50 protein-coding genes (1 of these 50 running past the window's edge) are annotated in these 56,615 nt (G+C 64.5%); 31 read left to right on the top strand and 19 right to left on the bottom strand.

Annotation, left to right across the window (positions count from 1 at the left end; all coding sequences use genetic code 11):
* From ACIOVF_RS11480 to tadA, 3 genes are all read left to right on the top strand, one after another.
* Positions 1-1,276, top strand: partial view of a membrane-targeted effector domain-containing toxin gene (locus ACIOVF_RS11480; RefSeq protein ID WP_401289516.1) — the final stretch only. 1,313 nt of this gene lie to the left of the window's left edge; only the last 1,276 of its 2,589 coding nucleotides appear in the window; its start codon lies off the left edge, out of view; the stop codon is at positions 1,274-1,276.
* 131 nt (positions 1,277-1,407) lie between these two features.
* Entirely contained in the window at positions 1,408-2,784 is a 1,377-nt protein-coding gene (locus tag ACIOVF_RS11475; RefSeq protein WP_045196479.1) for a multicopper oxidase family protein, read from the top strand.
* Positions 2,784-3,266, top strand: coding sequence for a tRNA adenosine(34) deaminase TadA (tadA, locus tag ACIOVF_RS11470; protein ID WP_045196481.1), 483 nt, complete (start codon positions 2,784-2,786; stop codon positions 3,264-3,266). The genes ACIOVF_RS11475 and tadA overlap by 1 nt, the downstream gene beginning before the upstream one ends.
* 44 nt (positions 3,267-3,310) lie before the next feature.
* On the opposite strand, the gene mltF is transcribed toward tadA, so the two are convergent.
* On the bottom strand, positions 3,311-4,771 hold the full coding sequence (gene mltF, locus ACIOVF_RS11465; RefSeq protein WP_045196482.1) for a membrane-bound lytic murein transglycosylase MltF: 1,461 nt from the start codon (positions 4,769-4,771) through the stop codon (positions 3,311-3,313).
* Positions 4,772-5,017: 246 nt separating this feature from the next.
* On the opposite strand from mltF, the gene purL reads away from it, so the two are divergent.
* A complete protein-coding gene (gene purL, locus ACIOVF_RS11460) occupies positions 5,018-8,917 on the top strand; it encodes a phosphoribosylformylglycinamidine synthase (RefSeq protein WP_045196483.1) in 3,900 nt (1,299 codons plus the stop codon).
* A 3-nt stretch (positions 8,918-8,920) separates the two neighbouring features.
* Positions 8,921-9,232, top strand: a complete 312-nt coding sequence (locus ACIOVF_RS11455; RefSeq protein ID WP_045196485.1) for a YqfO family protein — start codon at positions 8,921-8,923, stop codon at positions 9,230-9,232.
* Positions 9,233-9,316: 84 nt separating this feature from the next.
* Here ACIOVF_RS11455 and nagE read toward each other — a convergent pair whose 3' ends face one another.
* From nagE to tatA, 9 genes are all read right to left on the bottom strand, one after another.
* Complete coding sequence (nagE, locus tag ACIOVF_RS11450; RefSeq protein ID WP_401289510.1) at positions 9,317-10,984, bottom strand: N-acetylglucosamine-specific PTS transporter subunit IIBC; 1,668 nt, start codon at positions 10,982-10,984, stop codon at positions 9,317-9,319.
* Between the two features lie 12 nt (positions 10,985-10,996).
* Positions 10,997-13,537, bottom strand: coding sequence for a phosphoenolpyruvate--protein phosphotransferase (gene ptsP / locus ACIOVF_RS11445; protein WP_401289508.1), 2,541 nt, complete (start codon positions 13,535-13,537; stop codon positions 10,997-10,999).
* A gap of 19 nt (positions 13,538-13,556) precedes the next feature.
* Positions 13,557-14,579: an SIS domain-containing protein gene (locus ACIOVF_RS11440; protein ID WP_195885772.1), complete on the bottom strand. Its 1,023-nt coding sequence runs from the start codon at positions 14,577-14,579 to the stop codon at positions 13,557-13,559.
* Positions 14,569-15,666 carry an N-acetylglucosamine-6-phosphate deacetylase gene (gene nagA, locus ACIOVF_RS11435; protein WP_401289505.1) on the bottom strand — a complete coding sequence of 366 codons (1,098 nt, stop codon included), beginning with the start codon at positions 15,664-15,666 and terminating at the stop codon, positions 14,569-14,571. The genes ACIOVF_RS11440 and nagA overlap by 11 nt, the downstream gene beginning before the upstream one ends.
* Before the next feature lie 10 nt (positions 15,667-15,676).
* A complete protein-coding gene (locus ACIOVF_RS11430) occupies positions 15,677-16,408 on the bottom strand; it encodes a GntR family transcriptional regulator (RefSeq protein WP_123565693.1) in 732 nt (243 codons plus the stop codon).
* An 80-nt stretch (positions 16,409-16,488) separates the two neighbouring features.
* Positions 16,489-18,000 (bottom strand): Fic family protein, encoded by a 1,512-nt coding sequence (locus ACIOVF_RS11425; protein ID WP_401289502.1) that lies wholly within the window; start codon positions 17,998-18,000, stop codon positions 16,489-16,491.
* Positions 18,001-18,092: 92 nt separating this feature from the next.
* Complete coding sequence (gene tatC, locus ACIOVF_RS11420; RefSeq protein ID WP_401289499.1) at positions 18,093-18,872, bottom strand: twin-arginine translocase subunit TatC; 780 nt, start codon at positions 18,870-18,872, stop codon at positions 18,093-18,095.
* Complete coding sequence (tatB, locus tag ACIOVF_RS11415; protein WP_401289496.1) at positions 18,872-19,150, bottom strand: Sec-independent protein translocase protein TatB; 279 nt, start codon at positions 19,148-19,150, stop codon at positions 18,872-18,874. Before tatB ends, tatC begins: the two co-directional genes overlap by 1 nt.
* Positions 19,150-19,374 carry a twin-arginine translocase TatA/TatE family subunit gene (gene tatA / locus ACIOVF_RS11410; protein ID WP_213602274.1) on the bottom strand — a complete coding sequence of 75 codons (225 nt, stop codon included), beginning with the start codon at positions 19,372-19,374 and terminating at the stop codon, positions 19,150-19,152. Before tatA ends, tatB begins: the two co-directional genes overlap by 1 nt.
* Positions 19,375-19,517: 143 nt before the next feature.
* Between tatA and gspK the strand changes: the two genes are divergently transcribed.
* Entirely contained in the window at positions 19,518-20,483 is a 966-nt protein-coding gene (gene gspK / locus ACIOVF_RS11405; protein WP_045196503.1) for a type II secretion system minor pseudopilin GspK, read from the top strand.
* Positions 20,484-20,507: 24 nt separating this feature from the next.
* On the opposite strand, the gene ACIOVF_RS11400 is transcribed toward gspK, so the two are convergent.
* Complete coding sequence (locus tag ACIOVF_RS11400) at positions 20,508-22,556, bottom strand: PhoX family phosphatase (RefSeq protein ID WP_258596706.1); 2,049 nt, start codon at positions 22,554-22,556, stop codon at positions 20,508-20,510.
* A gap of 237 nt (positions 22,557-22,793) precedes the next feature.
* Here ACIOVF_RS11400 and ACIOVF_RS11395 point away from each other — a divergent pair, with 237 nt between their 5' ends.
* Genes ACIOVF_RS11395 through gspN form a run of 12 tightly spaced genes read left to right on the top strand, consistent with a single transcriptional unit; the run spans position 22,794 to position 33,434 of the window.
* Entirely contained in the window at positions 22,794-24,425 is a 1,632-nt protein-coding gene (locus ACIOVF_RS11395) for a lipoprotein UxpA (RefSeq protein ID WP_401289491.1), read from the top strand.
* On the top strand, positions 24,422-24,847 hold the full coding sequence (locus ACIOVF_RS11390; protein ID WP_401289488.1) for a pilus assembly protein PilZ: 426 nt from the start codon (positions 24,422-24,424) through the stop codon (positions 24,845-24,847). Before ACIOVF_RS11395 ends, ACIOVF_RS11390 begins: the two co-directional genes overlap by 4 nt.
* A gap of 3 nt (positions 24,848-24,850) precedes the next feature.
* Positions 24,851-26,803, top strand: coding sequence for a type II secretion system secretin GspD (gene gspD, locus ACIOVF_RS11385; RefSeq protein ID WP_045196609.1), 1,953 nt, complete (start codon positions 24,851-24,853; stop codon positions 26,801-26,803).
* Between the two features lie 5 nt (positions 26,804-26,808).
* The gene (locus ACIOVF_RS11380; RefSeq protein WP_401289963.1) at positions 26,809-28,257 is read left to right on the top strand and encodes a GspE/PulE family protein; all 1,449 of its coding nucleotides are present in this window, start codon (positions 26,809-26,811) and stop codon (positions 28,255-28,257) included.
* A 3-nt stretch (positions 28,258-28,260) separates the two neighbouring features.
* The gene (gene gspF, locus ACIOVF_RS11375; protein WP_401289485.1) at positions 28,261-29,463 is read left to right on the top strand and encodes a type II secretion system inner membrane protein GspF; all 1,203 of its coding nucleotides are present in this window, start codon (positions 28,261-28,263) and stop codon (positions 29,461-29,463) included.
* Positions 29,464-29,477: 14 nt separating this feature from the next.
* Complete coding sequence (gene gspG, locus ACIOVF_RS11370) at positions 29,478-29,912, top strand: type II secretion system major pseudopilin GspG (RefSeq protein WP_093386906.1); 435 nt, start codon at positions 29,478-29,480, stop codon at positions 29,910-29,912.
* A gap of 2 nt (positions 29,913-29,914) precedes the next feature.
* Positions 29,915-30,349, top strand: a complete 435-nt coding sequence (locus tag ACIOVF_RS11365) for a prepilin-type N-terminal cleavage/methylation domain-containing protein (protein ID WP_401289483.1) — start codon at positions 29,915-29,917, stop codon at positions 30,347-30,349.
* Positions 30,346-30,714 carry a type II secretion system protein GspI gene (locus ACIOVF_RS11360; protein WP_401289480.1) on the top strand — a complete coding sequence of 123 codons (369 nt, stop codon included), beginning with the start codon at positions 30,346-30,348 and terminating at the stop codon, positions 30,712-30,714. The genes ACIOVF_RS11365 and ACIOVF_RS11360 overlap by 4 nt, the downstream gene beginning before the upstream one ends.
* Positions 30,711-31,298, top strand: coding sequence for a prepilin-type N-terminal cleavage/methylation domain-containing protein (locus tag ACIOVF_RS11355; RefSeq protein ID WP_093386896.1), 588 nt, complete (start codon positions 30,711-30,713; stop codon positions 31,296-31,298). Before ACIOVF_RS11360 ends, ACIOVF_RS11355 begins: the two co-directional genes overlap by 4 nt.
* Complete coding sequence (locus ACIOVF_RS11350) at positions 31,298-32,407, top strand: type II secretion system protein GspL (protein WP_401289477.1); 1,110 nt, start codon at positions 31,298-31,300, stop codon at positions 32,405-32,407. The genes ACIOVF_RS11355 and ACIOVF_RS11350 overlap by 1 nt, the downstream gene beginning before the upstream one ends.
* A complete protein-coding gene (gene gspM / locus ACIOVF_RS11345; RefSeq protein WP_213602260.1) occupies positions 32,404-32,790 on the top strand; it encodes a type II secretion system protein GspM in 387 nt (128 codons plus the stop codon). Before ACIOVF_RS11350 ends, gspM begins: the two co-directional genes overlap by 4 nt.
* Positions 32,787-33,434 carry a type II secretion system protein N gene (gene gspN, locus ACIOVF_RS11340; protein ID WP_401289473.1) on the top strand — a complete coding sequence of 216 codons (648 nt, stop codon included), beginning with the start codon at positions 32,787-32,789 and terminating at the stop codon, positions 33,432-33,434. Before gspM ends, gspN begins: the two co-directional genes overlap by 4 nt.
* 13 nt (positions 33,435-33,447) lie before the next feature.
* Here gspN and ACIOVF_RS11335 read toward each other — a convergent pair whose 3' ends face one another.
* The 4 genes from ACIOVF_RS11335 to ACIOVF_RS11320 all read right to left on the bottom strand — a co-directional run bounded on the left by ACIOVF_RS11335 (position 33,448) and on the right by ACIOVF_RS11320 (position 40,931).
* On the bottom strand, positions 33,448-37,920 hold the full coding sequence (locus tag ACIOVF_RS11335; protein ID WP_401289470.1) for a hemagglutinin repeat-containing protein: 4,473 nt from the start codon (positions 37,918-37,920) through the stop codon (positions 33,448-33,450).
* 28 nt (positions 37,921-37,948) lie between these two features.
* Positions 37,949-39,574, bottom strand: coding sequence for a ShlB/FhaC/HecB family hemolysin secretion/activation protein (locus ACIOVF_RS11330; RefSeq protein ID WP_401289468.1), 1,626 nt, complete (start codon positions 39,572-39,574; stop codon positions 37,949-37,951).
* A gap of 223 nt (positions 39,575-39,797) precedes the next feature.
* Positions 39,798-40,355, bottom strand: a complete 558-nt coding sequence (locus ACIOVF_RS11325) for a murein L,D-transpeptidase family protein (protein WP_045196533.1) — start codon at positions 40,353-40,355, stop codon at positions 39,798-39,800.
* A gap of 21 nt (positions 40,356-40,376) precedes the next feature.
* A complete protein-coding gene (locus ACIOVF_RS11320) occupies positions 40,377-40,931 on the bottom strand; it encodes an NUDIX hydrolase (RefSeq protein ID WP_045196535.1) in 555 nt (184 codons plus the stop codon).
* A 134-nt stretch (positions 40,932-41,065) separates the two neighbouring features.
* On the opposite strand from ACIOVF_RS11320, the gene ACIOVF_RS11315 reads away from it, so the two are divergent.
* From ACIOVF_RS11315 to purT, 5 genes are all read left to right on the top strand, one after another.
* Complete coding sequence (locus ACIOVF_RS11315; RefSeq protein WP_010220257.1) at positions 41,066-41,665, top strand: CoA pyrophosphatase; 600 nt, start codon at positions 41,066-41,068, stop codon at positions 41,663-41,665.
* 43 nt (positions 41,666-41,708) lie between these two features.
* Complete coding sequence (locus tag ACIOVF_RS11310) at positions 41,709-42,233, top strand: gamma carbonic anhydrase family protein (RefSeq protein ID WP_045196537.1); 525 nt, start codon at positions 41,709-41,711, stop codon at positions 42,231-42,233.
* The gene (locus tag ACIOVF_RS11305) at positions 42,233-42,436 is read left to right on the top strand and encodes a DUF1289 domain-containing protein (protein ID WP_045196539.1); all 204 of its coding nucleotides are present in this window, start codon (positions 42,233-42,235) and stop codon (positions 42,434-42,436) included. The genes ACIOVF_RS11310 and ACIOVF_RS11305 overlap by 1 nt, the downstream gene beginning before the upstream one ends.
* Positions 42,437-42,499: 63 nt before the next feature.
* Positions 42,500-42,967, top strand: a complete 468-nt coding sequence (locus tag ACIOVF_RS11300; protein ID WP_045196541.1) for a VUT family protein — start codon at positions 42,500-42,502, stop codon at positions 42,965-42,967.
* A gap of 88 nt (positions 42,968-43,055) precedes the next feature.
* Complete coding sequence (gene purT / locus ACIOVF_RS11295) at positions 43,056-44,237, top strand: formate-dependent phosphoribosylglycinamide formyltransferase (protein ID WP_045196543.1); 1,182 nt, start codon at positions 43,056-43,058, stop codon at positions 44,235-44,237.
* 59 nt (positions 44,238-44,296) lie between these two features.
* On the opposite strand, the gene ACIOVF_RS11290 is transcribed toward purT, so the two are convergent.
* The 3 genes from ACIOVF_RS11290 to ACIOVF_RS11280 all read right to left on the bottom strand — a co-directional run bounded on the left by ACIOVF_RS11290 (position 44,297) and on the right by ACIOVF_RS11280 (position 47,909).
* Positions 44,297-45,601, bottom strand: coding sequence for an MFS transporter (locus ACIOVF_RS11290; RefSeq protein ID WP_045196545.1), 1,305 nt, complete (start codon positions 45,599-45,601; stop codon positions 44,297-44,299).
* Between the two features lie 267 nt (positions 45,602-45,868).
* Positions 45,869-47,083 (bottom strand): transporter associated domain-containing protein, encoded by a 1,215-nt coding sequence (locus tag ACIOVF_RS11285; RefSeq protein WP_401289461.1) that lies wholly within the window; start codon positions 47,081-47,083, stop codon positions 45,869-45,871.
* A gap of 13 nt (positions 47,084-47,096) precedes the next feature.
* Entirely contained in the window at positions 47,097-47,909 is an 813-nt protein-coding gene (locus tag ACIOVF_RS11280; RefSeq protein WP_045196549.1) for an inner membrane protein YpjD, read from the bottom strand.
* A 196-nt stretch (positions 47,910-48,105) separates the two neighbouring features.
* On the opposite strand from ACIOVF_RS11280, the gene ffh reads away from it, so the two are divergent.
* The 6 genes from ffh (at position 48,106) to ACIOVF_RS11250 (ending at position 52,167) form a co-directional block, all read left to right on the top strand.
* Positions 48,106-49,482, top strand: a complete 1,377-nt coding sequence (gene ffh, locus ACIOVF_RS11275) for a signal recognition particle protein (RefSeq protein WP_038996825.1) — start codon at positions 48,106-48,108, stop codon at positions 49,480-49,482.
* Positions 49,483-49,720: 238 nt separating this feature from the next.
* A complete protein-coding gene (rpsP, locus tag ACIOVF_RS11270) occupies positions 49,721-49,972 on the top strand; it encodes a 30S ribosomal protein S16 (RefSeq protein WP_028942918.1) in 252 nt (83 codons plus the stop codon).
* A 5-nt stretch (positions 49,973-49,977) separates the two neighbouring features.
* Positions 49,978-50,514, top strand: a complete 537-nt coding sequence (rimM, locus tag ACIOVF_RS11265) for a ribosome maturation factor RimM (protein ID WP_093386845.1) — start codon at positions 49,978-49,980, stop codon at positions 50,512-50,514.
* 3 nt (positions 50,515-50,517) lie between these two features.
* On the top strand, positions 50,518-51,270 hold the full coding sequence (gene trmD, locus ACIOVF_RS11260; RefSeq protein WP_045196554.1) for a tRNA (guanosine(37)-N1)-methyltransferase TrmD: 753 nt from the start codon (positions 50,518-50,520) through the stop codon (positions 51,268-51,270).
* Between the two features lie 43 nt (positions 51,271-51,313).
* Positions 51,314-51,664, top strand: a complete 351-nt coding sequence (gene rplS, locus ACIOVF_RS11255; RefSeq protein WP_038996821.1) for a 50S ribosomal protein L19 — start codon at positions 51,314-51,316, stop codon at positions 51,662-51,664.
* Between the two features lie 95 nt (positions 51,665-51,759).
* Positions 51,760-52,167 carry an acyl-CoA thioesterase gene (locus ACIOVF_RS11250; protein WP_045196557.1) on the top strand — a complete coding sequence of 136 codons (408 nt, stop codon included), beginning with the start codon at positions 51,760-51,762 and terminating at the stop codon, positions 52,165-52,167.
* 74 nt (positions 52,168-52,241) lie between these two features.
* On the opposite strand, the gene ACIOVF_RS11245 is transcribed toward ACIOVF_RS11250, so the two are convergent.
* Positions 52,242-54,038, bottom strand: a complete 1,797-nt coding sequence (locus ACIOVF_RS11245) for a sodium:proton antiporter (RefSeq protein WP_093386840.1) — start codon at positions 54,036-54,038, stop codon at positions 52,242-52,244.
* 76 nt (positions 54,039-54,114) lie between these two features.
* Here ACIOVF_RS11245 and xerD point away from each other — a divergent pair, with 76 nt between their 5' ends.
* Complete coding sequence (xerD, locus tag ACIOVF_RS11240) at positions 54,115-55,011, top strand: site-specific tyrosine recombinase XerD (protein ID WP_045196561.1); 897 nt, start codon at positions 54,115-54,117, stop codon at positions 55,009-55,011.
* Positions 55,012-55,116: 105 nt separating this feature from the next.
* Positions 55,117-56,615 (top strand): DUF6531 domain-containing protein (locus tag ACIOVF_RS11235; RefSeq protein WP_401289453.1); only part of this gene is annotated, 1,499 nt, incomplete at its 3' end.

Here is a 56,615-nt window from a genome sequence, read left to right as displayed (position 1 = left end):
CGATGAACCAGCAGCTACCAGCGGCCTTGTGCAAGGTGTCAGTACTTTGGCTGACGGTGCCCAGTATATCGAGCTCAAGGGCGTACCCTACCGGGTTCGCTATGACCAGGCCTTGCGTACCTGGTTGATTGTTCCTGAAGACAATCCGTTTGCCTTCTATGGCGTAATACCCGTGCGCCTGGACGAGCAGGGGCAGTGGGTCGTGCTCGAATCCGTCTGTTTGCGCGGGGGCGGCCAGTGCCTGGGAGGGCTGACGCCCGAGGCGCCGGCGGTGCCGGTGGATTACTCGCCCTTCGACGCTGCGCCTGGCAGCTATGAAGTCCCTGAACAGGCCCGGCCCGCTGTGCGGGAGCTCATCAGTGCAAACAATCGGCGGGCGATCGGCGGTGATTACTACGACCCGGAGTCGCCGCTGATGGAAGTGCGCGATAGCCTGGAGCAGATTCGGCAGCAATTGCGCACGGATGCCGAGACTTTCTTCACCCGGATAACGCTGCCCAGGTTCAGGATTCACCCGCCAGCGGCCTCAATCAGCCCGCAGCGGGCATTCATAGAATTGTTCGACGAGCATGCCGGCGTGGTCATTGGCGAATCGCACGACTCGATCGCCAGCAAGCGTTGGCTGCTGGAGAATCTGACACCTATGTATGCCAAGGGCGTGCGCACGCTTTATCTCGAACACCTGATGACGGACCTGCACCAGGCGGACCTGGACCTGTTCCATCGCAGCGGGCGCATGAGTGCGCAATTGCGGCGCTATCTGGACCGGCTGGATGTCGGGCAGCGCACCGATACCTCCGGGCGGTACAGCTTCCTGGAACTGGTTAGAAAAGCCCGGGCCAACGATATCAGGGTACAGGCTGTGGATTGTGTTGCGAGCTATCAACTGGAGGGCCTTGAGGTCGAGCACCCGGGCAATCCGCTGCGCCAGAAAGTCATGAACTACTATGCCAACCGGGTTATTGGCGCCACGCAAGGCGAGGCTGACGCCGGCAAATGGGTCGCGCTGGTCGGCAACACCCATAGCAACCTGTACAAACGTGTGCCAGGCCTGGCCGAGCTGCGAGGGGTGCCGGGCTTGCGCCTGGTCGATGCTGGGCCGGGGCAGGCGACCGGCATTACCCTGGATGCGGGTGAATACTACTTGCCGAGCATGGGCAACCCCGACGGTATCGTACAGGGTGACTTGCGCCTGGCATTGCAGACGCAGGGTCAGCCCGTTGCCTTTCGCGACGCCATCACTGCGCCGCCAGGGGTTATAAGGCCGGGAGCCTAGGCCCTGCGGCAACTCTTCACTTAATATTTCTCAATTGCAGGTGTATCGTATTCGCCCTTCATCGTCGGCACCTTGGCGCTTTTGTGCTGGGTGCCGGCATGTTGTTCCTGGCATTACGAGGTACCTGCTGCATGTCCTTTACCCGGCGACAAATTCTCGGTGGCCTGAGCGGCCTGGTGGCGATCGGCCTGGGCGCCGGTGGCGCGTCGCGGTACTGGCTAGGAAGAACCGATCCGGATGCCGGGCATGACTACGAGCTGATCGCCGCGCCGCTGGATGTCGAGCTGGTTTCCGGTTTCAAGACCGAGGCCTGGGCCTTCGGCCCGTCGGCGCCGGGCACCGAATTGCGGGTGCGCCAGGGCGAATGGTTGCGGGTGCGTTTCATCAACCACCTGCCAGTGGCCACCACCATCCACTGGCACGGCATTCGCCTGCCGCTGGAAATGGACGGCGTGCCTTATGTCTCGCAACTGCCGGTGTTGCCGGGTGAGTATTTCGATTACAAGTTCCGCGTGCCGGATGCCGGCAGCTACTGGTATCACCCGCACGTCAACAGTTCGGAAGAACTGGGCCGCGGCCTGGTCGGCCCGCTGATCGTCGAGGAGCGCGAGCCGACCGGTTTCAAGCACGAACGTACACTGAGCCTGAAGAACTGGCACGTCGACGAGCAGGGTGCCTACCTGCCCTTCAGCATCCCCCGTGAGGCTGCCCGTGGCGGCACCGCCGGGCGGTTGATCACCATCAACGGCCAGGCCAATGCCGTGGTAGAGATGCCAGCAGGGCAGATCGTGCGGGTGCGTCTGCTCAACCTCGACAACACCCTGACGTATCGCATTAACCTCAAAGGCAACTTTGAGGCGCGGGTCTACGCCCTCGACGGCAACCCCATTGCCCCGCGTCCGCTGGGCAAAGACTACTGGCTGGGCCCGGGCATGCGTATCTGCCTGGCAATCAAGATGCCGCCAGCCGGTGAAGAGCTGTCGTTGCGCGATGGCCCGGTGCGCCTGGGCACCCTGCGTTCGGTGGCCAGTAGCGAAGCCCCGGGCGACTGGCCGCCAGCGTTGCCGGCCAACCCGATCGCCGAGCCGGACCTGGCCAACGCCGAAAAGCTCAACTTCAATTTCGAGTGGGTCGGCTCGGTTTCGGTAAATACCGACAACGGCAAGCCGCCGAGCCTCTGGCAGATCAACGGCAAGGCCTGGGACATCACCGACAAGACCTGCGCCGACCGGCCGATTGCCACGCTACAAAAGGGCAAGAGCTACATCTTCGAGCTGAAGAACATGACCCAGTACCAGCATCCGATTCACCTGCACGGCATGAGTTTCAAGGTGATCGGCTCGAACAAGCGCAAGATCGAGCCGTATTTCACCGATACCTACCTGCTGGGCAAGAACGAGCGCGCGCGGGTGGCGCTGGTGGCGGATAACCCGGGTACCTGGATGTTCCACTGCCACGTGATCGACCATATGGAAACCGGCCTGATGGCCGCGATCGAGGTGGCCTGATGCGTCAGCCGCAGATCATCGATCGTAGCCGCGACCAGCAATTCATGCGCCTGGCGCTGGAGTTGGCGGCGCAAGGCGCGGCCATGGGCGAAGTGCCGGTGGGCGCGGTGCTGGTCCAGCACGGCCAGGTGATCGGCCGTGGCTTCAACTGCCCGATCAGCGGCAGCGACCCCAGTGCCCATGCCGAGATGGTCGCCATCCGCGCCGCCGCCCAGGCCGCGAGCAACTACCGGCTGCCCGGCAGTACCCTGTACGTGACCCTGGAGCCGTGCAGCATGTGCGCCGGGCTGATCGTGCATTCACGGATCAACCGGGTGGTGTACGGTGCGCTGGAGCCTAAGGCCGGCGTGGTGCAGAGCCAGGGGCAGTTCTTTACCCAGGGCTTTCTCAACCATCGGGTGCTATTCGAGGGAGGGGTGCTGGCAGAGGAGTGCGGAGCGATTCTGTCCGAGTTCTTCAAGGCGCGGCGGGCCAAGGTCTGAGGTAGCCTTGATCGCGGGGCAAGTCGGGTCGCCCGCGAAACAGTTCAGAGTGGCGGGGTCTGCTCGGTCGGCTTGGTCTTGTTGACGCCGGGCACGTGCAGGTTGCTCTCGGCCACCTGGCTGCCTTCAAGCTGCGGCTGGGTCACCCAGGTGAGGATGTCGTAGTAGCGGCGGATGTTGGCGACGAAGTGCACGGGCTCGCCACCGCGGGCATAGCCGTAGCGGGTCTTGCTGTACCACTGCTTCTGCGACAGGCGCGGCAGCATCTTCTTCACGTCGAGCCACTTGTTGGGGTTCAGGCCTTCGCGCTTGGCCAGCTTGCGCGCATCGTCCAGGTGGCCGCTGCCGACGTTGTAGGCGGCCAGGGCGAACCAGGTGCGGTCCGGCTCCTCGATACTGTCATCGAGCTCGGATTTGACGTACATGAAGTACTTGGCACCGCCGCGGATGCTCTGCACCGGGTCCAGGCGGTTGGACACGCCCATGGCCTGGGCGGTGCGCTGGGTCAGCATCATCAGGCCGCGCACACCGGTCTTGGAGGTCACTTCGGCCTGCCACATCGACTCCTGGTAGCCGATTGCGGCCAGCAGGCGCCAGTCGACCTGTTCCTTCTTGGCCGAGGCCTGGAAGGCCTTCTCGTAGCGCGGCAGGCGCTGCTGCAGGTGCTGGGCAAAGGTATAAGCGCCTACATAACCCAGTACATCGACGTGGCCGTAATAGCGATCTTTCAGACGCTGCAAGGTGCCATTCTTCTGCACCTTGTCGAGAAATTCGTTGATCTCGTTGAGCAGGCTGTTGTCTTCGCCGGCTGCCACCGCCCAGCGCTGGTCACGGGCATCGCCGAGGTCGAAAGCCACCCGTACCTTGGGAAAGTAGACCTGGTTCATTGCCAGTTCATTGGAGTCGACCAGGGTCAGGTCGATCTGCCCCTCATCGACCATGCGCAGCAGGTCGACCACCTCAACTGCATCAGATTCTTCGTATTCGAGCGCCGGATACTGCTTTTTCAGCTCGGCCATCTGCTCGGCGTGGGTGCTGCCCTTGAGCACCATGATCTTCTTGCCGACCAGGTCCTTGGCGTCGGTGGGCCGTGGACGGCCGTTGCGGTAGATGATCTGCGGGGTGACTTCCAGATACGGGTGTGAAAAGCGCACCTGCGACTTGCGCTGTTCGCTGCTGACCAGGCCGGCCGCTGCCAGCACCGGGCCGGACGGCTGGCCGAGCTGGTTGAACAGGTCGTCGAGATTGTCGGCGGTCTCGATCTTCAGCTCTACGCCCAGATCGTCGGCGAAACGCTTGACCAGCTCGTACTCGAAGCCGGTTTCGCCGTTGCGGTCCTGGAAGTAGGTGGCCGGGCTGTTGCGGGTAATTACGCGCAGCACGCCGTCTTCCTTGACACGCTCGAGGGTGCTGGGTTTTTCAACACAGGCACCGAGCATCAGGAAGAGTCCGGTTGCGATGAGCCATCTGGCGCACCGCTGGCGCAAAGCGGTTTGGGCGAACATAGGTTGCAGTATACGCAAAGGACCGGCCGCGCCATATCTCGACAACGGTTTGCTTGTCTGCTAGCGATCTTTGCGTTAAAGGCAAAATGCAGGGCAAAACCGGCGGTTTTTTTTGACCCCCGAGTCCGCTTTGCCGGGCCGACATGCGGAGGTGTTGCAATGCTGTGTTTCGGGTGCCGGAAGCGCCGGAATTAGGCTAGAATGCACGGCCTCTAAGCACACCCCCTTCCTGAGGCTGTCCCGACGATGTTGATCCTGCGCGGCGCTCCTGCCCTTTCTGCCTTTCGCCACGGTAAGTTAATCGAGCAACTGAGCCAGAAAGTCCCCGCTGTTAGTGGTTTGTATGCTGAATTCACGCATTTCGCCGAGGTTGACGGCGATCTGAGTGCCGACCAACAGCAAGTGCTCGCGCGCCTGCTCAAGTACGGCCCGAGCGTACCGGTCCAGGAGCCAAGCGGGCGCCTGTTCCTGGTGGTTCCGCGTTTCGGCACCATCTCGCCCTGGTCGAGCAAGGCCAGCGACATCGCTCACAACTGCGGCCTGGAAAACATCCAGCGCCTGGAACGGGGCATTGCCTACTACGTCAGCGGTGCGCTGAGCGACGCCGACGCCGCCATCGTTGCCGACATCCTCCACGACCGCATGACCCAGCTGGTGCTGGCCAAGCTTGAAGAGGCCGCCAGCCTGTTCAGCCACGCCCAGCCAAAGCCGCTGACCGCTGTCGACATTCTCGGCGGTGGCCGCGCCGCGCTGGAGAAAGCCAACGTCGAGCTGGGCCTGGCCCTGGCCGAAGACGAGATCGATTACCTGGTCACCAGCTTCCAGGGCCTCAAGCGCAACCCGCACGACATCGAACTGATGATGTTCGCCCAGGCCAACTCCGAGCACTGCCGCCACAAGATCTTCAACGCCAGTTGGGATATCGACGGCCAGAGCCAGGAAAAAAGCCTGTTCGGCATGATCAAGAACACCTACCAGATGCACAACGAAGGCGTGCTGTCGGCTTACAAGGACAACGCCTCGGTGATCGTCGGTTCCGTCGCCGGGCGTTTCTTCCCGAACCCTGAGACCCGCCAGTACGGCGCGGTGCAGGAGCCGGTGCACATCCTGATGAAGGTCGAGACCCACAACCACCCGACCGCCATCTCGCCGTTCTCCGGCGCCTCCACCGGTTCCGGCGGCGAAATCCGTGACGAAGGCGCTACCGGCCGCGGTGCCAAGCCCAAGGCCGGCCTGACCGGTTTCACCGTTTCCAACCTGCGCATCCCGGGCTTTGAACAGCCATGGGAGCAGGCCTACGGCAAGCCGGACCGCATCGTTACCGCCCTCGACATCATGGTCGAAGGCCCGCTGGGTGGCGCCGCGTTCAACAACGAATTCGGCCGTCCGGCGCTGACTGGCTACTTCCGCACCTTCGAGCAGTCGATCAACACCCCGCACGGTGAAGAAGTTCGCGGTTACCACAAGCCGATCATGCTGGCCGGTGGCCTGGGCAACATCCGCGAAGACCACGTGCAAAAGGGCGAGATCACCGTCGGCGCCAAGCTGATCGTGCTCGGCGGCCCGGCCATGCTCATCGGCCTGGGTGGCGGCGCGGCTTCGTCGGTCGATACCGGCGCCAGCTCCGCCGACCTCGATTTCGCCTCGGTGCAGCGCGAGAACCCGGAAATGGAACGCCGCTGCCAGGAGGTCATCGACCGTTGCTGGCAGCTGGGTGACAACAACCCGATCGCCTTCATCCACGACGTCGGCGCCGGCGGTATTTCCAACGCCTTCCCGGAGCTGGTCAACGACGGTGGCCGCGGTGGCCGCTTCGAATTGCGCAACGTGCCCAACGACGAGCCGGGCATGGCCCCGCACGAGATCTGGAGCAACGAGTCCCAGGAACGCTACGTGCTGGCGGTCAGCGCTGGCGACTTCGAGCGCTTCCAGGCCATCTGCGAGCGCGAGCGTTGCCCGTTCGCGGTGGTCGGCGAGGCCACTGCCGAGCCGCACCTGACCGTGACCGACAGCCACTTCGGCAACACCCCGGTCGACATGCCGCTCGACGTGCTGCTGGGCAAGCCACCGCGCATGCACCGTTCGGTGACCCGCGAAGCGGAGCTGGGCGATGATTTCGACCCAAGCACCCTGGAACTGAACGACTCGGTCGAGCGCGTCCTGCGCCACCCGGCCGTGGCCAGCAAGAGCTTCCTGATCACCATCGGCGACCGCACCATCACCGGCCTGGTTGCCCGCGACCAGATGGTCGGCCCGTGGCAGGTACCGGTGGCCGACTGCGCCGTCACCGCCACCAGCTTCGACGTCTACACCGGTGAAGCCATGGCCATGGGCGAGCGTACCCCGCTGGCCCTGCTCGACGCCCCGGCGTCCGGGCGCATGGCCATCGGCGAGACCCTGACCAACCTGGCTGCCGCGCACATCGGCAAGCTGTCCGACATCAAGCTGTCGGCCAACTGGATGTCGGCTGCCGGCCACCCGGGTGAAGATGCCCGCCTGTACGACACCGTCAAGGCTGTCGGCATGGAGCTGTGCCCGGAGCTGGGCCTGACCATTCCGGTGGGCAAGGACTCGATGTCGATGAAGACCAAGTGGAGCGAAGAGGGCGTTGACAAGAGCGTCACCTCGCCGATGTCGCTGATCGTCAGCGGCTTCGCCCCGGTGCTCGACGTACGCAAGACCCTGACTCCGCAACTGCGCATGGACAAGGGCGAGACCGACCTGATCCTGATCGACCTGGGCCGCGGCAAGAACCGCATGGGCGCCTCGATCCTGGCCCAGACCCACGGCAAGCTGGCCGCCGTAGCGCCGGACGTCGACGACGCCGAAGACCTCAAGGCCTTCTTCGCCGTGATCCAGGGCCTGAACGCCGACGGCCACCTGCTGGCCTACCACGACCGTTCCGACGGTGGCCTGCTGACTACCGTGCTGGAAATGGCCTTCGCCGGCCACTGCGGCCTGGACCTGGAACTGGACACCCTGACCAGCAAGCGCGAAAAAGTCGCCGCCATCCTCTTCAACGAAGAGCTGGGCGCGGTGATTCAGGTGCGTCAGGACGCTACTCCGGACGTGCTGGCGCAGTTCAGCGCAGCCGGCCTGGGTGAAGACTGCGTCGCGGTGATCGGCCAGCCGATCAACAACGGCGAAGTGCTGATCAAGCTGGCCGGCGAAGAACTGTTCAAGGGCGACCGCCGCCTGCTGCAGCGCCAGTGGGCCGAGACCAGCTACCAGATCCAGCGTCTGCGCGACAACGCCGACTGCGCCGACCAAGAGTTCGACGTGCTGCTGGAAGAAGACAATCCCGGCCTGAGCGTCAAGCTCGGCTTCGACGTCAACCAGGACATCGCCGCGCCGTACATCAAGAAGGGCGTGCGTCCGCAAGTGGCAGTGCTGCGCGAGCAGGGCGTCAACGGCCAGGTCGAAATGGCCGCAGCCTTCGACCGCGCCGGCTTCAACGCCATCGACGTGCACATGAGCGATATCCTCGCTGGCCGCGTTGACCTCAACGACTTCAAGGGCCTGGTGGCCTGCGGTGGTTTCTCCTACGGTGACGTGCTCGGCGCCGGTGAAGGCTGGGCCAAGTCGGCGCTGTTCAACGCCCGTGCCCGTGATGCCTTCCAGGGCTTCTTCGAGCGCAGCGACAGCTTCACCCTGGGCGTGTGCAACGGTTGCCAGATGATGTCCAACCTGCACGAGCTGATTCCGGGCAGCGAGTTCTGGCCGCACTTCGTGCGTAACCGCTCCGAACAGTTCGAAGCCCGTGTGGCCATGGTCGAAGTGCAGAAGTCGAACTCGATCTTCCTCCAGGGCATGGCCGGTTCGCGCATGCCGATCGCCATCGCCCACGGTGAAGGCCATGCGGAGTTCGCCAGCGAAGAAGCCCTGCTCGAAGCTGACCTGTCCGGTTGCGTGGCCCTGCGCTTCGTCGACAACCACGGCAAGGTCACCGAGAGCTACCCGGCCAACCCGAACGGCTCGCCGCGCGGGATCACCGGCCTGACCAGCCGCGACGGTCGCGTCACCATCATGATGCCGCACCCTGAGCGGGTCTTCCGTGCCGTGCAGAACTCCTGGCGTCCGGATGACTGGAACGAAGACGCGGCGTGGATGCGCATGTTCCGCAACGCCCGGGCGTGGGTGAACTAAGGGGTGTACAAGCTCGCCTTCTTCGTCCCGCCAAGCCACGTGGAGGTGGTCAAGGCCGCTGTGTTCGCCGCCGGTGGCGGACACATCGGCAACTACGACTGCTGCGCCTGGCAGGTGCTGGGCCAGGGCCAGTTCCGCCCGCTGGACGGCAGTCAGCCGTTCCACGGGCAGGCGGGCGTGGTCGAGCAGGTCGAAGAATGGCGGGTTGAGCTGGTGGTGGCCGACGAGCTGATCGGCTCGGTGGTCGCTGCCCTCAAGCTCAGTCATCCCTATGAAACCCCGGCTTATGAGGTCTGGCAGCTAGCGGACTTCTGAGGGTTCCGGACTTATCGCGGGTCAAGCCCGCTCCTACAGAGGAAGTAGTGATCCTGTGGGAGCGGGCTTGACCCGCGATGCTTTTCAGCCCTGCAACGCCTGGCTCAAGGCAGCAGCACGCTTGCCCAGCAACAAATGCCAGGTCCCGTCCGCCAGCGGACTGACCCCCTGGCACCCCAGCGCCAACAGGCGCTCGCGCGCGACCTTGCGCGCATCCTTGAGCTCGATCCGCACCCGGGTCAGGGCCACGCAATCCACTTTCAGCAAGTTGTCCTTGCCGCCCAATGCACTCAGCCAGTCTTCAGCGGCCATGCTTTCGCTCGCCTCGGCTTTCACTTGCGGCTCTTCGACGACATTCGCCAGGGCATGGGGCAGCTGGTTGCGAATCTCGTCGGCAATGGTGTCGGCCAGCGGCCCGACCACCACCTGCAGGCTGCCGCCGGAACCCGGACGCACCACGGCCATCGCGCCGAGGGTTTTCAGTACGCCGTCCTGAGCCAGGCCGCGATCCTTGAGTAGCAGGCGCAGGCGCGTGGTGCAGGCATCTACCGAGAGCAGATTGGCGGCGCCGCCGAGGGCATCGATGTAGCGCTTGCCGCGTGGTGCGCTAGCGTCCTGGACTGGAGCTTCTTCGCTGGGCTGGTCTTCGCGGCCCGGGGTTTTCAGGTTGAAGCGGCGGATACAGAAGTCGAAAACGAAGTAGTACACCAGCGCATACAAAAGCCCGACCGGGAACACCATCCAGCCATTGGTCGAGCGGCCCCAGCCCAGGGCCATGTCGATGGCGCCACCGGAGAAGGTAAAGCCCAGGCGGATGTTGAGCAGATCGCACAGGGCCATGGCCAGGCCGGTGAGTACGGCATGGATCAGGAACAGCAGGGGAGCGAGGAACATGAAGGCGAATTCGATCGGCTCGGTAACGCCGGTGAGTGCCGAGGTCAGGGCCATCGACAGGAGGATGCCGCCAATCAGTTTGCGCCGCCCCGGCAGGGCATGACGGTACATGGCCAGGCAAGCGGCAGGCAGGCCGAAGATCATCATCGGGAACATCCCGGCCATGAACTGCCCGGCTTGCGGATCGCCGGCGAAGTAGCGGGTCAGATCACCGGTTACAAGCAAGCCGTTGGTGCCCTGGAAGCTGCCGAACACGAACCACACCAGGTTGTTGAGGATATGGTGCAGGCCAGTGACGATCAGCAGGCGGTTGAGCACGCCGAAGAAGAACGCGCCGATGCTGCCGCTGTCGAGCATCAGCTTGCCCAGGCTATTGATGCCATCCTGCACATGCGGCCAGATCAAGCCGAACAGCAGCCCCAGGCCCACCGCCGACAAACCGGTGGCAATCGGCACGAAACGCCGGCCACCGAAGAAGGCCAGGTACTCGGGTAGCTTGATGTCCTTGAAACGGTTGTACAGCGCACCGCCGAGCAGGCCGCACAGAATCCCGGCGAGCATGCCCATGTCGATGTGCGGGTCGATGACCTTGAGGGTCGAGACCAGCACCAGGTAACCAATGGCCCCGGCCAGGCCCGCGGTGCCGTTGTTGTCGCGGGCAAAGCCGACGGCAATGCCGATGGCGAAGATCAGCGCCAGGTTGGCGAAAATCGCGTTGCCGGCATCGTGGATCAGGGCGATGTCCAACAGGTCGGTATCGCCCAGACGCAGCAGCAGGCCGGCAATCGGCAGGATGGCGATGGGCAGCATGAGGGCGCGGCCGAGCCGTTGCAGGCCCTGGATGAAGTGCTGGTACATGGTGCGCTCCGGTTATTGTTCTGTGCTGAGTGGGGAGTGGCGGTGGTGTAGCGGGCGTGCGGCGAAATCGCGGCAGGCCTGGCGCACGGCGCGGGCGCTGGACAAGCCCAGCAGCTGCTGGCTGAAGGTGCGGCATTCACTGCTGTCGAGCTGGCGAACGCGCTCCTTGATCTCGCCGACTTGCGGAGCGCTGACCGACAGCTCGCTGACCCCGAGGCCAACCAGCACTGCGGTGGCCAGCGGCTCCGAGGCCAGCGCGCCGCACACCCCGACCCAGCGGCCATGGCGGGCGGCGCCCTGGCAGGTCAGGTCGATCAGGCGCAGCAGCGCCGGGTGCAGGGCGTCGACGCGGGCGGCCAGACCCGCGTGGTCACGGTCCATGGCCAGGGTGTACTGGGACAGGTCGTTGGTACCGATCGAGAAAAAATCGGCGTGTTCGGCCAGGCGCTCGGCGAGCAGGGCGGCGGCCGGGACTTCGATCATCACCCCAAGTTCGGCGCGCTGGTGAATACCCAGCTCGGTGGCCAGGCGGTCCAGGCGCTGGCGGATATCCAGCAGTTCATCGACCTCGCTGACCATCGGCAGCATGATCCGGCAGCGGCGCTGCGGGCTGACCTGCAGCAGGGCACGCAATTGCAGGTCGAGCAGCTCGGGGCGCACTTGGCCCAGGCGAATGCCGCGCAGGCCGAGTACCGGGTTGGCCTCGTGGGGCAGGGGCAGGTAGTCCAGTTGCTTGTCGCCGCCGACATCGATGGTACGGATGATCACCGGGCGATCGCCCATGGCATCCAGTACTGCCTGGTAGGCGCTGAGTTGCTCTTGTTCATCCGGGGCGGTGTGGCGGTCGACGAAGAGGAATTCGGTGCGCAACAGGCCGACGCCGTCGGCGCCAAGAGTCAGGGCCTGGGCAGCTTCGGCCGCCGAGGCGACATTGGCGGCGACTTCGATCAGGCGCCCGTCACGGGTCTGGGCGCTGCCCTGGGCGGCGGCTTGTTGCTGTTGGCGGCGTTGCTGCTGTTGCTGGCGAAGCTGCGCAACTTCGGCCAGGCGTTCGGCGTCTGGCGCGGTTTCCAGCCGGGCCTGCTCGCCGTCCACCACCAGTACCTGGCCGGCCTGCAGGTTCAACAGCTCCGGGCCCAGGGCAACCAGGCACGGCAGGCCACGGGCGCGGGCGAGGATGGCTACGTGCGAAGTGGCGCCCCCGGCGACCATGCACAGCCCGGCCACCGCGTGCTTGTCGAGCAGCAGCAGGTCCGAGGGCGTCAGTTCATGGGCGGCGACAATTGCCGACGGCGGCAGTTCGAGTTCGCGGGTTTCGCCGAGCAGGGCGCGCAATACCCGTTGCTGCAAATCCTGCAGGTCATTGGCGCGCTCGGCCAGTAGCGGTTTGTCGAGGGCCTTGAGAATCGCGCACTGGGCATCGATGGCCTGACTCCAGGAGTGGCTGGCGGCAATGCCCTGGTCGATGCGCTGACGTGCTGCGTCAATCAGCGACGGATCGTCGAGCAGTGCCAGGTGTGCTTCGAAAATGGCCGCCGCATCACCTTGTTGCAGGTGCTGCAAGTCGCCTTCAATGGCGGCCTTGACGCTCACCAGTGCGGCGTCCAGGGCCTGGTGCTGCGCAGCGGGTGTATGGCCACCGGGGTCTGGTGGCAGGCGTATCCCGTCCAGACGCGCCAGCGGGCCGAAGGCCAGGCCCGGCGATGCGCAGACACCGTTGAGGATGCCGGGCTGCAGGTTGGCGACGGGTGTGGCCTGAGCACTGATGGCAGGGGCGGCATGCTGTTCGCCGACGCTCGCGGTGGTGACTGCTGCCAATAGTGCCTGCAGCGCCTGCGCACTGTCGGCACCGCTGCAAACAATTTCAACTTCATCCTGCTCGCCGACACCCAGGCCCATGATCGCCACCAGGCTGTTGAGCGCGGCGACCTGGCCGTTGAAGTGCAGCTCGGCGCGGCTGCCAAAGCCCTGGGCTGTATGGCGCAGCAAGGCCGCAGGGCGCGCGTGCAAGCCGCCGTGATGAGCGACCCTGGCGCTACCGCGCACGGTTTCGCCGTTGCTGGCTGCTTTGCCTTCAGTGGCGCTGGCAGTGGGGATGACATCCAGCAGCGGTGCACCCAATGCCACCGAGCGAGTGGTGCGCGGCAGCAAGCGGTAGTCGCTGCTGTTGCTGAGGATCATCACCGTGATCAGGCTGGTGCAGTGTTGCGCCACCAGGTCGAGGTCAAAGCGGATCAGCGGCTGGCCACGTTCGACCCGTTCGCCGTTGGCCACCAGTGCTTCGAAGCCGCGGCCCTGCAGCTGCACGGTATCCAGGCCGATGTGCATGAGGACCTCGGCGCCGTTGTCGGCGCGCAGGGTCAGGGCGTGCAGGGTTTTCGCCAGGTGGATGACGGTGCCGGCGCAAGGCGCCTGCAGGCAGTCGTTGAGCGGGTCGATGGCGATGCCGTTGCCCAGGGTGCCGCCAGCGAACACCGGGTCGGGCACCTGGTCGAGCGGCAATAGCGGGCCTTCGAGGGGGGCATGGAGGGTGATGTTCTTGTTGTTGGGCATGCGCAAGGTCCTCGGTGCCTCAGTGAGTTCGGGTCACTTTGCTCAAGTGACGGGGCTGATCCGGGTCCATGCCACGCGCCTCGGCCAGGCCTGCGGCCATGACATAGAAGCTCATGATCGCCAGCAGCGGATCGAGGCCCGGGTGGGCGGCGCAGCTTAAGGTCAGGTTGCGCTGGGGGATGTCCGCCGGCGCCGCCAGCAGCACCTTGGCGCCACGCTGGCGCATGTCTTCGGCCAACTGCAACAGGCCGGCCTGCTCGACGCCACGAGGCGCCAATACCAGCAACGGGTAATGGGCATCGATCAGCGCCATCGGGCCATGACGCACCTCGGCGCTGCTGAAGGCTTCGGCCTGGATCGCCGAGGTTTCCTTGAACTTGAGCGCCGCTTCCTGGGCGATGGCAAAGCCGGCGCCACGGCCGATGACCATCAGCCGCTGGCAGTCGCGCAGTTGCTCGATGGCCAGGCTCCAGTCTTGTTCGGCGGCTTCACGCAGTTGCCCGGGTAGAGCCAGGCCGGCGTCGAGCAGCGCCGGGTCCTGCTGCCACTGGGCGACCAGGCGGGCGCTGGCGCTGAGGGTGGCGATAAAGCTCTTGGTCGCGGCAACGCTCAACTCGGGGCCAGCGCACAGCGGCAGGTGGTACTGGCAGGCCTGTTCCAGTGGCGAGTCTTCGGCATTGACCAGCGCCAGGGTGGTGGCGCCGCGTTCGCGCAGGGTGCGCAGGCTGTCGACCAGGTCCGGGCTCTGGCCCGACTGGGAAAAGCCCAGGGCCACCTGGCCGCGCACCTGCAGGGGCGAGTTCTGCAGGGTCACCACCGACATCGGCAGCGAGGCCACCGGCAGGCCAAGCTGCTGCATGGCCAGGTAGGCAAAGTAGCTGGCGGCGTGGTCCGAGCTGCCGCGGGCGACCGTCAGGGCAACCTGCGGCGCGAGGCTGCGCAGCTGTTCGGCGACGCTGGCAATACGCGCGTCGCAGCGCTGCAACTGGGTCTGCACAACGTTGGCCGCGGCCAGGGCCTCGGCAAGCATCTTAGAGCTCAAGGTGTTCTCCTTCGACCATTACGCCGATCAGGTTGAGGTTGCGATCCAGGCTCACGGCGTCGGCCCAGCTACCGGGCTGCAGGCGCCCGCGCTCTTGCAGGCCGAGGTAGTCGGCGGGGAACTGCGACAGGCGCTGGGAGGCTTCGGCCAGGGGCAGGCCGATCTTCACCAGGTTGCGCAGGGCCTGGTCCATGGTCAGGGTGCTGCCGGCGAGAGTGCCGTCGGCCAGGCGCACGCCGCCCAGGCATTTGGTCACGGTGTGGCTGCCAAGTTTGTACTCGCCATCGGGCATGCCCGCGGCGGCAGTGGAATCGGTCACGCAGTACAGGCAAGGAATCGAGCGCAGGGCCACGCGGATGGCGCCGGGGTGCACGTGCAGCAGGTCGGGAATCAGCTCGGCAAAGCGCGCATGGGCCAGGGCCGCGCCGACGATGCCCGGCTCGCGGTGGTGCAGCGGGCTCATGGCGTTGTACAGGTGGGTAAAGCTGGTGGCGCCGGCTTCCAGGGCTGCCACGCCTTCTTCGTAGCTGCCCAGGGTATGGCCGATCTGCAGGCGCACGCCGCGCTCGCTCAAGGTGCGGATCAACGGCAGGTGGCCGGCGACTTCCGGGGCGATGGTGATCACCTTGATCGGTGCCAGGGCCAGGTAGGCGTCGACCTCTTCGAGCAGCCCCAGGTGGGCGAAGTTCGGCTGCGCGCCGAGCTTGCCGGGGTTGATGTACGGGCCTTCCAGATGCACACCGAGCACCCGCGCGCCGTCGCTGCGCGGTTGGCGAACGTACTCGCCGAGGGCGCCGAGCACCTGGGTCAGTTCTTCCTTCGGCGCGGTCATGGTGGTGGCCAGCAACGAGGTGGTGCCGAAGCGCACGTGGGTGCGGGCAATGGTGGCGAACGCCTGGGCGCCCTCCATGATGTCGCTGCCACCGCCGCCATGCACGTGCAGGTCGATGAAACCGGGCAGCAGGTAGGGCAGATCGTTGCCCTGCGGGTCGCAGGGCTGGCCGTCGATGGCGGCGACGCGGCCGTCACGCAGCGACAGGCGTCCGCGTACCCAGCCCGTCGGGGTGAGTATGTTGTGTTCGCTCATGGGGGCTCCGCTAGCGTCGCAGCTCGGCGACAAAGTCGTAGTAATCGTCGCGACAGTAGGTGTCGGTCAGTTCGATGGGGGTGTTGTCGTCGAGGTAGCCGACCCGGGTCATCAGCAGCATGGCGGTGCCGGGCTCGATGCCGACCCGCGCCGCCAGCTCGGCGCTGGCGTTGATTGCGCGAATATGTTGCAGGGCGCGCACCACCGGCTTGCCGATCTGGTCGAGGTACTGGTACAGCGAATCGCCGATAGCCTCGGGGTTGCCCAGCAAGCGCGCGGGCAGGGTGCTGTACTCGACGGCCATGACGATGTCATCGGCCTTGCGCAGGCGCTTGAGGTGCACCACCTGTTCGTTGGGCGACAGGCCCAGGCGCACCAGCTCATCGGCAGACGGCGCATCGACGCTACGCTCCAGCCACTGCGAACTGGGCGTGAAGCCCTTCATGCGGAGCATTTCGCTGAAGCTCGACAGCCGCGAGAGTGGTTGTTCCAGGCGCGGGGTAATGAAGGTACCGGAGCCCTGGATACGGCGGATCAGGCCTTGTTCGAGCAGTACTTCCAGAGCCTTGCGTGCAGTCACCCGGGAGATATCCAGGGCTTCGCTGAGGCTGCGTTCCGACGGCAATGCCTGTTCGGCTTTCCATTGCCCGGCGTGGATGGCCTGTTCCAGGTTGCGCGCCAACTGAAGGTACAAGGGCGTGGCCAGAGTGTCGTCGGGGCGCAGGGCGGTCAACGGAGGCATGGCGGTAGCTTCAGGTGGCGAGTGGTATTAAAAATTTAATACCACTTGCATACCACGTCAATACCACTTGTCAGCCTGTTTCATTTTGCGTCGTCATCATTCGACTCAACCTCAGACTGTTGGTCAGCCAGGGCTTGTCGTGCCGCCTGTTCGATAAAATCGAATACGTGGGCGGGAACCGTGTATTGAAACTGCTTACGCCGGTGCCTGGACACGACACCACCATTGGTCAGGCACATCATGACCAGATTCGAAAGCTCGCTGCCGCGCACGTCAAATTGCTCGTCGACGGCTTTGTAAACGCTATCGAAACAGGCCAGGAAGGTCGTTTCTTCGCGCAGTTCCACTTCAAGCGCATGCTTGGCCATTTCCAGGGTGAAGGCCACGCAAGGCGTTGCATCCCAGTAACGGTAGACGGCCGCATCACCACGGAACTGGAAGTTCAACTGCCCGAAGTCAATCCACTGGACATCCCAAAAATCCCTCACGGGTCGGGAGAAGCTTTGCAGAGCTTGCAGGTATCCTCGCTCGTTCCGTTTCATGGCAACCGACACGGGAAGCAACAGGCCGTTGTCCAGAGCGCCGGCCCGGCACAATGTCTGATGGATCAGGAAGCGAGAAAGCCGACCGTTACCATCCATGAAGGGATGGAGCAGGACAAAGCCGAAGGAGATGACCCCGGCTGCCACCAGTGGATCGGTGCGGGCTGCATCTTCATTGGCAAAGTGCATCAATGATTCCATCAGCTCCCGGCAGAGCTCCGCTGGGGGAGGAACGTAGGTCACACCCGCAGCGCCTTGCAGGGCACCGGCAAGATGGTTCTGTTCATGCCTGAAGGCGCCAGCCATGTCATACGGGTTGCTGATCGTGGCGTTCTGCAAGGCGACCAGATAGTCCTCGGTTAGCGGCTGGCGTTCGTGGGCCTGGCGCAGCAACTGTATGAACTTGCGCGATTTGTCTTCACTGGGCGCTTCCCGTTCGATGGCGAAAGAGTCCTTGGTTTCGTGCAAGTACGCCCAGTTGATTGCGCGGTCCATCATGATGGGCGGCAGAGACTGCATGAATGCCCTGGCTCGTCCGGGAATGTCGTAGTCGAGCAGGGCTTTGATGTGCGGCGTACGTTCGACTGTGGCGCAGTAAGCCAGTGAACCGAGGCCATTGAACTCGACCCGCCACCTGGAGCTTCGCTCCCCAGGCTTGGTGATGTAGTGTTCAGGATCGAAAAGGTCCACGAAAGGGCCACGGACCGGGGCTTGCTGCTTCAGCAACTCGCCAGAGAACGCCTCGCGTAAATAGCAGGCCTTACGGATGTATATCCCGTTGGGTGTTGAGCGCAGGGCATCTTCGAATGCTTCGGCGGGGATCTTCGGCAGCGCCTGGGCCAATAGCGCAAGGTTGATCCCTTCGTGCTTCAGGGCAAACAGCGCATGACCCAGCAAGTCGTTGGCCGCAGGCGCAATGGCGGCGGGTACGGCCAAGGTGGTACCGATTTGCTGGATACGCGTAACCGGCTGAACGACAGCCGGTAGCTGCAGCGGTACTACCGTCAGTTGAAGCTGCTGATGAAGATGGGCGTAGCCAACCGCTTGCATGCCGGAAATCCTGTTTTTCGGTTTCAAAGGCCAGGATTTTCTTCACTGGCCCATGAAAATCTTCAGATTTCTCGAGTATGCCGATTTTTTCTTTAGTTGCCAGGCTCATTTGAGGCCTGAAGGCTGACTGGCATTGTGCGCTGTTCTTTGCGCTCGACCGCCGCACAGGCCAGCAAACCGACCTCAAACAAGATCCACATCGGCACCGCCAGCAGGGTTTGCGAAAACACGTCCGGCGGAGTCAGGAGCATGCCGACGACGAAGCAGCCGACGATCACGTAAGGGCGACTTTTGCGCAGGGTACCGACGTCGGTGACCCCGGCCCAGACGATGATGAAGGTCGCCACCGGGATTTCGAACGCCAGGCCAAAGGCCAGGAACAGGGCAAGAATGAAGTCCAGGTACAGGCCGATGTCGGTCATCATCGCCACGCCATCCGGGGTGACGCTGGCAAAGAAGCCGAACATCATCGGAAAGACCACGAAGAAGGCGAAGGCCATGCCCGAGTAGAACAGCACGATGCTCGACACCAGCAGCGGCAGGGCGATGCGCCGTTCCTGGCGGTACATCGCCGGGGCAATGAAGCTCCAGGCCTGGTGCAGCAGCACCGGCATGGCGACGAACAGCGCCGCCATCAGGGTCAGTTTGAACGGCGCGAGGAACGGCGAGGTGACGCTGGTGGCAATCATGCTCGCGCCTTCGGGCAGATAGCGGCGCAGCGGTTCCGAGACCTGGGTGTACAGGGTCTGGGCAAACGGCAACAGGCCGAGGAATACCACGGCGATGGCCAGCAGGCAGCGCACCAGGCGCCTGTGCAGTTCGCGCAGGTGAGCGGTGAGCGGCATGCCGGGGTCTTGGCTTGCTGTGTTCATCAGGAGTTTCCGCTGGTTGGGCTGTGGTCCGGCTGCAGGCTGACGCCGCGGCGCAGGTCCTGTTCAAGGCGCTGCAAGGGCAGGGCATCGAGTTCCTGGCTCAGGGCCTGGGTGTCCAGTTCGCGCTCGACCTGGGCCTTGATCGAGGCCATGGCGCGCTTGGCCTGGCCCAGGCCGCGGCCCAGGGTGCGCGCCGCCGCCGGCAGGCGCTCGGGGCCAAGCACCAGCAGGGCGACGATGGCCACCAGCAGCAGTTCGGTAAAACCGACTTCGAACATCAGCGCTGGTGTTCCGCTTGCTGCACGCTGTCGGCCTGCAGCGGCGCCTGGGGTTTGACCGGGCTTACGGCTTCGTCCGTGGCCGGGCCGTTGCCCATGGATTTGCGAAAGCCCTGGATCGCCTCGCCGACATCCGCACCCAGGCCCTTGAGGCGCTTGGTGCCGAACAGCATGAACACGATCACCAAGACGATAAGCAACTGCCAGATCCCGATACCACCCATGAAAAATGCTCCAAGCTCATGAAAAAGAAGGCCTTATCCTGCCTGCGCTTTGTGACGCAAAAGTGACGTGCAGCTGTATTTGCCATGTGCCTGCAACATCCGTTGTGTTGACTGACGGCTCATTGGCTAGGGATGTGCAGTTCATGGGTGCGAAGCGGCAACAAGGAGCGGCGCTGTTGATGGTGCTGGTGGTGCTGGCGATGCTCGCAGGCGGCCTGACCTGGCTGGTGCAGGACGGTCGCCAGCAGATCGACAGCGTGCGCCTGGTGCAGCAACGGGTGCAGGCCAGGGCCATGGAAACCGCCGGCCTGGCCTTTGCCGAGCAGGCCCTGAAAGACCCGGCCTGGCGCGCCAGCCCGCTGTTCTGGCAGGCGCTGCGCGGGCAGCCGCTGTCTTATGCCTTTGCCGGCGGCTCGGCGGCCTTGCGCATCCGCGACCTGCACAGCTGTTTCAACGTCAACGCGCTGATTGGCGAGGAGAGCGAACGGGCCGCGCGGCAGTTGCGTTACCTGCTGGGCGATGACATGGCCGCGCAACGCTTGACCGATGCCCTGGCCGACTGGATTGACAGCGACGGCCAGGCCCGGCTCAGCGGCGCCGACAGCGACCAGTACCTGCGCCAGTCACCTGCGCGCCTGGCGGCCAACCAGATGATGGTCGACATGAGTGAGCTGAACCTGCTGCTTGAGCCCGATGCCAGCCGCCAGCAACGCTATCCACAGTTGTGCGCGCTGCCGCAGACCAGCGGCTGGCGGCTGAACGCCAATGCCTTGAGCCTGGAGCAGTTGCCATTGCTTGAAGCGCTGTACGAAGGGGAGGTGTCACGTTCGCTGCTGACCCGGATCATCACCGGCCGGCCTGCTGGCGGTTATCACGATGCGGGTGCGTTGCGCCAGGCACTGGGGGCGATGGACGACGCAACATTCGCACGGTTGAGCGAAGGCTTGCTGCTCAACAGCGGTGACTTTGCCTTGCAGCTGGAATTCGAACAGGACGGGCAGAAGATGCGCAGCGAGTTTCAACTGCGCGCACGCGGGATCGTGCAGTGGCACGCGCTGGTGCCGGTCCAGCAGGTGCAGGTGATCAGCCGCTCGCCGCAACCCTGGTAAGGGCTGCGCCGAGCGTTGCTTGGGTTACACGCCGATTTCACCGCCATCGGCACGCTGGATCACCACGGTCGAGGCCCGTGGCCGCACCTTGGTGCCGGCCGGGGTAACGGCAGTGGCGACGTCGGTAGACGGCCAGTTGTCCGGGTGCTGGATGTTGACGAAGATCGACTTGTTGTCGGGGGTGAAGGCAATGCCGGTGACTTCGCAGCCGTTGGGGCCGACGAAGAAGCGGCGCAGGTCGACCTGGTTCTTGGCGTTGACCGGCACCTGCTTGCCCGCAGCGTCGACCAGGTCGGTGGGGATCACCGCCAGCATCTGGTCGTTGGTGTAGTCGGTCAGGGTTTTTTCACCGTTGTCGGTCTGGAACCAGAGGATGCCGCGGCTATCGAAGCTCATGCCGTCGGGGCTGGCGAACTGGTTGAGTTCGGTCAGGCCCGAGCGGTTGATGTCGGCAGTGCCGGCGGCGTTGGCGCCAAACACGAAGATATCCCAGCTGAAGCTCAACTGATCGTCGCTGTCGTGCCAGCGGATGATATGGCCGTGGCGGTTCGGCCCGCGCGGGTTGGCGGCATCGACCTTGGCCGCGGTGCGTGCGCTGTTGTTGGTCAGGGTCAGGTACACGTCGCCATTGAGCGGGTTGACCGTGGTCCATTCCGGGCGGTCCATCGGCGTCGCGCCGAGGGCGTCGGCAGCGCCGCGGGTGTTGAGGATGATCCCCGGCAAGTCGCCGTAGATCGAGCCCAGGGTCTTGCCGCTGCTGGTCGGGGTGTTGACGTCGAGCAGCAGCCACACGCCCGAGCCGTCGGCGTTGAAGCGGGCGACGTACAGCTTGCCCTGGTCCATGTACTTGTTGCCGGTGGCCAGGCGGTCGGCCGGGTTGGCATCGGCCGCTTCCCACAGCGCGCTGGAGACGAATTTGTACAGGTACTCGTTGTTGGAGTCGTCGCCCATGTACCAGACCAGCGGCTTGCCCACCACCGGCAGCCCCGGGCAGCAGCCCTCGTGGCGGAAGCGCCCGAGCGCGGTGCGTTTTACCGCAAGGGTATTGGCCGTGTACGGGTCGATCTCGACGATGTAGCCGTAGGTGCTGGCTTCGTTACGGAAGTCCTCGGTGGCGCTGGCGCCGCTCGGGGTGACGTTGAAGCGGCTGAATTCACCGTCCACTTCGCTTGGGTCACCGGCGACGCTTTCCCACTTGTAGTTACCGGCCTTGGTGCCGACGCCAATGCGCTTCTGGTCGGCCGGCAGGGTGGCGCTGGTGTTGACGAAAATCCCCGGCCAGTTCTCTTCGCAGGTCAGGTAGGTGCCCCAAGGGGTGTAGCCGTTGCCGCAGTTGTTGTTGGTGCCGCGGGCCTGGGTGCCGTTTTTTGAGAAGCGCGTCTTGACGTGCTCGCTGCCGCGCAGGGGGCCTGCGATGTTCATCACCGTGGCGGTGGTGAAGCGGCGGTTGAGCGGGTCGTTGTCGACCACCTGCCAGCGGCCGCTGACTTTCTTCAGGCGGATCACACCGGCGCCATGGGCGTTGATTTCCTTGCGCACTTCCTCGACCGGACGCTTGCCGCTGCTGTCGCTGGTTGGGCCGTTGGGGTGCAAGGCGTCGGCGTCGATGTATTCGTGGTTGATCGCCAGCAGGCCGTCTTCGGAGCTGCCGTTGATGGGGAAGAAGTGCATGCCGTCATGGTGCATGCCCACCGAGTTGGCCTGGTCGGCGGCGGTGTTGCTACCGTCGGCTTTCCACGGGTTGGCGCTGCTGTTCAGCGGCGTGCCCCAGGGCGCCAGGACGTAAGCAGTGTAGCCGGCGGCGACCACGCAGGCGTCGGTGCGCGAGCCTGGGATTGAAGTGAAGCCGAGCTTCAGTTTCGGCGGGGTTGGCGGCTCGACTACGGGTTCATCGTCATCCGAGTCGCTGCTGTCGAAGCAGCCCGTCAGGCCAGTCCCGGCAATCATCGCGATCGCGGCGCCCAGGCCACCGCGTACCACGCTGCGGCGGCTCAGGTAAGACTCCAGAACGCTGTCCATGGGCAGGTTGCCACTCTGGTTGCGGTTCAGGTTGTCGCCGGTGTCTCGACTCATCAGTTCAGTTCCTTTTGTTCAATGATGCGGCGTGAAAGAAACCGGGACTTTAGTGAGCAAGTGTGATGATTGATTGGCAGTTTTGTTAAAAGGCGTTGAAGGAAATAAATCGTTACCACCTGATTTGCCTGAGGTTTTGCCCTGGCTGTCGATTAACTGCCATCAAACTGTAATCCAGGCGCCCCAATATCCCGGCCCGACAACCAACAAGCGCGAAGGCGACGGGACAGGCTGAACATGCACAGACGGGAAGTGTTGAACTGGATCGGCGTTGGCGCTGCGGCGCCGCTGCTCACGGCCTGCGCGGGCCTGGGCGGGACGTCGGCCGGCAACGACGCGGCGCTCGATGTGCTGTATTTCGCTGACACCCTCGATGCCCGCCAGGCCGGTAAACCGGTGGTCCCGGCCACGCGCCTGGGGCCGGTCACCCACCTCGGCCAGGCGCCCTGGATGACCGGCGCCAGCGCCCGCCAGGCCCGCGCCGAACTCAACCCGCTGCTCGACGCCAGCCTCGCCGATGGTGTGCGCACCGGCGGCTACGCGGTGCTGGCGGCCTTGCTCGAGCAACTGCGCCAAGGCGCCGGGGCTGACAACTGCCTGACCCTGGAGAACGGTCAGGGCTGGAATGGCAGCGGCCTGGCCTACCTGACCCAGGGCGGTAGCGGTGTTGAAGGCAGCCAGTTGCTGGCCAGCGACGTGCGGGTCAGCAGCGATGAGCGAGTGCTGTGGCCGCAGCGTTGCACCGGCCTTTATCGGCAATATGGCAAGCCCGTGCTGGGCGCTGGCCTGGCTGCGGAGCAGGCCACCGCGCTGGGTGCTGCAGCCTTTACAGTGTTTCGCCGTGGTGGTGTGCGGGTCGCCGTGGTCGGCATCACCGACCCCTATGCCCAGGACCAGAAAGCCTCGCTCAAGCAGTGGTACCAGTCGCTGCTGCCGGCCTTCGAACAAGCCCGCGGGCAGGCAGACCTGGTGATCGCCCTGGCCGATGTCGGCACCGGCCCCGGCCTGTGGCTGGCCGAACGCCTGAGCGATGCCGACCTGCTGCTATGCGCCCGTGGCCAGGACTTCTGGCCTGAGCCTGTGACCGTGCTGCAAGCCAGCGGCAAGCGCGTGCCGGTGCTGTTCGCTGGCAATCGCGCTTGCGGCGCCTTCCAGGTGCGCTGCCAGCGAAGCGCTGGGCAATGGCAATTCAGCGCGCATTTTCATCCGGCCTTCGAAAGCAGCCTTACCCCTGGCGCCCAGGCCCGCGCCGCGCAGATCCGTGGTGTGCTGGCGCAGCAACGCGCCGGTCACGCCGCCTGGCTCGATCAACCCCTGGCGCGCGCACCGCAGGCACTGTGGCGCCGTGATACCCGCGGTGGCAGTTGGGACCGCCTGCTGCACCTGGCCCTGGCCGCCGACAGCGGCTACCCGGTGTTGCTCCCGGGCCTGCGCTACGACAGCCCCCTGGCTGCCGGCCAGGCCATCACCCGCGAACACCTGATCAGCCTGACCGGCAGCTACCCGGCGCCGGTGGTCGAGGCGCCTGCGCGGCAAGTCGAGCAGGTGCTGGAAAACGCCGCCGAGCAGTTGTTCGGTGACCCGCTATTGCTCGACAACAGCCAGGACCTGCCGCGCTGGCTGGGCCAGCCCTGGCAGTTGAGCTACAGCCCGAGCGGCAAGCGCGTCTCGGGCTTCAGCGAAACCCAGGGGCAGTGCCGCACCTTCGGCCTGCAGTACGCCTCCAGCAGTGGCGAGCCGCTGTGGCAACGGGTCGAGGCCTGGCTGGCGCAGCAGCCGACCGACTGGCAATTGCCAGCGTTGCAATTGCCGCAGCTGCGCTATGTCCAGGGCCATCCCGGTTGGCATCCCCGTGAGTTGAGCGCGTGATCCGCGCCTCGCGCCTGTTCAGCGGCGCGCTGCTGACCCTGGCCGCCTGGCTTGCCGCCCAGTGTGTTTTGCAGCTCAGCCGCACGCCGCTGCCGGCGGTGGCTGACGTCCAGCAAGCAACGCCTTTACCGGGCCTGATGGTCGGCCATTGGCAGGCCCAGGCCGACAGCGGTGAGGTGCCGCTGACCCGTTTACCGCTGGTGTACCTGGGCGGCTTGCGGGCCGTGCCGCTCAGCGCCACGGTGGTGGTGCTGCGTTACGGCCAGGCCACGCGCAGCATGCGCCGTGGCCAGCGCCTGGCGCCGGGCATCGTGCTGGAGAGCATCGATGACCAGGGCCTGATTTTCGACAACCAGGGGCGGCGCGAACGCCTGCCCTGGCCGCCACGGCCTGCCGTGACCGGCTTCAAGCGCCAAGGATGAATGATGATCGCAAGACTCTGCCTGGCCAGCGTGCTGATCCTGGGCCTCAACCTGGCCTGGGCCGAAGAGCCGGTGGCGCTGGATGACAACGAGACGCCGTTATACGAAGTCAATTTCGTCGACACCGAGCTCAGCGAGTTCATCGACAGCGTCTCGCAAATTACCGGCACCACCTTCATCGTCGATCCACGGGTCAAGGGCAAGGTCACCGTGCGCACGGTCGATCGCCATGACAGCGACGCGATCTACGACATCTTCCTGGCCCAGTTGCGCGCCCAGGGTTTCGCCGCCGTCGACCTGCCCAACGGCAGCGTCAAGATCGTCCCCGACCAGGCCGCGCGGCTTGAGCCGGTACCGGTGGAGACGGCGGGCAAACCGGCGCAAGGCAGCGACGGGGTCGCCACCCGTGTGTTCAATGTACGCAACGCCGCCAGCGAGCAATTGCTGGGCATCCTCAAGCCGCTGATCGATCCCCGGGTCGGGGTGATCACCCCGTACCCTGCGGCCAACCTGCTGGTGATCACCGACTGGCGCAGCAACCTGGAACGCATCGACAGCCTGCTGCTGCAGCTCGACCAGGTCAGTGACGAGCCGATGCAGGTGATGCCGCTGCAGCATGCCAGCGCCAACGACACCAGCAAGTTGATCAGCCAGTTGCTGGCCCGCGAGCAGGGCGCCGACAGCGCCCAGGTGGTGGCCGACCCACGCAGCAATGCGCTGTTGGTGCGCGGCAGTGCCGACAGCCGCGAGCGGGTGCGCGCCTTGCTGGCGCAACTGGACCGCCCCGGCGATAACCTGCGCAGCTCCAACACCCAGGTGATCTACCTGCGCCACGCCAATGCCAGCGAAGTGGTCAAGGTGCTGCGCAGCCTCAGCCAGGACACCCTGCCAGCCGCCAACGGCGAGGGCGGCAAGGACGACAAGGCGCCGATGCCGGTAAGCAGCTCGGGGATTCGCCTGGAATATGAAGAAGGCACCAACGCCGTGGTCATGGTCGGCCCCGACAGCGAGCTGGCGGCGTATCGCAACATCGTCGAGCAACTGGACGTGCGCCGCGCGCAGGTGGTGGTCGAGGCGATCATTGCCGAGGTCTCGGATTCACGCGCCGAAGAGCTGGGGGTACAGTGGCTGTTCGCCGATGAGAAGTTCGGCGCCGGCACGGTCAACTTCGGCAGCAGCGGCCCGAGCATCGCCGCCATCGCCGGGGCTGCAGCGGGCAAGGACAACGCCGCGTTGGCCAAGCTGCTGTCAGGCACCAACGGCCTGACCGCAGGCTTTGGCAACTTCGGCGGCGGTTTCAACTTCGCCGTGCTGGTCAATGCGCTGAAGAGCAAAAGCGGCTTCAACCTGTTGTCGACGCCAACCCTGCTGACCCTGGACAACGCCGAAGCGTCGATCCTGGTCGGCCAGGAAGTGCCCTTCGTCACCGGCTCCGTGACCCAGGACAACACCAACCCGTACCAGACCATCGAGCGCAAGGAAGTCGGGGTCAAGCTGCGCATCAAGCCGCAGATCAACATCGACAACACCGTGCGCCTGGACATTGTCCAGGAGGTCTCGTCGATTGCCGACAACGCTTCGGCCAGCGATGTGATCACCAACAAGCGCGAGATCAAGACCAAGGTCATGGTCGAGGATAACGGCCTGGTGATCCTTGGCGGGCTGATCAGCGACGAGGTCACCTCGAGTAATCAGAAAGTGCCGTTGCTCGGTGATATTCCCTGGCTGGGGCGGCTGTTCAGTTCCTCTGGCCACCAGGGCGTGAAGCAGAACCTGATGGTGTTCATTCGCCCGCGGATCCTGCGCGACGGCCCGAGCCTGGCCAGCCTGAGCACCGAGAAATACCGCAACCTGCAGCAGGACACTGCCCTCAAGCTGCCGGCCATCAGCGATGACGGCAAGCTTCTGCAGGCCTTTCCGGCCAGCCGTCAGCGCCTCGACGAGGGTGTCTGGTGATGGAGCTGTTGCCCTATCGCCTGGCCCGCCAGGCCGGCCTTGCCGTGGCGCCTTTGGCGACGGGCTGGAGCCTGTGGCTGCGCAGCGATGTCGACAGCGATCAATTGCAGGAGCTGCTGCGCGTGCAGGGCCAGCCTGATGAAGTCTGCCACCTCGACAGCGCCAGTTTCGACAGCCGCCTGGGCCAGCTGTACCAGGCCGGCGAGGGTGCCACCGCCGCACTGATCGAAGGCATCGGCGAGCAGGTCGACCTCGACGGCCTGATGAGCGAAATGCCGCGCATCGAAGACCTGCTCGAAAGCGACGACGAAGCGCCGGTGATTCGCCTGATCAACGGCCTGTTTGCCCAGGCCTTGCGCCTGCAGGCCTCGGACATTCATATCGAGACCTTCGAGCAGAGCCTGGTGGTACGTTTGCGCATCGACGGCCACTTGCGTGAAGTGCTGCGCCCGCCGCGCGCACTGTCGGCGATGCTGGTGTCGCGGATCAAGGTCATGGCCCGCCTGGACATCGCCGAGAAACGCCAGCCTCAGGATGGGCGCATCACCCTGCGCGCAGCCGGGCGCGAGGTGGACGTGCGGGTCTCGACCCTGCCCGGCATCCACGGCGAGCGGGTGGTGATGCGTGTGCTCGACAAGCAGGCCAGCCTGCTGGCGCTGGCCAACCTCGGCATGCCTACAGCGGTGGAACAGGGCCTGCGCGGCTGCCTGGCGCGGCCAAACGGTATCGTCCTGAGCACCGGGCCGACCGGCTCGGGCAAGACCACCACGTTGTACGCCAGCCTCAATAGCCTCAACGATGGCAGCCGCAACATCCTTACCGTCGAAGACCCGGTCGAATACGCCATCGCCGGCATCGGCCAGACCGCCATCAACCCCCGCGCCGGGCTGACCTTCGCCACCGGCCTGCGGGCGATCCTGCGCCAGGACCCGGACGTGATCATGCTCGGCGAAATCCGCGACCGCGAGACCGCGCAGATCGCCGTGCAAGCCAGCCTCACCGGCCACCTGGTGCTCTCGACCCTGCACACCAACAGCGCCGTGGGGGCGGTGACGCGCCTGCGTGACATGGGTATCGAGCCGTTCCTGATCGCCTCGTGCCTGCGCGGGGTCATGGCCCAGCGCCTGGTGCGGCGCCTGTGCAGCTGTGCGCGGCCGCAACCCTTGCAGGCGGCTGAGCGGCAGCTGTGGCCGGAGCTGGCGGAGCTGAGCGAGACCTTCCATGCCGTCGGTTGCGAGCAGTGCCAGGGCAGCGGCTATCGTGGCCGCCTCGGTCTGTACGAATTCATCGAGCTGGACGCCGGGCTGATCGCCCTGCTGTACGACGGCGCCAGTGAAGTAGCCATGCACGAGCATCTGGCCGGGCGCCGCCAGAGCCTTGCCGGCATGGCCAGCGAGTGCCTGCGCCGCGGCGATACCAGCCTCGCCGAAGTGCTGCGCGCGGTGCAGGGCTAACCCATGCCGACCTTTCGTTACCAAGCGGTCGACCTCAGCGGCCGGGCACGCAAGGCCAGCATCCAGGCCGACAGCGAGCGCCATGCCCGCCAGTTGTTGCGTGAGCAAGGGCTGTTCACCCGGCAGTTGCAACGCCACGATGCGGCCACTCAACAGCCGCGCCGCCAGCGGGTCAACCGCGCCCAGTTGTGCGAGCTGACCCGGCAACTGGCGACCCTCACCGGCGCCGGCATTCCCTTGGTGGATGCCCTGGCGACCCTGGAGCGGCAACTGGTGGAACCGGCCCTGCGCAACCTGCTGGTGGCGGTGCGCGGATCGCTCGCCGAAGGCCTGAGCCTGGCCCGCAGCCTGGCGCGCCAGGGCGGGCTGTTCTCCGGCTTGTACTGCGCGCTGGTCGAGGCCGGCGAGCGTTCCGGGCGCCTGGCGCAAGTGCTGGAGCGTCTGGCCGAGCACCTCGAACAGGTTCAACGCCAGCAGCACAAGGCGCGCACGGCGCTGATCTACCCCTGCGTATTGATGGGGGTATCGCTGGCGGTGGTGGTTGGCCTGATGACCTTCGTGGTGCCCAAGCTTACCGAGCAGTTCGCTCACTCCGGGCAGAGCCTGCCGTGGATCACTTCGCTGCTGATCGGTATCAGCGACCTGCTGGTGCTGCTCGGGCCCTGGTTGCTGCTCGGTGGTGTATTGGCTTCGGTGCTCGGCGCCTGGCTGTTGCGCCGTCCGCACTGGCGTTTGCGCCGCGATGACCTGCTGCTGCGCCTGCCGCGGATCGGCAACTTGCTGGCGGTGCTGGAGAGCGCGCGGCTGTCGCGCAGCCTGGCGATTCTATGCGGCAGCGGCGTACCGCTGCTCGAAGCCCTGCAAGTGGCTACCGCCACGGTCAACAACCGGCGCATCCACCTGGCCCTGCAACGGGTCAGCAGCGATGTGCAGGGCGGGGTCAGCCTGCACCGGGCGCTGGATGCCAGTGGGCACTTCCCGCCGTTGCTGCTGAACATGGTCGCCAGTGGCGAAGCCAGCGGCACCTTGCCAGACATGCTCGAACGGGTCGCCGACAACCAGGAGCGTGGCTTCGCCCGCCAGGTCGACAGCGCCATGGCCTTGTTCGAGCCGCTGATGATCCTGGTGATGGGCGCGGTGGTGCTGTTCATCGTCCTCGCCGTGCTGTTGCCGATCATGCAGCTCAACCAGGGCCTGACACTTTGAAAAGGAGCAAGACCATGCACAGCCCACGCACGCGTCAACGCGGTTTTACCCTGATGGAAATCATGGTGGTGATCTTCATCATCGGCCTGTTGATCGCCGTGGTCGCTCCGAGCGTGCTCGGCAGCCAGGACAAGGCCATGAAGCAGAAGGTCATGGCCGACCTGTCGACCCTGGAGCAGGCGCTGGACATGTACCGTCTCGACAACCTGCGTTTCCCTTCGGCCGAGCAGGGCCTGGCGGCGCTGGTCAGCAAACCGACGGCAGAGCCGCTGCCGCGCGCCTGGCGCGCCGACGGTTACATCCGCCGCCTGCCGCAGGACCCCTGGGGCACTGCCTATCAGTACCGCGCCCCCGGCCAGCACGGGCGCATCGATATCTACTCGTTGGGCGCCGACGGCGTCGAGGGCGGCGAAGGTATCGATGCCGACCTGGGTAACTGGAACCTTTAAGGATGCGCAACGAGCGTGGTTTTACCCTGCTGGAGATGCTTGTGGTGCTGCTGATCGCCGGGCTGATGAGCACCTTGAGCATTGCCTGGCTCGACAGCGGCAAGGCGCCGGTGCAGCAGGCCCTTGAGCGCCTGGCCGGAGCCAGCCGCCAGCAGGCTGAGCTGGCGCTGCATGGGGGGGAGATTCGCGGCTTGCGCTGGAATGGCAGCCGCCCCGAATTTGTTCGCCGGGTCGCCGAGCGCTGGCAGGTCGAGCCCGTCGATTTCGCTGACTGGCCGGCAACGCTGCAAGCCGACTGGCCTGCCAGCCGCGAGCCACGCCTGGTGTTCACGCCCTCCGGGGTTGCCCGCAGCGCCACCTTGAACTGGCATTGGCCCGAAGGCACCCAGCGTTGGCAATGGAGCAGCGCCGGCCAGTTGCACAGGACGCCGCTGTGAAGCGCGCACAACGCGGCTTCACCCTGCTTGAGGTGACGGTGGCCCTGGGGATTGCCGCCGCCCTGGCAATCATGACCAGCCAGGTGTTGCGCCAGCGCCTGGCGGTGCAGCAGAGCGTGCAGCACCACCGCCTGGGGGTGCTCTGTGCGCGCGAGCTGCAGGCGCGGTTTGCCGTCGAGCGGTTCTGGCCGCTGCAAAGCAGCGCCGCCGGGCAATTGCAGCAAGGCGATGGCCAGTGTCACTGGCAACTGCAGTTGACCTCGACCGGCGTGCGCAACCTGCGCCGAGGGCAATTGCACCTGTTTGCCGACCGAGACGGGCGCGATCCGCTCGGCCAGTACCGTATCTTTCTGGTGCGCCCATGAAGCGCCGCCAGCAGGGCCTGACCTTGCTTGAACTGCTGGTGGCCCTGGCCCTGACCGCGGTGCTGGGGATCTTGCTGGCGGCGCTGGTCAATGCCTGGGCCGGTATGCGCGAGCGCTTGCAGCAACCTGCCCCGGGCTCGCCGGTGCTGGATTTCTGCCTGGCCCTGGAGCGGCGTTTCGACTCTACGGTGTTGCGCCAGCTCTATGAGCAACGTCTACCCCTGGCGATCAACTGGCTCGACTGGCAACCCGCCACCCTGCAGTTGCAATGGGTGGCGCGCAGTGCCTGGCCGCAAGCCGAGGGCGGCTCGCGCCTGCAGCGTCAGCGCCTGAGCTACGACACTCGCGGGCAACGCCTGCTGCTGGAAACCTCGTCCGACCTGTATGCGGTGGGTAAGCCTCAATGGCGTCAACGTGAACAGCTCGATCAGGTCACGGCGCCAAGCTTTGCGTTTTTTCAATCGGGCCGCTGGCTGGCCTTTCCTTCTGCCGAGCGGTCCGCCCCGGATCGCGGTGTGCGCCTTGAGTTCAAGCGTGATGGAGCACCTTATGTCTGTACCTTCGCCCTGCCGGAGGCACCCTGATGAAATGGCTTGAACGCTGGCAAACGCCACGCGAAAGCAACTGGTTGCTACTGCGCCCTGGTGTGGGGCAAGCGCCCTGGAGCTGGTTACGCCTGGCTGACGGCAGGCGCGAAGCCGGCGAGGGAGAACCGCCCAGCCCGGACGGCGCGCGCGTGGCGCTGATTCTGCCCGGTAACCACTGCAGCCATAGCCAGCTTGCGGCGCCGCCGGGGCTCAAGCGTGATGAGTGGCCTTTGCTGCTTGAAGAGCGTTTGCTGCAACCGGCCGAATCGATCCGTTGTGGCTGTGTTTCACGTCAGGGCAATCAACTGGAGCTGGTCAGCGTCGATCAGGCTTTGCTCGAACAATGGTTGGGCCAGTGCGCCGACTGGGGCTTGAGCGTCGAGCGCTGCTGGGCCGAGTTTCAGTTGCTGGCAGACACTCCAGCGGGTACCGCCCTGTGCTGGCAGCGCAGCCCGGACCTGCTGTTGCTCAAGGGGGTAACCGAACTCTCACGCCAGCATTGGCTGGCCTGGCCGACGCTGCTTGGATCGAACTTGCCGGCTCCCTGGCCAAGCCTGCAACCCGAAATGTTTGAAGGGGCCTGGCCAGCGCGGTTGGCCACGCTGGAGCCTTTGCCCAGCCTGTTTGCTCTGCACCCGGCGCGGCAGATGCGGCTGCGCGTTGCCATGGCCGCCGGGCAATGGCGCCTGATGGCCGCCTGCGCGCTGTTGGGGCTGGTCTGCAGCGGCCTGTGGCTGGCCCAGCAATGGCGCCAGAACGAGGTCTACAAGGCGCAAGTGGTGGCGGTCACCGGGCCGGTCACTTCACCTCGCCAGGCAGCCCAGCTCCTCAAGCGTCAGCGCCAGGCCGAGGCGGATCGCCACTTGCGCCTGCGTCAGATCGAGCAGTTGCAGATGGCGGTGCAGCAATGGTTGCAGGCACAACCCGGTTGGCATGTCAGCGCCAGTGGCTTTGACGGACAACGCTGGACCCTGCGCCTGCGTGGCGACCAGGCACCCGAGGCGGCAACCTGGCAGGCCATCGCCCGGCAGGTTGGCGTGGCGGTTGCAGCAAGCACGGGCGAAGGCCAACTGCAACTGGTGTTCGACCTGGGAGCTGTCTCATGAGTGCATGGCTGCAGCGCCGCTGGTTGATGCCGGCAGCCTGGGTGATGGTAGGCGTATTGCTTGTCACCTTGATCGTTCGTGAAGGCACGGCGCGCTTGCAGGACGCACGGCAGTGGCAAGCCCTGGCCCGCTCGGCGGCCAGCCTGCAGGTGCAGACGCGCTTCAGTGCCGAGCAACTGCAGCAATCGGCGCAGGCACACAGTATTGCCCTCAATGAAGTGCTGGCAGAAAACCACAGTTGGCAGATCAAGGGCCGTGCCGCCGATGAGCAAGGTGTGCAGCGCTGGCTACTGGCTGTACAGCGCGAAGGCGTGCGCCCGCTGCGCTGGTCGCTGGAGCAGGGCGAGTCAGGTATGAGCTTCGAGCTGGAGTTGCAACAATGAAGCGCGCGGGCTGGTTCGCCCTGGTGTTCGTGTTGAGCCTGTCGGCCGCTTTGCCGGCGAACTGGCTGCTCGCACCCGTTGCCGCCGAAGGCGTCTCCGGCAGCCTCTGGCAAGGCCAGGCGCAACGGCTGGGGCAGGTGGGGCCGGTCGCTTGGCACTGGCAGCCCTGGCGTCTGCAGGCCCAGGTCGAGCTTGGGTTCCAGGGGCAAAGCTGGCAGGTACAGGTCGCTGGCTGGCCGTGGAACTGGCGGGCGGCAGTAGTGCCAATGCAGCCTACACTCACGACGTCTTCGTCCTATCGGCTGACGGGTGAGTGGAGCGGGCGGATCGACGTGCAGGGTAGCGGTCGACAGTGCCGAGGCAGCCAGGGCGAGATCAGCGTCGACGGTCTGGCCATGGACGCGCCCTGGTCGGTGCCCCTTGGGGCGGGCCAGGTGCGCATTGATTGCTCGGCAGGCATGCATCTGCTGGCGCGGTTGCAGTTGCAGGGGCAGCATCAGGCCGAGCTGGATGCCGACCTGCTCGCCCGGCGCGCGAAGCTGCAGGGCGAGATGACACCGGGTACCGCCCTGTACCCGGTGTTGCTGGCGGCCGGCTGGCTCAAGGCGGATGCAACCGGCATCAGCCGCACCCTCAAGTGGTGACCGGCAGGCGGCCTCAGCGCGGCTTGCTGCCCTCCGTTATGCTCGAGGCCAGAGTGGTGCTGCGGTCATGCCCGCTGGTGCGCAGGAAACCGAGGTCCAACGGCTTTTCTCCTGCGTTGCTGTTGGCGCCGGAGCCGTAGACATCGATCAGGCCGCTGACCAGGTCGACCGGTGCGTTCGAGGCGTTGATGCCCACCTGGCGATAGTAATCGCGCCCCTGCACGTTCTGCTCGGTGACGGCGGCACCGCCCAACTGCACCTTGCCCTTGTTCGCTTGCAGGCTGGCGCCGGAGAGGCGCACGGCGCCACCGACCTCAAGGTCGATGCCGTCGCGGCCGTTGAGCGCGCTCTGGCTGGCGACGGTGTCGCGCTGGGTGTGCTCGACCTTGAGGGTGAAGGTGGGTGAGGTCTTCGGGTCGACTTTCTGCAACGCGCCGCCGACCGGTTTACCGACCTTGTCAGCCAGCGGGCCGGCCACCGCGTTGGCGGCGTTGATATAGCCCTGTGGGTTCTTTTCCTGGCTCAAGCGCGCATCCACCTGCACGTTCAACTGATTGACCCGGTCCTGGCGGCTGGCGACGTGCAGGTCGCCGCCGACCTGGCCGTCGATGCGCCCGGCATCCAGGCGTACACCTTCAAGGCGCGTGTCGCTCAGGCTGGTCAGGCTGATCTGGCCGGCGCGCCATTGGCTGTTGGCGAAGGTGAGATTGTCGGCGTTGTCGATGTTCACCTGCCCGCGGGCATACAGCCCGCGTTTGGCCTCTTTCGCGGTCGCCCCTGGCGCGGCGTTGAGGCCGGCACCGGCGGTGATGTCGAGGTTGTTGCGCCGTTCGCTGCTGCCTGCGGCCTCGATCAGCACGCCGCCTTCGCTGGCGCTGATGGCGACCCGGTTTGCCGAGGCCTTGACGCCTTGCAGCGTCAGCGCATCGTCCTGGCTGGCAGCACTGCTCAACAGCAGTTGCTCCCTGGCAAACCAGTTGGCCCCGCTGGCCGTGGTACTGGCTTCATCGACCCGGCCCGTGCCGAAGTGGCCACCCAGGCCACCGCCTTTGCCATTGCTGGTGCTTTTACCGAGCAATTCCAGGCCGCCGCCGATGTTGCTGCCTTGAGCCTTGTGGGTATCAGTGGCAGCGCTGACTTTCAGCGCACCCGCGCTTTGCAGCTCGATATCGGCGACCTTGGCCGCGCTGCTGCCGATGCGCCCACCCACAAGCTCGAGGGCACCACCGGCCTGCAGTTGCACTTTGCCTTTGGCGTCTATCTCTACCACGCGGGCCTGGGTATCGACACTGTCCAGTTTGCTCTGGTCAAGGTAGCCGCGAAACTTCAGGGCACTGCCCGCCGGTGCGTTGCCTGCCTTGAACCAGCCGTTGCCGTCGAGTTTGTTCAACTGTTGGCGCTGTTGATCGTTGGCCTGGGCAAGGCTCAGGTCACCCTTGGCCGTTATTTCAAGCGAGCCGTCGCCGGCATTGAAGCGCGTGCCTTCGTACAGGCCATCACTGCCCAGTTGCACCTGGATGCCGGTTTGCCCATAGAGGCTGCCAGGGCGAGCGGTTTGCGTGCTGTTGTCGGTCAGCAGCGAGCCACCCTTGCCGGACAGACGCAGGTTGATATCGCTGCCAGTGCTGGTTTCGACGCGCACCGCAGCGTCTACATCCAGGCGCTCGACACCTGTGCTGGTGCTGTCCTGGGCGGCGACGAAGCGATGGTTTTGCGCCTGGATCGACAAAGGCCCCTGGCTGGCCCGGTACTGGGTGCCGGCATCGTCGAGGCTGCCGGCCTTGAGGTTGAGACGCTGGCCCGTGAGTTCGGTGACCTGCGCGGTGCTGCTGCGCGTGGTTTGCTCGCGATTGAGGTGTTTGAACTCAAGATCAGCGCCCAGCGTTGGCGGGGCCAGGGCGTCTTCGATTGATGCCTGCTGGAAGCGACTGGCTTCTTTACCGGTGACCAGGTTCTCCACCGGGCGGGTCAGGTCCTTGTACACCAGGCTGGCGCCGAGGCTGGCTTGCCAGTGGGTCTGGGTCTGTTTTGATTCGCGGGTATCGTCGACGGCGCGATTGTCCACGCTGCCGGCCTGCAGCTCCAGCGACCGGCCAGCTGTCAGGCGGGCAGCCTCGTTGACCAGCGTGTCGGCAGTCACGCGCAGATCGCCAGTGGCGCTCAGGCTGCTGCGTTGCGCCTGGCTTGCGCGTTCATCGACCTCCTGGCGCCTGTAGTAGCCTTCGAAGGCGCTGCCAACAGCATCGATGCCGCCACTGACCCGCAGGCCGCCGCCACTTTCGCCGGTGGTGGTCTGCTGCGACTGTAGCTCGCGAGCTGCGCTTACGGTGACAGTGCGACCATCCAACTGAAGGTCACCGGCGAGCGCCTCAATGCTGGAGCCCGTGATGTCGATGGCTTTAGCACTTTCGAGTGCAACGCCTGCGCCCTTGAGCTCGCTGGCAACCTGCTTGAGGTGGGATGCCTGCGTGTCGGTGTTGACCACGGCGTAACCCACCGAAGCCGTGTACTGGTGCGAGTCGGGCTTGCCGTCGATGGCGTCCTGGGTCTGGCTGGCATTGGCAGTGAAGCCCTGTTGCCGGTTTTGTTCGCTGACGGTCTGCAGTTGTTCGGCGCTGCGCACATCGATGGCGTTTTGCGCCTGCAGGTGCAATTGCTTGCCGGCCTGAAGCCTTGAACCGATCACCTGCAGGTCATCGGCGCTGGCCAGGCGCAGGTTGCTTGCAGAGGCCAGGTCGCTGCTTAGCACTTGCTGGCGGTGTTCCTGGCGCTGGCTGTTTTCGGCGATCAGGCCGAACAGTTTGCTATCGCTCTCGCGTTGCTCGACGCTGGACTCATTGTGTGTCGCTTCGACCGACAGCCGGGCTTTTTCACTGAGCAACAGTGCATCGCCTTTGGCTTGAACCTTTGAGCCTTTGATTTGCACCTGGTCAGCCACCACGGTCAATGCACCTTCAGCTTGAAGGTTACTGGCGCTACCCTGTTGGCCCTTGGCTTCGGTCTGGCCGTTCTTGCCGAAGAAGCTGCCGGAGACCAGGTCGCCACTGTAGTTGCGGGTGTTTTCGTCGTTGCTCAGTGCGATGCTGGCGACCTCCAGCTTGCCGGCCTTAAGGTTCATGTCGCCGGCGCTGCTCAGGGCGCTGCCCAGTATCTGCGTGTTGCCTTTGGACGCCAGGGAAACCTGCTGGCCGGACAGAACACTGGCCTTGGCGCTTTCCTGGTAGCTGCTGCTGTCCTTGTCACCGCGCCACAGGTGTTTGCGGTGGCGGATTTTTTCATCGACCTGCAGGCTGTCGACGCCGGCGCTGATGGTCAGGTTCTGGCCCGCCTTGACCGACAGGTCGCCACCGGCCTCGACGCTGGCGGCGACCATGCGCAGGTCGCCGCCCGCCTGCAGGTTGATGTCCTGGCTGGCCTTGATCTGGCTGCCGACCTGTTGGCGCTCGGTGCGGGTGCTTTCGCGCTCGTAGGTTTCGGTGGTGATGAGCCCCCACTTTTCTTTGCGGTTCTGCTGTTCGCGGCTGATGTTTTCCCGCGCTTGGGCATCGAGGGTGAGGTTCTTGCCGGCCTTGATGTTTATCTGTTGCGCCTGGGCGCGTACGGCGCTGATCTCCAGGGTGCCGGCAGCGTCTATGTCGATCCCGTCGCGGGCCTGCAACTGGCTGCTGGCCATGCGCACACCGGCGCCTGCCGCAGTGCTGAGGATACGGATGCGCCCGGCTTGCATGGCGCCAAACAGGCTGGCATCGATACTGCCAGCCGGCGCCACCAGGTGCTCGATGACCTGGCCGTCGGTGGCGTCGATGCGGTTGCGCCCGACCACCAGGCTCAAGTCGTCGCGCGCCGCGAGCGCGCCGCGGCTGTCGATGCGTGGGGCGATCAGTTCGAGAGCTCCGTAGTGGTTGCTCTGGCCGGCGCCAAGGACCTCCAGGGTGCCGCTGGCGGTACGGGTATCGAGGTACTTGAGGCGCTGGTCTTGCAGCTCGACCGTACCGACCAGAAAGCCTGCACGGGTGGTATTGATGAAGCTGCCACCGTTGAGGGTGATGCCATTGGGGTTGGCCAGGATGTAGTCGGCCGGGCGACCGAAGATTTCCTGTGGGCCGGCAATGCGCGAGGCGTTGCGGCTGATCACTTCATTGAGAATGGTCGAGGCGGCCTGGCCCTGAAACTGCGGGTTGGCGGCCAGGGCGCCGGCCAGTTGCGATTGCCCGGTCTGCAGGGCGTTGTTCAACACCAACCCGGATTTGTTGACGTTGTAATCGAGAAACTGGTTGTGCGACAGGCCACTGGCGTTGGGCGCGACAATATCGATCACCGGTACACCGTGCCGATCGGTGATCAGCGGCGTACCGGCAACCCCGGCTGCCGCTTGCAGGCCGTTGGCGGCAAGGCCAATGCCCGGGCTCATCAGGCTCAGGGCGATTATCCAGCGCAGGCGATTGAGCCTGCGCCGTTGTACAGCGGGGGAGGGCGTCTTGGGCATCACTGTCTTCTCTTTTTTGTTGTGGACTTCAGATGTTCAGTACCCACTCCAGCAGCCAGTAGCCGGGCTCCAGGTCCTGGCGGCGGGTGTTGCTGGCGTGCAGCGCGCGTTGGTAGTCAAGCTTGAGCAGGCTGTCGGGCAGGTTCAGTTCAAGGCCGGCATGGGCGCCGGCCAAGCGCTGTGCGGCGCGGCCGTGGTCGAATTTGCTCCAGCCCAGGTCCAGGCCCAGATGCGGGCGAATCACTAGCCCGGCGGGCAGGTTCAGGGCCAACGGCTGGCTCAGGGTGTTGCGCCAGGCGGCGCCGCTAGCACCAGCCGCCACCTGTTGGCGAAAGCCGCGCACGGCACTGGTGTCGCTGAGCAGCAATTGCTCGACTGCCGGCAGAGCGTCGGCGCTGTACTGCAGGTTCAGTTCGCTCTGCCAACGCCAGGGCCAGGCCGGGTCACGGCCCTGGCGCAGGTGCAGGGCGCTTGCGCGGTACTTGCGAAACTGCGGCTGCGGCGCGTTGCTGGCCAGCGGCGCAGTATCGGCGCCAAACCATTCCAGGCCCTGGGCAATGCCCAGGTAGGCACTCCACAGGTTGGCGTCGAGCCACAGCAGGTTCAGGCCTGCCTCCAGGCTGGTAAGGGTCGGGCTTTGCACGTGCAGGCGTTGCCCGGCCAGGCGGTTGTCCAGGCGCTTCTGGTCCAGGCGCAGGCTGGCGCTGAGCAGCCCGTGCTGGTTGCGCCACAGGTTGCGTTCAAGGCTCAGGCCGTAGAACCCGCTCTGGCCACTGCTGCGCTCGCGCCGGCCCGGCAGTTGCGCCTGGTACTGCAGCTGGTTGAGGTTGAGCGCGTAGGTCCAGGGGCCGTAGGGGATGCTGTAGTACAGGCCGTAGCCGCGGCTGTAACTGGCGCCGGAACCGAGCGACGAGGTAAGCGACAGCTGGCTGTAGTCATTGAGTTGCAACGGGCTGTCCAGGGTCAGGCTGGCGCCGACTCGCTCGCGCCCGGTCAGCTCGCTGCCGCGGTTGTCGAAGCTGCTGCCCAGGCGCCAGCGCGGGTTGATCTGCCGCGGCGTGATGAGGATGCGGGTGCCGCCTTGCAGCTCGCCGGGCAGCAGGTCGGCGCCCAGGTCGAAGGCTCGCAGCCGGTTCAGCTGGTCCATGCCCTGTTCCAGTTCGCTCAGGCGCAAGGGCTGGCCGAGCAGGGTCGGGAACGCGCTGTGCAGTGACAGCGGCAAGTCGGGGTCGGCCAGCTCGATCGACTCGACAAAGCCCTCGACGATCTCGATGTCCAGGGTCGCGCCTGCTTGCGGCGGCTGGCTCAGGTAGGGGCGGCTGGTCAGGTAGCCGGCTTGCACATACTGCTCGGTGATGGTTTTGAGGATCAGGTTGATCCGTGCCACGTCCATGCACGGGGTCAGCAGCGGTCGCACGCTGGCGGCCAGTTCTGCCGAGCCGAGTTGCCGGTTGCCAGCCAGGCGCACGCCGTTCAGCGGCCAGCAGGGCGAGACCTCGGTGGCGGCTGGTGCTTGGCTGGCCGGTTCGGCCAATTCATCGCCACGTTGCAGCTTGCGCAGGCGTTGACGTTGCTCGAGTTGTTCCAGTTGCAGGCGCTGGTCGCGTAGCGGCTGAATGCCCAGGTGTTCATGAGCACTGGCGGGAGGCACCATCAACAGCACAATTAAGAGGGCCGAAGGCCGGATGACAAGGCGTGCAGCGACAATGCTGAGTGAACTGGGCATGCAGTAGCGTCCAGGTGGTATCCAGATGCGTGGATCTTATGGACGCTGCTATTCGAATGGATGCGCTACCGAGCCGATAGAAGGGTAGGGCTGAGGCCTGAGTTACGAGGGAAGCTTCCGACGTAATTGTCGGAAGCGCCTTAAGGGGCGATCAGGGGCGGATCTCGATCATGGTGCCGTCCGGGACCATGTTCCACACTTCGCGCATGTCGCGGTTGGTCATGGCGATGCAGCCTTCGGTCCAGTCGAGGGTGTGGAAGACTTCTTCCGGGTATTCCTCACTCAGCGGCGTGCCGTGGATCATGATCATCCCTCCCGGCGGAACGCCTTCACGACGGGCGCGGGCGGCGTCGGTGATATTCGGGTAGGACACGTGCATGGCCAGGTTGTAGCGGTCGCTCTGCTTGCGCCAGTCGATCCAGTAGAAGCCTTCGGGGGTGCGCTTGTCGCCTTCGCGCAGCTTGGCGCCCTTGGGTTGCTTGCCCAGGGAGATGCGGTAGGTTTTCAGCGGCGTGCCGGCGCTGATCAGCTGTAAACGACGTTCGGACTTGATCACCAGGATCTTGTCGATCAGCGCAGGCTTGGGCGCTTGCGGTTGCAGTGGCGAAGGCGCGGTCTGGTCGACCGGCCGGGTGATGATGGTTTCGGTGAAACCCGCCTGGGACATCGAAGCCACACTGAGGCAGAAAAGGGCAAGCAACCAGCGCATGAAACGATATCCCTGAAAAAGCTAGGTGTTGGGTGACGAGACGAGCATGGGTGACAGGCATTCATTGCCGATCGGGAAGCGCTGCTCGATGCGGTCACGATAATAGCATTCTAGGGTACGACTGACGGTGCGGAAAGCCAGCTCGTCCCACGGGATTTCACTTTCGTCGAAAAGCCGCACTTCCAGGCTCTCGACGCCCACGGCAAAGTCCAGGTCGGCAAGCTCGGCGCGAAAGAACACGTGCACCTGGTTGATGTGCGGCAGGTCGAACAGTTGGTAGAGGCTCATGCCGCCTACGCGGGCGCAGGCTTCTTCATCGGTTTCCCGGCGCGCGGCCTGTTCGATGGTTTCGCCGTTCTCCATGAACCCGGCGGGCAAGGTCCAGTAGCCTCGGCGCGGTTCGATGGCGCGGCGGCACAACAGCACCCGGCTGCCCCAGGTCGGCAGCACCCCGGCGACAATGTTGGGGTTCTGGTAATGAATGGTCTGGCAGTGATCGCAGACATAGCGCAGGCGGGTATCGCCCTCGGGAATACGCTGAATCACCTGATTGCCGCACGCACTGCAGAATTTCATGCTTTTATTCCTGTTAGGTGCGCCTATCTTGGCGCCACTGTCCCTGCGGCCGCAAGCCGGATCGTCGCCGGGACTTGGGCGGCCCGCGGCTTTGGTGCATCATGCACGACAGGCTTTGGAATCGAGAGAGAGCAATGCTGGACGAGCTACTTCGCCGCGTGAGCAGTCATACGCCGAGTACCCTGGAGACGGACCGACGTTTTCCCGAGGCCGCTGTGTTATTGCCCATCACCCGCAGCGAAGAGCCGGAGCTGGTGTTGACCCTGCGCGCCAAGGGCTTGTCGACCCACGGCGGCGAGGTGGCCTTCCCCGGTGGTCGCCGCGATCCGGAAGACCCCGACCTGATCTTCACCGCCCTGCGTGAAGCCGAAGAAGAAATCGGCCTGCCGCCGGGCCTGGTGGAGATCATCGGCCCGTTGAGCCCGCTGATCTCGCTGCATGGGCTGAAAGTGACGCCTTTCGTCGGCCTGATTCCGGATTTTGTCGAATACCAGGCCAACGACGCCGAGATCGCTGCGGTGTTCACCGTGCCGCTGGAGTTCTTTCGCCAGGACCCGCGTGACCATACCCACCGTATCGATTATCAGGGCCGCAGTTGGTACGTGCCCAGCTACCGCTATGGCGAGTACAAGATCTGGGGGCTGTCGGCGATCATGATCGTCGAGCTGGTCAACTTGCTTTACGATGCCAACATCAGCCTGCATCAGCCGCCTGAACGCTTTACCCCCATTTGAGCGGGACCACCCGCCAGCCACGCCGCACCGTGAGGATCCACGCATGAAATACCGTCTGGGCGACCTGCGGGTCGAAACCCATCCGCGCAGCTGGGTTGCGCCGACTGCCACGCTGATCGGCAAGGTACGCCTGCAGGCCGGCGCCAACGTCTGGTTCGGCGCGGTGTTGCGCGGCGATAACGAGCTGATCGACATTGGCGAGAACAGCAACGTCCAGGACGGCACGGTGATGCACACCGACATGGGCTCGCCGCTGACCCTGGGCAAGGGCGTGACCGTCGGCCACAACGCCATGCTGCACGGTTGCACGGTTGGCGACCACAGCCTGGTCGGTATCAACGCGGTGATCCTCAACGGTGCGCGGATCGGCAAGTACTGCATCATCGGCGCCAACGCGCTGATCCCCGAAGGCAAGGAAATACCTGACGGCTCGCTGGTGATGGGCTCGCCGGGCAAGGTGGTGCGCGAACTGACCGAGGCGCAAAAGAAGATGCTCGAGGCCAGTGCCGCCCACTACGTGCACAACGCCGAGCGTTATGCCCGCGACCTGGCCCCGCAGGAGGATTGATGAGCACGCCTGAACGCCCGGTGGCCTCGCCCTGCGTGCAGATCTGCGCGCTGGATGACGCCGATATCTGCACCGGCTGCCAACGCAGCGCCGCTGAAATCACCCGCTGGGGGCGGATGGACAACAGCGAGCGGCGTCAGGTGCTCAAGCTGTGCCACGAGCGCGCGGTCGCGGCCGGGCTGATCTTCAGCGTCGGCGCATGATCCGCCGCTTGGCCGCCGGCAAGCGCTGCAGTACCCTGTAGCGCTTACCCAGCGGTCGATCCCATGTTCTTTCTGATTGCCTATATCAGCAGCGTAGTGCTGATCAACTACGCCTTCTCCAGTGCCCCGCACCTGGACGTCATCTGGTCCGCCTGGGGCGGGCTGGTGTTCATCCTGCGCGACATGGTCCAGACCCGCTTCGGCCACGGCGCGCTGGTGGCCATGCTGGCGGCCCTGGTGCTGTCCTACATCACCTCGGAGCCGGCCATCGCCCTGGCCAGCGCCACCGCCTTCGCGGTGTCTGAGCTGATCGACTGGCTGGTGTTTACCATCACCAAGCGGCCGCTGCACGATCGCCTGTGGCTGAGTTCGGCGCTGAGCATTCCGATCGACACCTTTATCTTCTTCGGCATGATCGGCGCCCTGACCCCGGCCGTGGTCGGCACCGCCATGGCCTCGAAATTCGCCGGGGTTACCGTGGTCTGGCTGGCCATGGCCTGGCGCGCGCGCAAGCGCGTGGTCACCGGCTGAGCACGGTTCATGTAAAATGGCGCTCCTTTTCACCGGGTTGCACCGAGTACGGGGCGGCCCAGGATGTTCTTCCCTCTGAGGACCTGAAATGACCCGTATCGGAACCCCATTGTCGCCGACCGCGACCCGCGTACTGCTCTGTGGCTGCGGCGAGCTGGGCAAGGAAGTGGTGATCGAGCTGCAACGCCTGGGCGTTGAAGTGATTGCCGTGGACCGTTACGCCAATGCCCCGGCCATGCAGGTGGCCCATCGCAGCCACGTGATCAACATGCTCGACGGCGCCGCCCTGCGGGCAGTGATCGAGGCCGAGAAGCCGCACTACATCGTCCCGGAAATCGAAGCCATCGCCACCGCGACCCTGGTCGAGCTGGAAAACGAAGGTTTCACCGTGGTGCCGACCGCTCGCGCCGCGCAATTGACCATGAACCGCGAAGGCATCCGTCGCCTGGCCGCCGAAGAGCTCGACCTGCCGACTTCGCCGTACCATTTCGCCGACACCTTCGAGGAATACGCCAAGGCCGTCGACGACCTCGGCTTCCCGTGCGTGGTCAAGCCGGTGATGAGTTCGTCGGGCAAGGGCCAGAGCCTGCTGCGCAGCGCTGACGACGTGCAAAAGGCCTGGGACTATGCCCAGGAAGGCGGGCGTGCCGGCAAGGGCCGGGTGATCATCGAAGGCTTCATCGATTTCGACTACGAAATCACCCTGCTGACCGTTCGTCATGTCGGCGGCACCACCTTCTGCGCGCCGGTCGGCCACCGTCAGGAGAAGGGCGATTACCAGGAATCCTGGCAGCCGCAGGCGATGAGCCCGGTGGCCCTGGCTGAATCCGAGCGGGTGGCCAAAGCAGTGACCGAGGCGCTGGGCGGCCGCGGCCTGTTCGGTGTCGAGCTGTTCGTCAAAGGCGACCAGGTGTGGTTCAGCGAAGTCTCGCCACGCCCGCATGACACGGGCCTGGTGACCCTGATTTCCCAGGACCTGTCGCAGTTCGCCCTGCATGCGCGGGCGATCCTGGGCTTGCCGATCCCGCTGATCCGCCAGTTCGGCCCGTCGGCGTCGGCGGTGATCCTGGTTGAAGGCCAGTCGCAGCAGACCGCGTTCGCCAATCTTGGCGCCGCCCTGAGCGAGCCGGACACTGCCATTCGCCTGTTCGGCAAGCCTGAGGTCAATGGCCAGCGGCGCATGGGCGTGTGCCTGGCCCGCGACGAGTCGATCGAAGCCGCCCGGGCCAAGGCCACCCGAGCTTCGCAGGCGGTCAAGGTAGAGTTCTAAGCAATCGCGGGGCAAGCCCGCTCCTACACCGGTAGGAGCGGGCTTGCCCCGCGATGATTTTACAGCTCCGAGTGGCGCGTCTCTTTCAGGCACAACACCGCAATCAGGCTCAGCACAGCTGCCGCTGAGACATAGCCGCCGACCCAGCTCAAACCGCCCATGGCCACCAGCTTCTGGGCAAAGAACGGTGCCGCCGAGGCGCCGACGATCCCGCCCAGGTTGTAGGCTGCCGACGCCCCGGTGTAACGCACGTGAGTAGGGAACAGCTCAGGCAGCAAGGCGCCCATCGGCGCGAAAGTCACGCCCATCAAGAACAGCTCGATGGCCAGGAACAGTGCCACCCCCGTGGTCGAACCCGAGGTCAGCAGCGGTTCCATGGTAAAGCCCGAGGCAATCGCCAGCACAGCGCCGACGATCAGTACCGGCTTGCGCCCGTAACGGTCGCTGAGCCAGGCCGACAACGGCGTTGCCAGGGCCATGAACAGCACCGCGAAGCACAGCAGGCCGAGGAAGGTTTCGCGGCTGTAGCCCAGGGTCGAAACGCCATAGCTGAGCGAGAACACCGTCGAGATGTAGAACAGCGCATAGCACACGACCATGGCCGCCGCGCCCAGCAGGGTGGGGGCCCAGTACTGGGCGAAGAGCTCGACCACCGGCATTTTCACCCGCTGGTGACTGGCCACGGCCTTGGCGAACACCGGGGTTTCTTCCAGCTTCAGGCGCACGTACAGGCCGACCATCACCAGCACGGCGCTGAGCAGGAACGGAATGCGCCAGCCCCAACTGCGAAATTGCTCATCGGTCAGCAGCATGGCCAGGGTCAGGAACAGGCCGTTGGCCGCCAGAAAACCGATCGAAGGGCCTAGCTGCGGGAACATGCCGAACCAGGCGCGCTTGCCCTTGGGCGCGTTCTCGGTGGCCAGCAACGCCGCGCCGCCCCATTCACCGCCAAGTCCAAGCCCCTGGCCGAAGCGCAACACGCAAAGCAGGATCGGCGCCCAGGCGCCAATGCTGTCGTAACCGGGCAGTACGCCAATCAGGGTGGTACACACACCCATCAGCAGCAAGGATGCGACCAGGGTCGATTTACGGCCGATACGGTCGCCAAAGTGACCGAACAGCGCCGAACCCAGGGGCCGGGCCAGGAAGGCGATGCCGAAAGTAAGGAACGCCGAGAGCATCTGCGCGGTGCCGGAGGTCTGCGGGAAGAACACCGGGCCGATCACCAGCGCCGCCGCAGTGGCGTACACGTAGAAGTCGTAGAACTCGATGGCGGTGCCGATGAAGCTGGCGGTGGCAACCCGTGCCGGCGAGTTGCCGGGGCTGGCCTGGGCGGTTTCGGGGTAGGTGCTGCTGGTCGTCATGCGATTATCCCTGTCAGTCGAGAGCTCCATGGGCATCGCCGCCGGCCGGGTACGAACAGGCAGGCACGGGCGTGCACCGAAGCGAATTGTTATGGTCGCGTGACGAAACATACGCCCGTTGGGGATGGGGGCGGGCGCGGGCAAGGCTCGGGGTGTGAGCCAGTACCGCTGGTGCGCGCAATGTTCAGTCAGGCTGACTGGCCGTGTGACGCCGGTGCGGGTAGCGGGCGAGACGGCTGGGGCTGGGTAAGCGTGTGGCCAGTATAGCTAGCGCTTGAGCGTCCAGACCAGTATGCGGCTGGCACAATTGTCCTCGGTTTCGAGGATTTCCAGGCGATAACGGCCGATTTTCAGGCACACGGTGCTTGCCGGGATGCTTTCCAGGGCTTCGGTGACCAGGCCGTTGAGGGTCTTCGGCCCGTCGCTGGGCAGGTGCCAGCCCAGGGTGCGGTTGAGCTCGCGGATCGACACGTTGCCTTCGATGACAAAGCGCCCGTCGGCCTGGGGGTGGATATGCGGGTTGTCGAGGCTGTGTTCGTCTTCGAACTCGCCGACGATTTCTTCGAGGATGTCTTCCAGGGTAACGATGCCCAGTACTTCACCGTATTCGTCGACCACCACGCCCAGGCGCCGCTGCTGTTTGTGGAAATTCAGCAATTGCAGCTGCAACGGGGTGCTTTCCGGCACGAAATAGGGTTCGTAGCAGGCCGCCTGCAGAGTTTCGCGGGTCAGTTCGGCCTTGGGCAGCAGGTGGCTGATCAGCTTGGTATTGAGGATCGCCTCCACCTGGTTGATATCGCTGTGGTAGACCGGCAGGCGGGTGTGGCGGCTGATGATCAACTGCTCGATGATTGCCTCGATCGGCTCGTCGAGGTTGATGCCGTCGACATCGTTGCGCGGCACGAGGATGTCGTTGACGGTGATTTTGTCCAGCGCCAGCAGGCTTTCCGGCAGGTTCAGGCGCTGGTCGGCATCCGGCTCGTCGGCGGCGTAGCTGTCGCTGTCGTCGTTGTCGTGCAGCGCTACCGCATGGCTTTGCACCCGGAACGGGCGCAGCAGCACCCGCGCGCAGCCATCGAGCAGCCAGGCCAGGGGCTGCAACAGCTTGAGCGGCACTTTGAGCAAGCTGTTGCCCAGGCCGATGAAGGCCTGCGGATTGCGCCTGGCCAGCTGTCGCGGCAGGTATTCGGCAACGATCAAAAGTACGGCGGCAGCGCCCAGGCCGGCCAGCCAGAAACCGTGCTCGCCGCTGTAGCGCTGGCCCATCAGGCAGGCCAGGGCCAATACCAGCAGCTTGCCCAGGGTCGAGCACAGCACCAGGGCCTGAGGGGTTACGGCAAGTTCGGGGTGCTCGCCGGTCTGCGGGTTGCGCCGGCCACCGTTGAGTTGCTGCTGGGCGGCGTCCACCGCAGTGAACAGCGCCGACCACAGCAGTGCCAGTGCCAATACGCCGAGTAGCGGTCCTAACGGCAGAGCGTCCATTTACCTGTGCCCGTCAGATATGCAGGATGAATTCGCGTACCAGCTTGCTGCCGAAATAGGCCAGCATCAGCAGGCAGAAGCCGGCCAGGGTCCAGCGGATCGCCTTATGCCCGCGCCAGCCGAGGCGGGTGCGGCCCCACAGCAATACGCTGAAGACGATCCAGGCCAGGCACGCCAGCAGGGTTTTATGCACCAGGTGCTGGGCGAACAGGTTGTCGAGGAACAGCCAGCCGGACAGCAGTGACAGCGACAGCAGGCCCCAGCCGGCCCAGAGGAAGCCGAACAGCAGGCTTTCCATGGTTTGCAGCGGCGGGAAGTTCTTGATCAGCCCGGAGGGGTGCTTGTGCTTGAGCTGGTGATCCTGCAACAGCAGCAGCAGGGACTGCACCACGGCGATGGTGAACATGCCATAGGCCAGGATCGACAGCAGGATATGCGCGAGGATGCCCGGCTCTTCGTTGATCAGCGGCACCGTGCCCGACGGCGCGAACTGGGCGATCAGCGCCGTGGCCATGCCCAGCGGGAACAGCAACAGCAGCAGGTTCTCCACCGGTATGCGCAGGCAGGCCAGCAGGGTCAGGGCGATCACCGCGGTGGCGATCAGGCTGGCGGCGCTAAAGAAGTCCAGGCTCAGGCCCAGGGGCGTGAGCAGTTGCCAGAACAGCGCAGTGCCCTGGGCAATGACCGCCAGCGCGCCAAGCAGGCCGAGCAGGCGTTTGTCGGCCTTGGTGCCCTGGGCCAGGCGTGAGCCTTGATAGAAGGTCGCGGCGGCATACAGGCAGGCGGCGATGAGATTGGGTAGCAAGCTGGGTGACAAGGGGAGCATAAGTCCTGTTAGGCAAGCCCGAAAGGGACTGAGTTTGGCATAGATCGCGCCCGCCTAGGAAGACTGCCAGCCGACGGCATGGTGTGCGCTGGGCCAAGTCTTCGTTATAATCGCCGGCCTGCCCCTGCCCAAGGCCGGCCGAATACGCCAGAGGCAGCTGATAAACCTCGGTTCTACAGAGCCCGAAAGGATCACCATGTTTGAAAACCTGACCGACCGTCTGTCACAGACGCTGCGCCATGTCACCGGCAAGGCCAAGCTGACCGAAGACAACATCAAAGACACCCTGCGTGAAGTGCGCATGGCGTTGCTCGAGGCTGACGTCGCCCTGCCGGTGGTCAAGGATTTCGTCAACAAGGTCAAGGAGCGTGCGGTCGGCACCGAGGTGTCGCGCAGCCTGACCCCGGGCCAGGCGTTCGTGAAGATCGTCCAGGCTGAGCTTGAAGGCCTGATGGGCGCCGCCAACGAAGACCTGGCGCTCAACGCCGCACCGCCTGCGGTAGTGCTGATGGCCGGTCTGCAGGGCGCGGGCAAGACCACCACCGCCGGCAAGCTGGCGCGCTTTCTTAAAGAGCGCAAGAAAAAGACCGTGATGGTGGTCTCGGCCGACGTCTACCGTCCGGCGGCGATCAAGCAGCTGGAAACCCTGGCGGGCGACATCGGCGTGACCTTCTTCCCGTCCGATATCAGCCAGAAGCCGGTGGCCATCGCTGAGGCGGCGATCCGCGAAGCCAAGCTCAAGTTCATCGACGTGGTCATCGTCGACACCGCCGGCCGTCTGCACATCGACGCCGAAATGATGACCGAGATCAAGGACCTGCACGCTGCGGTCAAGCCGATCGAGACGTTGTTCGTGGTCGACGCCATGACCGGCCAGGACGCCGCCAATACGGCCAAGGCGTTCGGCGATGCGCTGCCGCTGACCGGGGTGATCCTCACCAAGGTCGACGGTGACGCCCGTGGCGGTGCCGCGCTGTCGGTGCGCGCCATTACCGGCAAGCCGATCAAGTTCATCGGTATGGGCGAGAAGAGCGACGCGCTCGAGCCGTTCCACCCCGACCGTATCGCTTCGCGCATCCTGGGCATGGGCGACGTGCTCAGCCTGATCGAGCAGGCCGAACAGACCCTCGACAAGGACAAGGCCGACAAACTGGCCAAGAAGCTGAAGAAGGGCAAGGGCTTCGACCTCGAAGACTTCCGCGACCAGCTGCAACAAATGAAGAACATGGGTGGCCTGGGCGGCCTGATGGACAAGCTGCCGAGCATCGGCGGTGTCAACCTGGCCCAGATGGGCAGCGCCCAGGGCGCCGCCGAGAAGCAGTTCAAGCAGATGGAAGCGATCATCAACTCGATGACCCCGGCCGAGCGCCGCGACCCTGAGCTGATCAGCGGTTCGCGCAAACGCCGTATCGCCCTTGGTTCCGGCACCCAGGTGCAGGACATCGGCCGTCTGATCAAGCAGCACAAGCAGATGCAGAAGATGATGAAGAAGTTTTCTGCCAAAGGCGGCATGGCCAAGATGATGCGCGGCCTGGGTGGCATGATGCCCGGCGGCGGCATGCCCAAACTGTAACCCTATTCGCATCGGCGGCCTGGAAACGGGCCGACGATCGGACTCCCGCCCCGGCGGGAACAACGCAGCCTTTATATAGAGGCTGTACGAAGCGCAGATCTGCAGGCTGTCCTTTTTACCTGGCGTAAAAAGGCATTTGCAAAAGTCCGTGTATTCCTTGAGAATATGCGGCCTTTCGGGCACCCGTGTGCCCGCTGTGCATTATGATTTGCAGCACCGACTACAGGAACGATGTTCAATGCTAACCATCCGTCTTGCCCGTGGTGGCTCTAAAAAGCGCCCATTCTACACCCTGACCGTGACCGACTCGCGTAACCCGGTTACCGGTTCGCACATCGAGCAGGTTGGTTTCTTCAACCCTATCGCTCGTGGCCAGGAAGTTCGCCTGTCCGTTAAACAAGACCGCGTTGCTCACTGGCTGAGCGTTGGCGCACAGCCATCCGAGCGCGTTGCAAAACTGCTGAAAGATGCTGCTAAGGCTGCTGCCTGAATAGTATGAGCGCGACGCCAGAAAAAGCTGATGACCTGATCGTCGTTGGCAAGATTTTTTCGGTTCACGGCGTTCGCGGCGAGGTAAAGGTCTTTTCCTTTACCGATCCGATTGAAAACCTGTTGGATTACCGTAACTGGACGCTTCGGCACGAAGGGAAGGTAAAACAGGTCGAGCTGGTCAGTGGCCGTTCCACTCAAAAGGACCTGGTCGCCAAGCTCAAAGGCCTCGACGATCGTGATGAAGCCCGTCTTCTGAGCGGTTATGAGATTTGTATCTCGCGTAGCCTTTTGCCCAACCTGTCTGCCGACGAGTACTACTGGTACCAGTTGGTGGGTCTGAAAGTCATCAATCAGGACGAACAGCTGTTCGGCACGATTGATCACCTGTTGGAGACCGGCGCGAACGATGTAATGGTGGTCAAGCCCTGCGCGGGCAGCCTGGATGATCGAGAACGCCTGTTGCCCTATACCGAGCAATGCGTGTTGAAGATCGACCTGGTTGCAGGCGAAATGAGGGTCGAATGGGACGCGGACTTCTAAGCAATGGCCAGCCTGCGCGTAGACGTCATCACGCTGTTCCCCGAGATGTTCTCGGCCATCAGTGAGTACGGCATTACCAGCCGCGCGGTGAAACAGGGGTTGTTGCAACTGACCTGCTGGAACCCGCGGGACTACACCACAGATCGTCACCATACGGTAGATGATCGGCCGTTTGGCGGTGGTCCGGGCATGGTGATGAAGATCAAGCCTCTGGAAGACGCCCTGGTGAATGCCAGGCAGGCAACCGGAGAGGCGGCAAAGGTGATTTACCTGAGCCCACAAGGCCGCAAGCTGACTCAGTCGGCGGTCAAAGACCTGGCGAAGCACGAATCGTTGATTCTGATAGCCGGTCGATATGAAGGCATCGACGAGCGCTTTATTGAAGCTCATGTCGATGAAGAGTGGTCGATTGGAGACTATGTCCTGTCTGGCGGCGAGCTGCCGGCGATGGTCCTGATCGATGCGGTTACACGACTGCTGCCTGGAGCTTTAGGGCATGCGGACTCGGCGCAGGAAGATTCCTTCACCGATGGTCTGCTTGATTGCCCGCACTACACCCGACCTGAGGTGTATGCGGATCAGCGTGTTCCCGACGTGTTGCTTAGTGGCAACCATGCACACATCCGGCGATGGCGTTTACAGCAGTCCCTTGGGCGGACCTATGAACGACGCGTCGATCTTCTGGAAAGTCGCTCACTTTCTGGAGAAGAGAAGAAGCTGCTGGCGGAATACCTCCGTGAGCGGGACGATAGTTAACGTATCGATGGTAAATCCAGCTGATTTACCTTAGGAGCACAGCATGACCAACAAAATCATTCTTGCACTCGAAGCAGAGCAGATGACCAAAGAGATCCCGACCTTTGCCCCGGGCGACACCATCGTCGTTCAGGTGAAAGTGAAGGAAGGCGATCGTTCGCGTCTGCAGGCTTTCGAAGGCGTTGTCATCGCCAAGCGTAACCGTGGTGTGAACAGTGCTTTCACTGTTCGCAAGATCTCCAACGGTGTTGGCGTTGAGCGTACTTTCCAGACCTACAGCCCGCAAATCGACAGCCTGGCCGTGAAACGTCGTGGTGACGTGCGTAAAGCCAAGCTGTACTACCTGCGCGACCTGTCCGGTAAAGCCGCTCGCATCAAGGAAAAACTGTCCTGAGGACAGCTTGACCGGTGGCTACGGCCACCATGCGAAAAAAGCAGCCTTCGGGCTGCTTTTTTGTTGTCTGAAATTTGTCGTCCAATGTGAAGCCCATGACCTCCAGAGAGCAGGAAATCGAGCGCCGCACCGAACTGTCGGTGACCCGCGTGACCAAGGCGGTATTCCCGTCCACCACCAACCACCACAACACCCTGTTCGGCGGCACCGCGCTGGCCTGGATGGACGAAGTCTCGTTCATTGCTGCCACGCGTTTCTGCCGCTTGCCGCTGGTAACGGTGTCGACCGACCGTATCGACTTCAAGCACCCGATTGCCGCCGGCTCCATCGTCGAGCTGGTCGGGCGGGTGGCGACAGTGGGTAACACCAGCCTCAAGGTCGAGGTTGAAGTGTTTGTCGAAAGCATGAGCTGCGACAGTCGCGAAAAGGCCATCCATGGCCTGTTCAGCTTTGTCGCCATCGATGAAGACAAGCGCCCGGTGCCGGTATTGCCCGGGTTCTGACCATCCTGTAGGAGCGGGCTTGCCCCGCGATAATGTGTAGACTTCACCGGCCTTATCGCGGGGCAAGCCCGCTCCTACTGCGGCTGAATCAACGCCACCAGTGTCCACCCAGGCCCGGGCTTGAGCAGGCTGTCGGGCCCGAACACATGCACCCAGCCACTGCCATCGCGGGCAAACAACGGGTTGGCCCGCTCGCCATGCAGCGCCTGGTAGTCCGCCCAGCCGAATGCCTCGGTCAGGTGCGTGCTGTACAGCTCGGCGCCATTGTTCAGTAATCCGGCCAACTGCCCGTAGGTCAGCGGCTGGCTTCCCAGTGTCTGCCCGCGGTGCTCATCGCTGGCGCGGTGCTTGTCGCTGCGCTTGGCCTCAAGGCCACTGGCCAGGACAAACAGCCGCTGCGGGCCAAAGTCGTGGCGAAAGCGCGTGCAGGCCAGGGTGTTGAGCTCACCTGCCGGTGACAACCCGAGCAAATGCCCCAGGCCTACCAGGTCCAGGTGGGCATCGGCATGCTGCGAGGCGGGGTGGCCGAAGTAGGTTGGCAAGCCATCCATGCGTGCCGCGCGGATGTTCTCCCAGCTGGAATCGGCCAGCAGCACCCGGCAATCGAGCTGTTGCAAAGCCTTGGCCACAGCGCGGGCCGGCGGGTTGGCGCCGACGATCAAAAAACCGCTGGGGGCAGGTTCGGCAACCTTGAGCAGGCGTGCCAAGGGCCGCGAAGTGGCGCTCTGCAGCACCACGGTGCCGATGATCACCGCGAAGGTCAATGGCACCAGCAGCAGTGCGCCTTCATGCCCGGCTTCATCCAGGCGAATGGCAAAGATCGCCGACACCGCGGCGGCAACGATGCCGCGCGGGGCGATCCAGGCCAGCAGGGCGCGTTCGCGCCAGTTCAATTGCGAGCCGAAGGTCGACAGCGCGACGTTAAGCGGCCGGGCCACGAACTGAATGATCAGCAGCAGGGCCAGCACCGCCGGGCCCAGGCCGATCAGGGCATTGAGGTCCAGGCGCGCGGCCAGGAGGATGAACAGCCCGGAGATCAGCAGCACGCTGAGGTTCTCTTTGAAGTGCAGGATCTGCCGGACATCCACGCCCTTCATGTTGGCCAGCCACATGCCCATGAGGGTGACCGCCAGCAGCCCCGACTCATGCATCACCTGGTTGGCACCAATGAAAATCCCCAGCACCGCCGCCAGCGACGCCAGGTTGTGCAAATACTCCGGCAGCCATTGGTGACGCATCACCTGGCCGAGCAGCCAGCCACCGGCCACGCCGAACGCGCTGCCGCAGACAATCACCCCGGCAAAGGTCACCAGGCTATGGCTCAGGCCGTCGCCGGCGGCGCTGGCGATGATGAAGCTGTAGACCACCACCGCCAGCAGCGCGCCGATCGGGTCGATAACGATGCCTTCCCAGCGCAGGATGTTGGCGATCGTTGCCTTGGGCCGTACCACTCGAAGCATCGGCACGATCACCGTCGGCCCGGTCACCAGGGTCAGGGTGCCGAACAAGGTAGCCAGCAGCCAGTCGAAGCCCAGCAGCCAGTGGGTGGCCAGGGTGATTACCAGCCAGGTCGACAGCGCGCCGAGGGTGACCATGCGCTGCACCACGCTGCCGATGTCTTTCCATTGCGACAGGTGCAGGGTCAGGCTGCCTTCGAACAGGATCAGCGCCACCGCCAGCGACACCAGCGGCATCAGCAATGGGCCGAACAATTCCTGCGGGTCGAGCCAGCCGAGCAACGGGCCGGCGAGAATGCCGCTGAGCAGCAGGAAAAGGATCGCCGGCAGCTTCAGGCGCCAGGCCAGCCATTGGCAGCACAGCGCTGCCAGACCTATCCCGCCAAATGCCAGCAATATCTGTTGTTCGTTCATTCGGGCTCCCTATGCCGGCAGTGTTATGGAAGACTAGCGGCAATTCGTCGTTTTCGTCGCTTGCCGCAGAGTTGTCATGCCCGCTATTGAACATCCGCTTATCGATCAGTTCCTGGACGCCCTGTGGCTGGAGAAGGGCCTGGCCGACAACACCCGCGATTCCTACCGCAGCGACCTGGCGCTGTTCAACGGCTGGCTCACGGAGCAGGGCGTCGAGCTGCCCGATGCCGGGCGCGAACTGATCCTCGATCACCTGGCCTGGCGCCTGGAGCAGGGCTACAAGCCACGCTCGACCGCGCGTTTTCTCTCCGGGGTGCGAGGCTTCTATCGCTACCTGCTGCGGGAAAAACTGATCGGCATTGACCCGACCCTGCAGGTGGAAATGCCGCAACTGGGGCGGCCATTGCCCAAATCCCTGTCGGAAGCTGACGTCGAAGCCTTGCTGCAGGCACCGGACCTGAGCGAGCCGATCGGCCAGCGCGACCGCGCCATGCTTGAAGTGCTGTATGCCTGTGGCTTGCGTGTCACCGAACTGGTCAGCCTGACCCTCGATCAGGTCAACCTGCGCCAGGGCGTGCTGCGGGTGATGGGCAAGGGCAGCAAGGAGCGCCTGGTGCCCATGGGTGAAGAGGCGGTGGTGTGGATTGAGCGCTACCTGCGTGACGGCCGTAACGAACTGCTCGGCGGGCGTCCCAGCGATGTATTGTTCCCCAGCCTGCGCGGCGAGCAGATGACCCGCCAGACCTTCTGGCACCGCATCAAGCACCAGGCGCTGGTGGCCGGTATCGACAAGAGCCTGTCGCCGCACACCCTGCGCCATGCCTTCGCCACTCACCTGCTCAACCACGGCGCCGACTTGCGCGTGGTGCAGATGCTGCTCGGCCACAGCGACCTGTCGACCACCCAGATCTACACCCATGTGGCCCGCGCGCGGCTGCAGGAACTACACGCTTTGCATCACCCTCGGGGTTGACGCTCGGGCGCTCTTCCAGCAGATTCCGACACCTCAAACGCTCGATATGGAAATCAAGCATGCCCAGGTTCAAGTGCCCTGCAGCCGTGCCGTTGCAGGTCAATAATGTCTGACGCCCTGTGGGCCGCCCGCCAGGGCGATGCGCTGATGCACACCTCGATGATGGCCGACATCGTCGGCGGCGTGCTGGAAGTGGCCGCCAACGTCGCCATTGGCGTGCTGGCCACCGCGGCGGTAACCGCAGCGCTGGGGCTGACCCTGGTTACCGGCGGCCTGGGCTGCTTCGTGCTCGGCGCGGTGGTCGGTATCGTGGTCGGCGTGGCCATGAGCAAGACCGGGGCCGATAAGGGTTTAAGCAGTTTATGCGAGGGTATCGGCAATTTTCTGTTCCCGCCCTCGGTGCAGGCCAACATCCTCACTGGCTCGAAGAACACCCACACCAATGGCAAACCGGCCGCCCGCGCTGCTGGCGTCATCGTCGCCGCGGCGGCGCCCGCTGGCAGTGATGCCGCCCAGCCACCTGCCGAAGAGGAAGAAGAAAGCTTCCTCGACATGGCCAAGGGCTTTTTCTCGCAGATGTGGCGGCCCACGGTCGCCAGCCCCGCACCAAACACCGAGCCTGCCGACGACGACAAGATCCTCTGCAGCAAGCACCCGCCAATGCCGCCGCAGTACCTGGCCGAAGGTTCGAGCAAGGTCACCATCAACGGCCATCCGGCTTGCCGCAGCGGCGATCGCAGCACCTGCGAGGCGGTGATCGTCGACGCCGGGCTGATCTCCAGTAACGTGCGCATTGGCGGCGGCTCGATCGTGGTCCGCGAGATTCGCAGTGGCAAGACCCCGGGCATCGGCCTGGCGATAACCGCTTTGATGCTACTGCGCGGGCGTGGCGGCAAGTTCTACAGCAAGTTCGGCTGCATGGTGATCGGCGGCATCGCCAGCGCCGTCACCAGCCAGGTGAGCGGAGCAATTACCAGTGCCATCGCCGGCTCGCTCAACCCGGTCCATGCACCCACCGGGGCGAAGATCCTCAGTGGCGAAGAAGAGCTCGACTTCAGCTTGCCAGCGCTGATCCCGCTGGACTGGCAGCGCTACTACAACAGCCGCGATGAACGCCGCGACGGCCTGTTCGGTGCGGGCTGGAGCGTCGATTACGAAGTCTTCGTGGCCATCGAAACGCACCCTGAAGGCGGCGAGCGCCTGCTGTTTACCGACGAACAGGCGCGTGTCGTCGACATGGGCAACATCCCGCGCGGCGATGCGGTGTTCAGTGCCGGCGAGGGCCTGAGCGTGCGCCGCGCACTCAATGGCGAGCTGCTGATCGAAAGCAGCGGCGGACTCTATCGCCTGTTTCAGCCCACCCCGGGTAACCCACAGCGCCTGCGCCTGGCGCAACTGGGCGATCGCAACGACAACCGCGTCTACCTCGACTACGACGCCGAAGGCCGCTTGTTCTGGCTGCGCGACACCTTCGATGCAGTCCAGCTGCAGCTGGTTTACAGCGCCCAGTGGCCGACGCGGGTCAGCCATATCGAGCGTCGCTACAGCGACGAATCGAGCGAGTTGCTGGTCAGCTATGCCTACGACAGCAACGGCGACCTCGC

This window comes from Pseudomonas sp. NPDC087612, from assembly GCF_044743505.1.
Taxonomy (GTDB): Bacteria; Pseudomonadota; Gammaproteobacteria; order Pseudomonadales; family Pseudomonadaceae; genus Aquipseudomonas.
The sequence above is the reverse complement of the archived record's forward strand: the minus strand, read 5'-3'. Positions and strand labels throughout refer to the sequence as shown.

What these genes read in the sequence shown, in the direction of transcription:
- ACIOVF_RS11475 (WP_045196479.1), top strand. Translation starts at nt 1,408, where the DNA reads ATGTCCTTTACCCGGCGACAAATTCTCGGTGGCCTGAGCGGCCTGGTG.
- tadA (WP_045196481.1), top strand. Translation starts at nt 2,784, where the DNA reads ATGCGTCAGCCGCAGATCATCGATCGTAGCCGCGACCAGCAATTCATG.
- mltF (WP_045196482.1), bottom strand. Translation starts at nt 4,771, where the DNA reads ATGTTCGCCCAAACCGCTTTGCGCCAGCGGTGCGCCAGATGGCTCATC.
- purL (WP_045196483.1), top strand. Translation starts at nt 5,018, where the DNA reads ATGTTGATCCTGCGCGGCGCTCCTGCCCTTTCTGCCTTTCGCCACGGT.
- nagE (WP_401289510.1), bottom strand. Translation starts at nt 10,984, where the DNA reads ATGTACCAGCACTTCATCCAGGGCCTGCAACGGCTCGGCCGCGCCCTC.
- ptsP (WP_401289508.1), bottom strand. Translation starts at nt 13,537, where the DNA reads ATGCCCAACAACAAGAACATCACCCTCCATGCCCCCCTCGAAGGCCCG.
- nagA (WP_401289505.1), bottom strand. Translation starts at nt 15,666, where the DNA reads ATGAGCGAACACAACATACTCACCCCGACGGGCTGGGTACGCGGACGC.
- ACIOVF_RS11430 (WP_123565693.1), bottom strand. Translation starts at nt 16,408, where the DNA reads ATGCCTCCGTTGACCGCCCTGCGCCCCGACGACACTCTGGCCACGCCC.
- ACIOVF_RS11425 (WP_401289502.1), bottom strand. Translation starts at nt 18,000, where the DNA reads ATGCAAGCGGTTGGCTACGCCCATCTTCATCAGCAGCTTCAACTGACG.
- tatC (WP_401289499.1), bottom strand. Translation starts at nt 18,872, where the DNA reads ATGAACACAGCAAGCCAAGACCCCGGCATGCCGCTCACCGCTCACCTG.
- tatB (WP_401289496.1), bottom strand. Translation starts at nt 19,150, where the DNA reads ATGTTCGAAGTCGGTTTTACCGAACTGCTGCTGGTGGCCATCGTCGCC.
- tatA (WP_213602274.1), bottom strand. Translation starts at nt 19,374, where the DNA reads ATGGGTGGTATCGGGATCTGGCAGTTGCTTATCGTCTTGGTGATCGTG.
- gspK (WP_045196503.1), top strand. Translation starts at nt 19,518, where the DNA reads ATGGGTGCGAAGCGGCAACAAGGAGCGGCGCTGTTGATGGTGCTGGTG.
- ACIOVF_RS11400 (WP_258596706.1), bottom strand. Translation starts at nt 22,556, where the DNA reads ATGAGTCGAGACACCGGCGACAACCTGAACCGCAACCAGAGTGGCAAC.
- ACIOVF_RS11395 (WP_401289491.1), top strand. Translation starts at nt 22,794, where the DNA reads ATGCACAGACGGGAAGTGTTGAACTGGATCGGCGTTGGCGCTGCGGCG.
- gspD (WP_045196609.1), top strand. Translation starts at nt 24,851, where the DNA reads ATGATCGCAAGACTCTGCCTGGCCAGCGTGCTGATCCTGGGCCTCAAC.
- gspF (WP_401289485.1), top strand. Translation starts at nt 28,261, where the DNA reads ATGCCGACCTTTCGTTACCAAGCGGTCGACCTCAGCGGCCGGGCACGC.
- gspG (WP_093386906.1), top strand. Translation starts at nt 29,478, where the DNA reads ATGCACAGCCCACGCACGCGTCAACGCGGTTTTACCCTGATGGAAATC.
- ACIOVF_RS11365 (WP_401289483.1), top strand. Translation starts at nt 29,915, where the DNA reads ATGCGCAACGAGCGTGGTTTTACCCTGCTGGAGATGCTTGTGGTGCTG.
- ACIOVF_RS11355 (WP_093386896.1), top strand. Translation starts at nt 30,711, where the DNA reads ATGAAGCGCCGCCAGCAGGGCCTGACCTTGCTTGAACTGCTGGTGGCC.
- ACIOVF_RS11350 (WP_401289477.1), top strand. Translation starts at nt 31,298, where the DNA reads ATGAAATGGCTTGAACGCTGGCAAACGCCACGCGAAAGCAACTGGTTG.
- gspM (WP_213602260.1), top strand. Translation starts at nt 32,404, where the DNA reads ATGAGTGCATGGCTGCAGCGCCGCTGGTTGATGCCGGCAGCCTGGGTG.
- gspN (WP_401289473.1), top strand. Translation starts at nt 32,787, where the DNA reads ATGAAGCGCGCGGGCTGGTTCGCCCTGGTGTTCGTGTTGAGCCTGTCG.
- ACIOVF_RS11335 (WP_401289470.1), bottom strand. Translation starts at nt 37,920, where the DNA reads ATGCCCAAGACGCCCTCCCCCGCTGTACAACGGCGCAGGCTCAATCGC.
- ACIOVF_RS11330 (WP_401289468.1), bottom strand. Translation starts at nt 39,574, where the DNA reads ATGGTGCCTCCCGCCAGTGCTCATGAACACCTGGGCATTCAGCCGCTA.
- ACIOVF_RS11325 (WP_045196533.1), bottom strand. Translation starts at nt 40,355, where the DNA reads ATGCGCTGGTTGCTTGCCCTTTTCTGCCTCAGTGTGGCTTCGATGTCC.
- ACIOVF_RS11320 (WP_045196535.1), bottom strand. Translation starts at nt 40,931, where the DNA reads ATGAAATTCTGCAGTGCGTGCGGCAATCAGGTGATTCAGCGTATTCCC.
- ACIOVF_RS11315 (WP_010220257.1), top strand. Translation starts at nt 41,066, where the DNA reads ATGCTGGACGAGCTACTTCGCCGCGTGAGCAGTCATACGCCGAGTACC.
- ACIOVF_RS11310 (WP_045196537.1), top strand. Translation starts at nt 41,709, where the DNA reads ATGAAATACCGTCTGGGCGACCTGCGGGTCGAAACCCATCCGCGCAGC.
- ACIOVF_RS11305 (WP_045196539.1), top strand. Translation starts at nt 42,233, where the DNA reads ATGAGCACGCCTGAACGCCCGGTGGCCTCGCCCTGCGTGCAGATCTGC.
- ACIOVF_RS11300 (WP_045196541.1), top strand. Translation starts at nt 42,500, where the DNA reads ATGTTCTTTCTGATTGCCTATATCAGCAGCGTAGTGCTGATCAACTAC.
- purT (WP_045196543.1), top strand. Translation starts at nt 43,056, where the DNA reads ATGACCCGTATCGGAACCCCATTGTCGCCGACCGCGACCCGCGTACTG.
- ACIOVF_RS11290 (WP_045196545.1), bottom strand. Translation starts at nt 45,601, where the DNA reads ATGACGACCAGCAGCACCTACCCCGAAACCGCCCAGGCCAGCCCCGGC.
- ACIOVF_RS11285 (WP_401289461.1), bottom strand. Translation starts at nt 47,083, where the DNA reads ATGGACGCTCTGCCGTTAGGACCGCTACTCGGCGTATTGGCACTGGCA.
- ACIOVF_RS11280 (WP_045196549.1), bottom strand. Translation starts at nt 47,909, where the DNA reads ATGCTCCCCTTGTCACCCAGCTTGCTACCCAATCTCATCGCCGCCTGC.
- ffh (WP_038996825.1), top strand. Translation starts at nt 48,106, where the DNA reads ATGTTTGAAAACCTGACCGACCGTCTGTCACAGACGCTGCGCCATGTC.
- rpsP (WP_028942918.1), top strand. Translation starts at nt 49,721, where the DNA reads ATGCTAACCATCCGTCTTGCCCGTGGTGGCTCTAAAAAGCGCCCATTC.
- rimM (WP_093386845.1), top strand. Translation starts at nt 49,978, where the DNA reads ATGAGCGCGACGCCAGAAAAAGCTGATGACCTGATCGTCGTTGGCAAG.
- trmD (WP_045196554.1), top strand. Translation starts at nt 50,518, where the DNA reads ATGGCCAGCCTGCGCGTAGACGTCATCACGCTGTTCCCCGAGATGTTC.
- rplS (WP_038996821.1), top strand. Translation starts at nt 51,314, where the DNA reads ATGACCAACAAAATCATTCTTGCACTCGAAGCAGAGCAGATGACCAAA.
- ACIOVF_RS11250 (WP_045196557.1), top strand. Translation starts at nt 51,760, where the DNA reads ATGACCTCCAGAGAGCAGGAAATCGAGCGCCGCACCGAACTGTCGGTG.
- ACIOVF_RS11245 (WP_093386840.1), bottom strand. Translation starts at nt 54,038, where the DNA reads ATGAACGAACAACAGATATTGCTGGCATTTGGCGGGATAGGTCTGGCA.
- xerD (WP_045196561.1), top strand. Translation starts at nt 54,115, where the DNA reads ATGCCCGCTATTGAACATCCGCTTATCGATCAGTTCCTGGACGCCCTG.